The sequence below is a fragment of the Azoarcus sp. PA01 genome (assembly GCA_001274695.2).
Taxonomy (GTDB): domain Bacteria; phylum Pseudomonadota; class Gammaproteobacteria; order Burkholderiales; family Rhodocyclaceae; genus Aromatoleum.
The window spans coordinates 802443-860113 of the sequence record LARU01000002.1; the positions used below are offsets into that span (position 1 = coordinate 802443).

Annotated in this window: 52 protein-coding genes, 2 tRNA genes, 1 other RNA gene and 1 pseudogene (2 of these 56 cut by a window edge); 22 read left to right on the top strand and 34 right to left on the bottom strand. The window is 67.1% G+C overall.

The window, feature by feature from the left end:
• Together PA01_04820 and maiA are read left to right on the top strand one after the other, a co-directional pair.
• A protein-coding gene (locus PA01_04820) for a 3-hydroxybenzoate 6-monooxygenase (protein KON81032.1) crosses the window boundary here: on the top strand, positions 1–1008 show its 3' portion. Its footprint begins 189 nt before the window's first position; 1008 of the gene's 1197 nt are visible here — the last part of the coding sequence; its start codon lies beyond the left edge, outside the window; the stop codon is at positions 1006–1008.
• Between the two features lie 11 nt (positions 1009–1019).
• Entirely contained in the window at positions 1020–1682 is a 663-nt protein-coding gene (gene maiA, locus PA01_04825) for a maleylacetoacetate isomerase (GenBank protein KON81033.1), read from the top strand.
• 95 nt (positions 1683–1777) lie between these two features.
• Here the strand turns inward: maiA and PA01_04830 are convergent, their stop codons facing one another.
• Positions 1778–2623: a LysR substrate-binding domain-containing protein gene (locus PA01_04830; GenBank protein ID KON81034.1), complete on the bottom strand. Its 846-nt coding sequence runs from the start codon at positions 2621–2623 to the stop codon at positions 1778–1780.
• A 100-nt stretch (positions 2624–2723) separates the two neighbouring features.
• Here PA01_04830 and PA01_04835 point away from each other — a divergent pair, with 100 nt between their 5' ends.
• A complete protein-coding gene (locus tag PA01_04835; protein KON81035.1) occupies positions 2724–3932 on the top strand; it encodes a YbfB/YjiJ family MFS transporter in 1209 nt (402 codons plus the stop codon).
• Between the two features lie 51 nt (positions 3933–3983).
• On the opposite strand, the gene PA01_04840 is transcribed toward PA01_04835, so the two are convergent.
• The 5 genes from PA01_04840 to ftsY all read right to left on the bottom strand — a co-directional run bounded on the left by PA01_04840 (position 3984) and on the right by ftsY (position 8851).
• A complete protein-coding gene (locus tag PA01_04840; GenBank protein KON81036.1) occupies positions 3984–4592 on the bottom strand; it encodes a hypothetical protein in 609 nt (202 codons plus the stop codon).
• A 335-nt stretch (positions 4593–4927) separates the two neighbouring features.
• The gene (locus PA01_04845) at positions 4928–6058 is read right to left on the bottom strand and encodes a radical SAM protein (protein KON81037.1); all 1131 of its coding nucleotides are present in this window, start codon (positions 6056–6058) and stop codon (positions 4928–4930) included.
• Between the two features lie 74 nt (positions 6059–6132).
• A complete protein-coding gene (gene ftsX / locus PA01_04850) occupies positions 6133–7035 on the bottom strand; it encodes a permease-like cell division protein FtsX (protein ID KON81038.1) in 903 nt (300 codons plus the stop codon).
• Entirely contained in the window at positions 7032–7694 is a 663-nt protein-coding gene (locus PA01_04855; protein KON81039.1) for an ATP-binding cassette domain-containing protein, read from the bottom strand. The genes ftsX and PA01_04855 overlap by 4 nt, the downstream gene beginning before the upstream one ends.
• Positions 7691–8851 carry a signal recognition particle-docking protein FtsY gene (gene ftsY, locus PA01_04860; GenBank protein KON81040.1) on the bottom strand — a complete coding sequence of 387 codons (1161 nt, stop codon included), beginning with the start codon at positions 8849–8851 and terminating at the stop codon, positions 7691–7693. Before ftsY ends, PA01_04855 begins: the two co-directional genes overlap by 4 nt.
• Before the next feature lie 140 nt (positions 8852–8991).
• Here ftsY and PA01_04865 point away from each other — a divergent pair, with 140 nt between their 5' ends.
• From PA01_04865 to PA01_04885, 5 genes are read left to right on the top strand one after another with little or no spacing between them, the layout of a single operon-like run.
• Entirely contained in the window at positions 8992–10365 is a 1374-nt protein-coding gene (locus PA01_04865; protein ID KON82310.1) for an insulinase family protein, read from the top strand.
• Between the two features lies 1 nt (position 10366).
• Positions 10367–11749, top strand: coding sequence for an insulinase family protein (locus PA01_04870; protein KON82311.2), 1383 nt, complete (start codon positions 10367–10369; stop codon positions 11747–11749).
• Positions 11746–12285: a 16S rRNA (guanine(966)-N(2))-methyltransferase RsmD gene (gene rsmD / locus PA01_04875; protein KON81041.1), complete on the top strand. Its 540-nt coding sequence runs from the start codon at positions 11746–11748 to the stop codon at positions 12283–12285. The genes PA01_04870 and rsmD overlap by 4 nt, the downstream gene beginning before the upstream one ends.
• On the top strand, positions 12282–12773 hold the full coding sequence (gene coaD, locus PA01_04880; GenBank protein KON81042.1) for a pantetheine-phosphate adenylyltransferase: 492 nt from the start codon (positions 12282–12284) through the stop codon (positions 12771–12773). Before rsmD ends, coaD begins: the two co-directional genes overlap by 4 nt.
• A gap of 14 nt (positions 12774–12787) precedes the next feature.
• Positions 12788–13042 (top strand): YfhL family 4Fe-4S dicluster ferredoxin, encoded by a 255-nt coding sequence (locus PA01_04885; GenBank protein ID KON81043.1) that lies wholly within the window; start codon positions 12788–12790, stop codon positions 13040–13042.
• A 76-nt stretch (positions 13043–13118) separates the two neighbouring features.
• Here PA01_04885 and PA01_04890 read toward each other — a convergent pair.
• Positions 13119–15094: pseudogene (locus PA01_04890) on the bottom strand (dynamin family protein).
• A 153-nt stretch (positions 15095–15247) separates the two neighbouring features.
• Complete coding sequence (gene mutM, locus PA01_04895; protein ID KON82312.1) at positions 15248–16063, bottom strand: bifunctional DNA-formamidopyrimidine glycosylase/DNA-(apurinic or apyrimidinic site) lyase; 816 nt, start codon at positions 16061–16063, stop codon at positions 15248–15250.
• A gap of 194 nt (positions 16064–16257) precedes the next feature.
• On the opposite strand from mutM, the gene PA01_04900 reads away from it, so the two are divergent.
• The 7 genes from PA01_04900 (at position 16258) to pth (ending at position 21847) form a co-directional block, all read left to right on the top strand.
• A complete protein-coding gene (locus PA01_04900) occupies positions 16258–17979 on the top strand; it encodes a tetratricopeptide repeat protein (GenBank protein ID KON81044.1) in 1722 nt (573 codons plus the stop codon).
• A gap of 32 nt (positions 17980–18011) precedes the next feature.
• On the top strand, positions 18012–18563 hold the full coding sequence (gene lolB, locus PA01_04905) for a lipoprotein insertase outer membrane protein LolB (protein ID KON81045.2): 552 nt from the start codon (positions 18012–18014) through the stop codon (positions 18561–18563).
• The gene (ispE, locus tag PA01_04910; GenBank protein KON82313.1) at positions 18545–19399 is read left to right on the top strand and encodes a 4-(cytidine 5'-diphospho)-2-C-methyl-D-erythritol kinase; all 855 of its coding nucleotides are present in this window, start codon (positions 18545–18547) and stop codon (positions 19397–19399) included. Before lolB ends, ispE begins: the two co-directional genes overlap by 19 nt.
• A 19-nt stretch (positions 19400–19418) precedes the next feature.
• Positions 19419–19495 (top strand) — tRNA-Gln (locus PA01_04915).
• Between the two features lie 76 nt (positions 19496–19571).
• Positions 19572–20522, top strand: a complete 951-nt coding sequence (locus tag PA01_04920; protein KON81046.1) for a ribose-phosphate pyrophosphokinase — start codon at positions 19572–19574, stop codon at positions 20520–20522.
• 79 nt (positions 20523–20601) lie between these two features.
• A complete protein-coding gene (locus tag PA01_04925) occupies positions 20602–21207 on the top strand; it encodes a 50S ribosomal protein L25/general stress protein Ctc (GenBank protein KON81047.1) in 606 nt (201 codons plus the stop codon).
• Positions 21208–21256: 49 nt separating this feature from the next.
• Positions 21257–21847 carry an aminoacyl-tRNA hydrolase gene (gene pth / locus PA01_04930; protein ID KON81048.1) on the top strand — a complete coding sequence of 197 codons (591 nt, stop codon included), beginning with the start codon at positions 21257–21259 and terminating at the stop codon, positions 21845–21847.
• 131 nt (positions 21848–21978) lie between these two features.
• On the opposite strand, the gene PA01_04935 is transcribed toward pth, so the two are convergent.
• A tRNA-Leu gene (locus PA01_04935) sits at positions 21979–22065 on the bottom strand.
• Positions 22066–22112: 47 nt separating this feature from the next.
• On the opposite strand from PA01_04935, the gene queA reads away from it, so the two are divergent.
• The 5 genes from queA to secF all read left to right on the top strand — a co-directional run bounded on the left by queA (position 22113) and on the right by secF (position 27621).
• Positions 22113–23150 carry a tRNA preQ1(34) S-adenosylmethionine ribosyltransferase-isomerase QueA gene (queA, locus tag PA01_04940; protein ID KON81049.1) on the top strand — a complete coding sequence of 346 codons (1038 nt, stop codon included), beginning with the start codon at positions 22113–22115 and terminating at the stop codon, positions 23148–23150.
• Entirely contained in the window at positions 23140–24252 is a 1113-nt protein-coding gene (gene tgt, locus PA01_04945; protein ID KON81050.1) for a tRNA guanosine(34) transglycosylase Tgt, read from the top strand. Before queA ends, tgt begins: the two co-directional genes overlap by 11 nt.
• A gap of 98 nt (positions 24253–24350) precedes the next feature.
• Positions 24351–24677: a preprotein translocase subunit YajC gene (gene yajC / locus PA01_04950; protein ID KON81051.1), complete on the top strand. Its 327-nt coding sequence runs from the start codon at positions 24351–24353 to the stop codon at positions 24675–24677.
• A 74-nt stretch (positions 24678–24751) separates the two neighbouring features.
• Positions 24752–26617: a protein translocase subunit SecD gene (gene secD, locus PA01_04955; GenBank protein KON81052.1), complete on the top strand. Its 1866-nt coding sequence runs from the start codon at positions 24752–24754 to the stop codon at positions 26615–26617.
• Between the two features lie 71 nt (positions 26618–26688).
• On the top strand, positions 26689–27621 hold the full coding sequence (gene secF / locus PA01_04960) for a protein translocase subunit SecF (protein KON81053.1): 933 nt from the start codon (positions 26689–26691) through the stop codon (positions 27619–27621).
• A 97-nt stretch (positions 27622–27718) separates the two neighbouring features.
• Here the strand turns inward: secF and PA01_04965 are convergent, their stop codons facing one another.
• Positions 27719–28036, bottom strand: coding sequence for a DUF2322 family protein (locus tag PA01_04965; GenBank protein ID KON81054.1), 318 nt, complete (start codon positions 28034–28036; stop codon positions 27719–27721).
• A 78-nt stretch (positions 28037–28114) separates the two neighbouring features.
• Positions 28115–29482, bottom strand: a complete 1368-nt coding sequence (gene purB / locus PA01_04970; protein ID KON81055.1) for an adenylosuccinate lyase — start codon at positions 29480–29482, stop codon at positions 28115–28117.
• A 130-nt stretch (positions 29483–29612) separates the two neighbouring features.
• Between purB and apaG the strand changes: the two genes are divergently transcribed.
• Entirely contained in the window at positions 29613–29996 is a 384-nt protein-coding gene (gene apaG, locus PA01_04975; protein ID KON81056.1) for a Co2+/Mg2+ efflux protein ApaG, read from the top strand.
• A gap of 43 nt (positions 29997–30039) precedes the next feature.
• On the opposite strand, the gene PA01_04980 is transcribed toward apaG, so the two are convergent.
• The 3 genes from PA01_04980 to secA form a co-directional block, all read right to left on the bottom strand.
• On the bottom strand, positions 30040–33105 hold the full coding sequence (locus tag PA01_04980) for an EAL domain-containing protein (protein ID KAI5913031.1): 3066 nt from the start codon (positions 33103–33105) through the stop codon (positions 30040–30042).
• 241 nt (positions 33106–33346) lie between these two features.
• Entirely contained in the window at positions 33347–34585 is a 1239-nt protein-coding gene (gene argJ, locus PA01_04985; GenBank protein KON81057.1) for a bifunctional glutamate N-acetyltransferase/amino-acid acetyltransferase ArgJ, read from the bottom strand.
• A gap of 152 nt (positions 34586–34737) precedes the next feature.
• The gene (secA, locus tag PA01_04990) at positions 34738–37461 is read right to left on the bottom strand and encodes a preprotein translocase subunit SecA (protein ID KON81058.1); all 2724 of its coding nucleotides are present in this window, start codon (positions 37459–37461) and stop codon (positions 34738–34740) included.
• A 171-nt stretch (positions 37462–37632) separates the two neighbouring features.
• Between secA and PA01_04995 the strand changes: the two genes are divergently transcribed.
• A complete protein-coding gene (locus PA01_04995; protein ID KON82314.1) occupies positions 37633–38067 on the top strand; it encodes a DUF721 domain-containing protein in 435 nt (144 codons plus the stop codon).
• Positions 38068–38149: 82 nt separating this feature from the next.
• Here the strand turns inward: PA01_04995 and PA01_05000 are convergent, their stop codons facing one another.
• The 20 genes from PA01_05000 to pyrC all read right to left on the bottom strand — a co-directional run.
• The gene (locus PA01_05000; protein ID KON81059.1) at positions 38150–38338 is read right to left on the bottom strand and encodes a hypothetical protein; all 189 of its coding nucleotides are present in this window, start codon (positions 38336–38338) and stop codon (positions 38150–38152) included.
• An 8-nt stretch (positions 38339–38346) separates the two neighbouring features.
• Positions 38347–39267, bottom strand: coding sequence for a UDP-3-O-acyl-N-acetylglucosamine deacetylase (gene lpxC, locus PA01_05005; GenBank protein KON81060.1), 921 nt, complete (start codon positions 39265–39267; stop codon positions 38347–38349).
• Between the two features lie 261 nt (positions 39268–39528).
• Entirely contained in the window at positions 39529–40668 is a 1140-nt protein-coding gene (gene ftsZ / locus PA01_05010) for a cell division protein FtsZ (protein KON81061.1), read from the bottom strand.
• Between the two features lie 140 nt (positions 40669–40808).
• On the bottom strand, positions 40809–42038 hold the full coding sequence (gene ftsA / locus PA01_05015; GenBank protein ID KON81062.1) for a cell division protein FtsA: 1230 nt from the start codon (positions 42036–42038) through the stop codon (positions 40809–40811).
• Positions 42035–42844, bottom strand: a complete 810-nt coding sequence (locus PA01_05020) for a cell division protein FtsQ/DivIB (GenBank protein KON82315.1) — start codon at positions 42842–42844, stop codon at positions 42035–42037. The genes ftsA and PA01_05020 overlap by 4 nt, the downstream gene beginning before the upstream one ends.
• A 19-nt stretch (positions 42845–42863) precedes the next feature.
• A complete protein-coding gene (locus tag PA01_05025) occupies positions 42864–43778 on the bottom strand; it encodes a D-alanine--D-alanine ligase (protein ID KON81063.1) in 915 nt (304 codons plus the stop codon).
• Positions 43779–43789: 11 nt separating this feature from the next.
• Positions 43790–45205, bottom strand: coding sequence for a UDP-N-acetylmuramate--L-alanine ligase (murC, locus tag PA01_05030; GenBank protein ID KON81064.1), 1416 nt, complete (start codon positions 45203–45205; stop codon positions 43790–43792).
• Positions 45202–46275, bottom strand: a complete 1074-nt coding sequence (gene murG / locus PA01_05035) for an undecaprenyldiphospho-muramoylpentapeptide beta-N-acetylglucosaminyltransferase (protein ID KON81065.1) — start codon at positions 46273–46275, stop codon at positions 45202–45204. The genes murC and murG overlap by 4 nt, the downstream gene beginning before the upstream one ends.
• Positions 46276–46348: 73 nt before the next feature.
• On the bottom strand, positions 46349–47581 hold the full coding sequence (ftsW, locus tag PA01_05040) for a putative lipid II flippase FtsW (GenBank protein KON81066.1): 1233 nt from the start codon (positions 47579–47581) through the stop codon (positions 46349–46351).
• Positions 47578–48978: a UDP-N-acetylmuramoyl-L-alanine--D-glutamate ligase gene (gene murD / locus PA01_05045; protein KON81067.1), complete on the bottom strand. Its 1401-nt coding sequence runs from the start codon at positions 48976–48978 to the stop codon at positions 47578–47580. Before murD ends, ftsW begins: the two co-directional genes overlap by 4 nt.
• Positions 48975–50063 carry a phospho-N-acetylmuramoyl-pentapeptide-transferase gene (gene mraY / locus PA01_05050; GenBank protein ID KON81068.1) on the bottom strand — a complete coding sequence of 363 codons (1089 nt, stop codon included), beginning with the start codon at positions 50061–50063 and terminating at the stop codon, positions 48975–48977. The genes murD and mraY overlap by 4 nt, the downstream gene beginning before the upstream one ends.
• Positions 50064–50066: 3 nt before the next feature.
• Entirely contained in the window at positions 50067–51470 is a 1404-nt protein-coding gene (locus PA01_05055; GenBank protein ID KON81069.1) for a UDP-N-acetylmuramoyl-tripeptide--D-alanyl-D-alanine ligase, read from the bottom strand.
• Complete coding sequence (locus PA01_05060) at positions 51467–52975, bottom strand: UDP-N-acetylmuramoyl-L-alanyl-D-glutamate--2,6-diaminopimelate ligase (GenBank protein ID KON81070.1); 1509 nt, start codon at positions 52973–52975, stop codon at positions 51467–51469. Before PA01_05060 ends, PA01_05055 begins: the two co-directional genes overlap by 4 nt.
• The gene (locus PA01_05065) at positions 52972–54726 is read right to left on the bottom strand and encodes a penicillin-binding protein 2 (GenBank protein KON81071.1); all 1755 of its coding nucleotides are present in this window, start codon (positions 54724–54726) and stop codon (positions 52972–52974) included. The genes PA01_05060 and PA01_05065 overlap by 4 nt, the downstream gene beginning before the upstream one ends.
• Positions 54727–54736: 10 nt before the next feature.
• Positions 54737–55030 carry a cell division protein FtsL gene (gene ftsL / locus PA01_05070; GenBank protein ID KON81072.1) on the bottom strand — a complete coding sequence of 98 codons (294 nt, stop codon included), beginning with the start codon at positions 55028–55030 and terminating at the stop codon, positions 54737–54739.
• Entirely contained in the window at positions 55027–55965 is a 939-nt protein-coding gene (gene rsmH / locus PA01_05075; GenBank protein KON81073.1) for a 16S rRNA (cytosine(1402)-N(4))-methyltransferase RsmH, read from the bottom strand. Before rsmH ends, ftsL begins: the two co-directional genes overlap by 4 nt.
• A complete protein-coding gene (gene mraZ / locus PA01_05080) occupies positions 55962–56405 on the bottom strand; it encodes a division/cell wall cluster transcriptional repressor MraZ (protein KON81074.1) in 444 nt (147 codons plus the stop codon). The genes rsmH and mraZ overlap by 4 nt, the downstream gene beginning before the upstream one ends.
• Before the next feature lie 282 nt (positions 56406–56687).
• An RNA gene (gene rnpB, locus PA01_12045) (RNase P RNA component class A) lies at positions 56688–57115 on the bottom strand.
• A gap of 23 nt (positions 57116–57138) precedes the next feature.
• Complete coding sequence (locus tag PA01_05085) at positions 57139–57561, bottom strand: hypothetical protein (GenBank protein KON81075.1); 423 nt, start codon at positions 57559–57561, stop codon at positions 57139–57141.
• Positions 57562–57573: 12 nt separating this feature from the next.
• Positions 57574–57671, bottom strand: partial view of a dihydroorotase gene (gene pyrC, locus PA01_05090; GenBank protein ID KON82316.1) — the end only. 937 nt of this gene lie beyond the right edge of the window; the window shows 98 of its 1035 coding nt (coding positions 938–1035); its start codon lies off the right edge, out of view; the stop codon is at positions 57574–57576.

Genomic DNA, 57671 nt, shown 5'->3' on the forward strand with positions numbered 1-57671 from the left:
AAGGCGCGCGCCCGCGCGGTCTATACCGACGAGATGGTGATGCACGACGCGCTCGACGAGAGCCTCGTCGGCCGCATCCCGACCGCGGAAGCGTTCCGCAAGCGCTTCGGCAACCCTTATGCGGTCATTCATCGCGTCGATGTGCACCTGTCGCTGCTCGAAGGCGCGCAGGAAACCGGCCGCGTCGAGTTTCTGACGTCGACCCGCGCCGAGCGCGTCGAGCAGGACGAGCACGGCGTGACCGTGTTCGACCAGCACGGCAGCGCGCACCGCGGCATCGCGCTGATCGGCGCCGACGGCGTCAAGTCCGCGGTGCGCGCGCAGTACGTCAATGACCCGCCGCGCGTCACCGGCCACGTCGTCTACCGCGCCGTGATCGACAAGAAGGATTTCCCCGAAAACCTGCAGTGGAACGCCGCGAGCATCTGGGTCGGCCCGAACTGCCATCTCGTGCATTACCCGTTGCGGGGCGGCGAGCAGTACAACGTCGTCGTGACGTTCCACAGCCGCCAGCAGGAAGAATGGGGCGTCACCGAAGGCAGCCGCGAAGAGGTGCAGAGCTACTTCCACGGCATCTGCCCGAAAGCGCGCCAGCTGATCGACCTGCCGAAGAGCTGGAAGCGCTGGGCGACCGCCGACCGCGAACCGATCGGCCAGTGGTCGTTCGGCCGCGTCACGCTGTTGGGCGATGCGGCGCACCCGACGACGCAATACATGGCCCAAGGCGCCTGCATGGCGCTCGAAGACGCCGTGACGCTCGGCGAAGCGCTGCGCGTGCATGACAACGACTTCGTCAAGGCTTTCGACCTGTACCAGCGTTCGCGCGTCGCCCGCACCGCGCGCATCGTGCTGTCGTCGCGCGAGATGGGTCGCATCTACCACGCCAAGGGCGTCGAGCGCCTCGTCAGGAACGACCTTTGGAAAGGCCGCACGCCGGAGCGCTTCTACGACGCGATGGAGTGGCTGTACGGCTGGAACGTCGATAACTGCCTCGCCGCGGCAGCATGAGGGAGCGAGCGATGCAGCTCTACAACTTCTTCCGCAGCGGCACTTCGCACCGTCTGCGCATCGCGCTGAACCTCAAAGGCATCGACTACGAGTACGTCGCGGTCGACCTGCGCAGCGAGGAACACCTCGGCGCCGCGTTCAAAGCGGTGAATCCGCAGGCGCTGGTGCCGGCACTCGTGTCGGAGTCCACTGAGGGCGACCTGACGCTGATCCAGTCGCCGGCGATCATCGAGTGGCTCGAGGAACGCTACCCGACGCCGGCGCTGCTGCCCGCCAGCGCAGAGGATCGCGCCCGCGTGCGCGCACTGGCGGCGATCGTCGGCTGCGACATCCACCCGATCAACAACCGCCGCATCCTGGAATACCTCCGGAAGACCTTCGGCTGCGACGAGGCCGCAGTGCTCGCATGGTGCGGCACGTGGATCAAGGCCGGTTTCGACGCGCTCGAAGCGCTACTCGCGGCCGACAAGTCGCGCGGGGAGTTCTGCTTCGGCAATACCCCGACGATCGCCGACGTCTATCTGATCCCGCAGGTGGAGAGCGCGCGGCGATTCAACGTCGATCTGTCACCGTACCCGAACCTTCTCGCGGTCGACACGGCGTGCGGGCAGCTCGACGCATTCTGTCGCGCTGCGCCGGCAAAACAACCCGACGCGCCGCCGTCGACAGCCTGAGCGCCCGAGCCGTACAGGTCGTAGATGCGCACGCGACCGCTGCCGGCGCCTGACTCGCCGCTTCCCGGTGCCTCGCCGGAACCCGGCGACGCTTATCACGCGCCGGTCGTCACCGCGTCGGCAAGCGTCTTCAATGCCGCTATCGGCCGCGCGTCGCGCAGGCGGACCATCCCTGTCGGCACGCGGCCGACGTCCGGGGGCAACGCCTCGACGACCAGTTCGGCGGCAAGTGGTGAGCGCTCGACGACGCGCCGCGGCATCAGCGTCCAGCCCAGCCCGACCGACACGCAGCCGAGGATTCCTTCGAGCGTGCCGAACTCCATCACGTCGGCGCACGCCTGCCCGCTCGCGCGCTGCCAGGCAAGCGCTCGGGCGCGGTACGCGCAGCCTTCACGGAAAATGATCAGCGGCAGCGCTTGCGGGCCCGCGCCGTCGGCACACACTTGCACGAGTTCTTCGATGACAAGCTCGTCGAACTGAAGATCGGGGTGCTTCACCGGCCCGGCAACGAACGCGCAGTCGAGCTTGTGGTCGAGCACCTTCTCGGTCAGCGCGGCACTGGTGTCCGCCTGCACCCGCAACTCGAGCCCCGGATGCGCAGCGCGCACGGCCTTCAGCCCCGCGGGCAGGTGCAGCGCGGCGAAAGTCTCCATCGTGCCGATGCGCAGTTCCCCTGCGCTCTCGCCGACCTGCCGCATCGCTGCGGTCGTCTGGCGTTCGAGCAGCAGCATCCGGCGCGCGTATTCGAGCAGCACCCGCCCGGACGGCGCGAGCTCAACCCCGCGCCCCTTGCGGAAAAAGAGTTCCGTTCCGAGCTCTTCCTCGAGCCGACGGATCCGGCTCGTGACGTTCGACTGCACGGTGTTGAGCTTGCGCGACGCAGCGAGGATGCCGCCCTCTTCGACGACGGTCTGGAAAGTCCGCAGCGCGACAAGTTCCATCACCCATCTCCAAAACAGAATTTTTCGTTCAGAACAAATCGTTTGTTTCGATAGATTATCCTGTCTATCGTGTCTGATCGGAAGAACCGACGAGCCTCTGATGAACGAACAGAAAGAACGCATCAAGATTTTGAGCGCAGGCATCTTCAGCCTGATTCTCGTGCTCGGTGTCGCGCGCTTCGCGTATACCCCGCTGCTGCCGCTGATGCAGCAGCAGGCCGGGCTCGGGATTGCCGAGGCCGGCTGGCTGGCGGCGGTCAACTACGCCGGCTATCTCTCCGGCGCGGTGCTCGCGGCGATGATCAGCGACCTCGTGCTCAAGGACCGCCTGTACCGAATCGGGATGGTCGTCGCAGTCCTGAGCACCGCGATGATGGGCCTGACGACCGACTCCACGGTCTGGGCGGTGTCGCGCTTCATCGCCGGCCTGAGCAGCGCCGCGGGCATGCTGTTCGGCACCGGGCTGATCCTCAACTGGCTGATCCGTCACAACCACCGCAGCGAACTCGGCATCCACTTCGCCGGAATCGGCCTCGGCATCGCCGGCTGCGCGGCAGCGGTCGCGCTGATGAGCTCGTGGCTCGACTGGCGCGAACAGTGGTTCGCGTTCACAGCGTTCGGCTGCGTGCTGCTGGTGCCGGCGCTGCGCTGGCTGCCGCCGCCCGATCGCAGCGCGGTGACGAAAACCGGCGAAGTCATGGCCGACCGGCCGCCGACGCCGCTGTTCATGCGCCTTTTCCTGATCGCGTACTTCTGCGCGGGGATCGGCTACGTCGTCAGCGCGACTTTCATCGTCGCGATCGTCGACCAGTTGCCGGGACTCGCCGGGCGCGGCACGCTGGTGTTCCTCGCGATCGGCGTCGCCGCGGCACCGGCCTGCATCGTCTGGGATTTCGTCGCGCGCCGCACCGGCGACCTCAATGCGCTGATCCTCGCGGCAGTGCTGCAGATCGGCGGCATCCTGCTGCCGCTCGCCGGCGGCCTCGCCGCGGCGCTCGCCGGCGCGCTGCTGTTCGGCGGCACGTTCATCGGCATGGTCAGCCTCGTGCTGACGATGGCCGGTCGCTACTACCCGACGCGCCCGGCGAAAATGATGGGCAAGATGACGATCTCGTACGGCATCGCGCAGATCGTGGCCCCCGCGCTGACCGGCTGGCTCGCAGCGTCACTCGGCGGTTACGCGGCCGGCCTGTATCTCGCCGCCGCGGCGATGGTCGTCGGCGTCGTGCTGCTGCTGGTGCTGAAAGCGGTCGAACGGCGCGAAACGCTCGCCGTCACGCCGCCTCCCGAACGCTGCGCGCAGGGTTGAGCGGTACCGGCGCGCGGGTCGCGCCGGCCGAGCCGGCATCGATGAGCTTCATCAGTTCCGGGCCACGGACGATGCATGCGACGACGACTCCCGCCCTCCGCCGACCGCTTGCGACCGCCACGCCCTGAAGCGGGCCTCGGCCTCGTCGAAGAGCGACCTGACCCGCACGACATCCCACGGTTGCTCGGCGAGCGTCTCGTGATCCCATTGGCTGCGCGGCTCGGGCGGAGCGAAGAAATCGCCGCCGTAGACATGGATCGCGCAGGTCATCTTGCCGATCGGATTGAGCACGGAGTGGATCGCCTCGCGCTCGAGCACTGTGACGTCGCCCGCCCCCAGCGATCGCGCACCCACCGCCTCGATGCTGCCTGCGGTCCGTTGCCAGAAGACGTTGTCTTCCCGGCCCGCGTAGATGCCGACAACCGAAAACATTCGATGGTTGTGCGGCATCAGGCTCATGTATGGCGCCCACACGAAATGGAGGACGGTCAGATCCTTCGATCGATACAGCGGCTCGATACCGGCGTGGGCCGGTTCACCGAGGCGGGATCTGATCGCGCTGCCGGACGACACCGCCTCGGCCACCAGTTCGCGGATCGCCCCCTCCCCTTCGGCGACCGCGCCGATGCAGTCCTGGATGAAACGCTCCTTCTCGAACATGCTGCTGCTCCTTGCTCGAGCTCGTATCGGCAAGCGACGGGGGGTCACCTGCCTACCTACGGCTCGCGCGCATCCGGCTTGTCCCGCGCTTCGGCGCACTTCCGGCACCGCGCCGGGAGCGGAGTCGGCGCGCCTTGCGCCGCCGTCTGATCTTTTATAGGCCATCCCGCAGAGGCGCACAAAGCCGCGACGGGGGCGGAGATCCGCCGCGAAGCTCCGAGACGCGCTGACTCCAATCCGCGCGGGAGCCGGCGCGGAAAGCGGCGGACCGATCTGCGCGACGCCGGCAAAATCGGCCCACGAGGTGACCTGTCGGCGTCATGGCATCACTCGCCTCACGGCATCACTTCGACGTAGTCGTAGATCTCGCAGTCCGTGATCTCGCGCCGCACCGCAAGCGGCGCGTTCGCGAACCACGCGTGCGGGTCGTGCCGATCGACTTCGCGGCCCATGAACTTCACCAGCTCGCAGATCGGCTCGACGACCTGCTCGCGGTACGGCGCGTCGTCGAGCACGTAGCCGACGTAGAGGTTTTTCATGCAGTTGCGGCGGCAGAACGACAGCGCTTCGCACGCTTCGCACGGCATCGCCGGGGTCGGCTGCAGCGGGCTCGGCTTTAGCCAGTTCGCGACGAGGTCGCCCTGCTGCATTTCCGGGCGGTGCGTCAGGTCCGGGCACGGGAAGATGCGCCCGTCCGGCAGGATGTTGAGGATATGCGTCGAGGCGCGGCATTGCGACAGTCCGCTGCACGCTTCGCGGGCGCGCGACGGCAGCACCTTGTTGCGCACCGTGCCCATCAGCGGAATGAACGGGTACAGCGCGGGGGACGCGAAGAATTTGTCGATCAGCAGCGAGAGCGCTTCTTTCTTGGCTGGCATCGCTTCGGCGTCGTAGAAGCCTTCGGCCTGCGTGAACTGCCAATACACGTAGTCGAAAGCCGGCAGCAGGCTGTCGAGTTCGTCGAAGCTGATGTCGGGGTGTCCCCAGGTCACGCGCGCAGTCAGCTTGCCGCCGAGCTTCGGGCGGATCTTTTCGATGTTCGCCGTCACCTTGCGATACACGCCGCGGCCGCGGTAATGGTCGGTGGTGTGCTCGGCGCCGTCGACCGACACCAGCACGTTCGACAGCTTCGCCAGGACCGCATCCGGCAGCCGGTGCAGCAGCGTGCCGTTCGTCTGCAGCTGGAAGCGGAACGTCGGATGACGCTCCATCAACGCGGCCATGAACGGGATGTTCAGCGTCGGCTCGCCGCCGTAGAACGTGACGTAGATCTCCTTGTCGGCGAGATGCGTCGCGATGAAAGTGTCGAGCGTGTCGAGTGAATACGCGACCTTGCCTTGCGAGCCGAGCACGTCGCCGACGGCAATCGAGCAGTACGAGCACTTCAGGTTGCAGGCGAGCGTCGTGAAGATGTTGAGTTCGACGCGGTTGCCGACGATCGGCCGGCGCAGTTCGGGTGCGTTCATGATTTTGTCGTGCGTGAGCTGGAAGAAATGATTCCGCGGCGGGCGCGGATTATAGCGGCCCGCCGCGGCGAGTCTTACGTCAGGCGTTCGGCTAGATGACGGCGTACCGAGATCGCGCTGCCGAGCCAGCCGAGGAACGCGGCGAAGCCGAGGATCGCCGCGCTCTCGTGCAGTCCCGGCCCGCTCAGCGTGAACACCGCGCCGTAAGTCTCGGCGAGACTTGCGACCGGTCCGCGCAGCGCCTGCACGGTCGCCCACACCGTCGCCAGCGCGACGCCGCCGCCGAGCAGGCCCTGCAAAGTGCCGAACCAGTAGAACGGGCGGCGGATGAACGGATCGGTCGCGCCGAGCAGGCGACTGACGTCGATCTCGTGGCGCTGCGTGAGAATCTGCAGCCGGATCGTGTTGAACGTGACGATGACGAGCGCGAAGCCGAGCAGTCCGGCGAGCAGCAGCACCGCGGACTGCCCGAGCCCGAGCAGCGCATGCAGGCGCTTGACCCATGCCGAATCGAGCTGCACGTGGGCGACGCCCGGCCACGCGGCAAAGCGTGCATGGAGCCGCTCGTACGCCGCCGGATCGTCGCTGGCCGGCGTGACGATGAACGCGTCGGGCAGCGGGTTCGACGTCAGGCCGCCGAGCACGTCGCCGAGGCCGCTGTGCTCGAGTTGCCGCAGCGCTTCATCCTTGGGCACATGCCGGAAGCCGGCGAGCTCGCCGTCGGCGCGCAGCCGCTTGTCGGTCGCGTCGATGTCGGCGTCCGACGCGTCCTGCGCCATGAACACGCTGATTTCGGGCGTCCCGGAGACGCCGCGCGCGAGGGACGCGACGTTGTCGAGGAGCAGGTAGCCGGCCGCCGGCAGCGACAGCGCGATGCCGACGACGAGCGCCGACAGCAGCGTCCCCAGCGGTTGCGCGACGAGGCGACGCAGCGCCAGCGCGAACGCGCGCAGATGCAGCGAGAACCAGCTGATCATGCCGCGGCCTCGATCAGCAGGCCTTTGCCGAGCACGATCCGGCGCGGCTGGTGCCTGGCGAACAGGCGGTCGTCGTGGGTCGACACCAGCACCGTCACCCCCGCAGCGTTGAACGACTTGAACAGGGTCGCGATCTCGGCGGCGTAGGCGGTGTCGAGGTGCGCGGTGGGCTCGTCGGCGATCAGGATCGACGGCCGGTTGACGATCGCTCGCGCGATCGCGACCCGCTGCTGCTCGCCGCCGGACAGCCCGGCGGGCATTTCGCGCTCGCGCCCTGCGAGGCCGACGCGATCGAGCGCCGCGGCGACGCGCTTTGCGGCATCACGCGGCGGATGGCCGGTGATCACCAGCGGCAGCATCACGTTGTCGAACACGTTGCGGTCGTACAGCAGCCGGCTCTCCTGCAGCATCAGCCCGAGGTTGCGGCGCAGATACGGAATCGCGCGCCGCCGCAGGCCCGACACGTCCTGGCCGCTGATGCGCACGGTGCCGGAGCTCGGGCGCTCGATCGCGGCGATCAGTTTCAGCAGCGTGCTCTTGCCCGCGCCGGAGTGCCCTGACAGCACCGCGAGTTGGCCGGCCGGGATCTCGAAGCTCACCCCGGCGAGCGCCGTGTAGCCGCCGGGATAACGCTTCACGACCTCGTCGAAAACGATCATGCCGCGCTGCCGGCTCCGTTGGTGTCGAACAGCGCGTCGACGAACTCGCGCGCCTTGAACGGCTGCAGATCGTCGATTCCTTCGCCGACGCCGATGAAGCGCAGCGGCCGCGGGTACTGGCGTGCGATCGCGGCGACGACGCCCCCTTTCGCGGTGCCGTCGAGCTTCGTGACGACGAGACCGGTGACACCGATCGCGCTGTCGAAAGCCTTCACCTGCGCGAGCGCGTTCTGGCCGATGTTGGCGTCGAGAACGAGCAGCACTTCGTGCGGCCCGCTCGGCGAAGCTTTCGCGATGACCCGTTTGACTTTCGCGATCTCGTCCATCAGGTGCAGCTGCGTCGGCAGCCGGCCCGCCGTGTCGGCGAGCACGACATCGATGCGGCGCGCCTTGGCCGCGTTGATCGCATCGAAGATCACCGCCGCCGAGTCACCGCCATCCTGCGCGATCACCGTGACGTTGTTGCGCCGACCCCACGTCATCAGCTGCTCGCGCGCCGCGGCGCGGAACGTATCGCCGGCGGCAAGCAGCACGCTCCGCCCCTGCGCCTGGAAATATTTCGCGAGCTTGCCGATCGAGGTCGTCTTGCCCGAGCCATTCACGCCGGCGATCATGATGATGTACGGGCTGTGGGCGGACACGTCGAGCGGTTCCTCGAGCGGCAGCAGGATTGCGTGCAGCTCGTCGGCAAGCGCCTTCTGCAGCTGGTCGGCAGTCTCGAGCCGGTCGCGCTTCCAGCGCTTGCGCAGTTCGCCGAGCAGGTGCTGCGTCGCCTCGACGCCGCAGTCGGCCATCAGCAGCGTCGCTTCGAGCTCCTCGAGCAGCTCCTCGTCGATCTTGCGCCGGCCGAACAGGCTCGCGAGCCCGCCGCCAAGCTGCTGGCGGGTGCGGCTGAGTCCCGCCTTGAGCCGCTCCGACCACGAACGTTTCGCGCCCGGCTTCGCGGTCTCCGCGCCAAGCGGGACGGAAGTTTCGAAAGGAGCTTCAGCGGAAGCTTCAAAATCGGGAGCGACGTCGGCAGGCGGGGCCGACGGCGCCGCTTCGGCGATCGGTTCGGCCGGATCGTGCGCGGGCTGCGCGGCCGGGAGCTCGTCCGGCTGCGTCTTGTCTTCCACCGCATCGGGCTTCGCGGGCTTTTTTCTCAGGAAACCAAACATGGGTATTCGGGTCTGTTGTGACGTTTGAACTTCGGCGGCGCCGAAGTCCCAATAACGCTAAGATGCGGCTCCACGTTCGAGCGGTGCCGGGTTTCGTCCGGGCCGCGAGCCGCGAATTCTACCAGATGCAGGACATCTCCATGTTTCGCCAGAACTTTCCCCGCATCGCCCTGCTTGCCGCCGCGCTGCTCGCCGCGGCCGGCCCGCTTCAGGCGAATCCGTTCGAGACGACCCTCGACAACGGCATGCAAGTCATCGTCAAGGAAGACCGCCGCGCCCCGTCGGTCGTTCATATGGTGTGGTACGACGTCGGCGCGATGGACGAACCGGCAGGCGTCTCGGGCATCGCGCATCTGCTCGAACACATGATGTTCAAAGGCACGGAAAAAGTCGGCCCGGGCGAGTTCAACAAGCGCGTCGCCGCGGTCGGAGGGCGCGACAACGCGTTCACGTCGCGCGACTACACGGCCTATTTCCAGCAGATCCCGCCGGCCGAGTTGGGCGACATGATGATGCTCGAAGCCGACCGGATGGCGAACCTGAAGATCACCGAACCACTGTTCGCGCCGGAGCTCGACGTCGTGCGCGAAGAGCGGCGCCTGCGCACCGAAGACGAGCCGCGCGCGCTGGTGCATGAGCAGCTGATGGCCACGACGTTCCAGGCCCACCCGTATGGCCGTCCGGTGATCGGCTGGATGACCGACCTCGCCTCGATGACGGCCGAGGACGCGCGCAGCTGGCACCGGAACTGGTACGCGCCGAACAACGCGCGCCTCGTCGTCGTCGGCGACGTCGACCACCAGGCGGTGTTCGACCTCGCCCGCCGCTACTACGGCGCGGTGGCTGCGCGCGACCTACCGAAGCGCCGCATCACGCCCGAACCGGAGCAGCTCGGCCCGCGCCAGAGCGTCGTCAGGGCGCCTGCCGAACTGCCGTACGTCGCGCTGGCATGGCGCGCGCCGACGCTGCGCGATCCGGCGAACGACCGCGACGTGTATGCACTGCAGGTGCTCGCGGCGGTGCTCGACGGCTATGACGGTGCGCGCCTGCCGCGCCGGCTGGTGCGCGAGACGCGCGTCGCGGTGTCGGTCGGTGCCGGCTACGACGGCACGGCACGCGGCCCGTCGCTGTTCACGCTCGACGCCGCTCCTGCCGCGGGCAAGACCGTAACCGACGTCGCGGCGGCGCTGCGCGACGAGATCGCGCGCATCCAGAACGAAGGGATCGCCGAGGACGAGCTCGAGCGGGTCAAGACGCAGACGATCGCCGGCGAAGTCTACAAGCGCGATTCCCTGATGGGGCAGGCGATGGAGATCGGCTTCCTCGAGGCGAGCGGCCTGTCGTGGCGCGACGAGGCGGCGCTGCTCGAAGGCGTGCGGCGCGTCACCGCCGCGGAGGTCCAGGCAGTCGCGCGCAAATATTTCACCGACACCACGCTGACCCGGGCACAGCTCGACCCGCTGCCCGTTCCTGCCGGACAGCCTCGCCCCGCGGCGCCGGCGACGAGGCATTAGCATGAATCCGACCACCCTGATCCGGAAGATCGTCCCGGTCCGCGCGACGCTGCTCGCGCTGTTGGCCTTCGCAAGCTTCGGCACGGCGATCGCCGGCCCGGACATCCAGCACTGGACCGCTCCGACCGGCGCCCGCGTGTTTTTCGTAGAAAGCCATGCACTGCCGCTCGTCGACGTGCAGGTGACGTTCGCTGCCGGTGGCGCGCTCGACCCGGCCGGCGCGGCCGGCGTCGCGAGCCTGACGCGCAGCCTGCTCGATGCGGGCACGGAAAGCCTCGACGAACAGCAGATCGCCGAACGGATCGCCGACACCGGCGCGCACATCAGCGGCGGCACCGACAAGGACATGGCGGCCCTGTCGGTGCGCACGCTGTCGAGCGAGCCCGAGCGCGAAGCGGCGATCGGGCTCGCCGCCCGGCTGCTCGCGAAGCCGACATTCCCGGCGCAGATCCTCGAACGCGAGCGTGCCCGCAGCATCGCCGGCCTGCGCGACGCGCTGACGCGTCCCGACACGCTCGCCGCGCGCAGCTTCACGCGCGCGATCTACGGCGACCACCCCTATGGCCAGCTCGTCACCGTCGAATCGCTGCAGCGGATCACGCGCGATCAGATCGAAGCGTTTCATCAGGCGCACTACACCGCACTCGCGGCCAGCGTCGCGATCGTCGGCGACGTCAGCCGCGACCAGGCCGAACGGATCGCGGTCCGCCTCACCGAAACGCTGCCCGCCGGGACGCCGCCCGCCCCGCTGTCCCCGCCGCAGCTTCCGCCCCGCCTGGTCGAACATATCGAACACCCGTCTGCGCAGGCCCACATCCTCATGGGAATGCCGGGGATCTCGCGCGACGACCCGGACTATTTCCCGCTGGTCGTCGGCAACTACGTACTCGGCGGAGGTGGTTTCGTGTCGCGACTGACGAAGGAAGTGCGCGAAAAACGCGGCTTCGCGTACAGCGTCTTCAGCTCGTTCCAGCCGCTGCGCGTCGCCGGACCGTTCGAAATCGGCCTGCAGACGCGCGGCAGCCAGGCCAGGGAGGCGCGGCAGGTGACGCAGGCGGTGCTCGACGAATTCGTCGCCGCCGGCCCGACCGCCGACGAACTGCAAGCGGCCAAGGACAACTTCATCAACGGCTTCGGGCTGCGGCTCGACTCGAACCGCAAGATCCTCGACTACGTGTCGATGATCGGCTTCTACGGTCTGCCGCTGGACTGGCTCGACACTTATCCGGAGCGCGTCGCCGCAGTCACCGTCGAGGCCGTACGCGACGCGTTCTCGCGCCGCATTCGCGACGAGCACCTCGTGACGGTGGTCGCCGGCGGTGACGGCGACGTGGTCGCCAACGGTGAACGTGTCCCGGCGGCCAGGGCGGAACCTTCCAATTGAGCCGGGTACGCATCGTCGGCGGCGCGTGGCGCTCGCGCCTCATCGACGTCGCGAAAGTCCCCGGATTGCGGCCGACTCCCGACCGCGTGCGCGAGACGCTGTTCAACTGGCTCGGCCAGGACCTCACCGGCCTCAGCTGCCTCGACCTCTTCGGCGGCTCCGGCATCCTCGGCCTCGAGGCGGCGTCGCGGGGCGCCTCGCGCGTGACCATCGTCGAGCACGACGCCCGCGCGTTTGCCGCATTGCGACAGGCGATCCGGGGGCTGCACGCCGAGCAGGTGGAGGTGATCCGCGGCGATGCGGTAAGATTCGCGCAAACGGCGTCGGAACGCTTCGACGTGGTCTTCCTCGATCCACCCTACAATCAAGGCTGGCTTGAGCGGTTGGAACCCTGGCTCGACCGGGTTCTGAAGCCGGACGGCTGGCTCTATGCGGAGTCGGAAACGCCGGTAGGCGGACTTGGCGCCTGGCGGACGACGAAGCAGGGTCGCGCCGGCCAGGTCCATTTCCATCTCTTGCAAGGGAGGCAAGAATGAAGGAAGGGGTCGCGATTTATCCGGGGACGTTCGATCCGTTCACGCGGGGCCACGAGGATCTGGTGCGGCGCGCGTCGCTGCTGTTCAACACCGTCGTCGTCGCGGTCGCCGAGAGCCACGGGAAGGCGCCGATCTTCACGCTCGCCGAACGCGTCGAGATCGCGCGCGAGGTGCTGGCGCCGTTTCCGAACGTCGAAGTCACCGGCTTCGACGGGCTGCTGATGGATTTCCTGCGGCAGCGCGACGCGCGGCTGATCCTGCGCGGGCTGCGCGCGGTGTCGGACTTCGAGTACGAATTCCAGATGGCCGGGATGAACCGAAAGCTGTTTCCCGACGTCGAAACGGTGTTCCTGACGCCGGCCGAAGAATACATGTTCATTTCGGCGACGATGGTGCGTGAAATCGCCCGCCTGGGCGGTGATGTCAGCAAGTTCGTGCAGCCTGCCGTGAATCAGCGGCTGCTGCAGAAAGTGTCTTTGAAGCGATAGCGAGGAAGTAGAAGATGGCTCTGATGATTACGGACGAATGCATCAACTGCGATGTGTGCGAACCGGAGTGTCCCAATGGCGCGATCTACCAGGGGGATGAGATTTACGAGATCGATCCGGACAAATGCACCGAGTGCGTCGGCCATTTCGACGAACCGCAGTGTCAGCAGGTCTGTCCGGTCGACTGCATCCCACTGAACCCGGATGTGGTCGAAACGAAGGAACAGCTGATGGAGAAATTCGTTCGCCTGACCACCCAGAAGGTCTGAGCGGACTCTCCGCGCTGCGGAGATCGGACAGCGAAGCGCATCCTGCGGGGGTGCGCTTTTTTTTCCGAACTGGCGTTTATGCGGCGCACGGCACCGGCGCCGCGGAGCGGGCAGAGGCCGCCAATACCGAGGCGCCGAGCACCGCGTGGATCGCTCGCTCGAGTCCGGCCAGTTCGTCGAGCTGCGCGAGCATCGCGAGCTCGGCCTGTTCGAGCTCGGCGATCCGCTCTTCGAGCGTGTCGGTTGCCTGGTGGATGCGCTTGACGCTTTCGAGCCGGCGCTTGAGCTGGAACTGGTATTCCCGCACCTGCGTCTCGAGCGGCGACATCACCGCGCGCAGCCAGCGCTCGACGTCCCGGTTCGCGACTTCGAACGTGCGCCGCGCCTGCACCGCAACCGTTTCGAAGAAGCGTTGCGTCAGCGTGTGCTTTTCGGTCGTCACGAGCGTCAACGCGGTGTTGATCTGGCGATTGAACGCCGCTTCGAGCCGTTCGAGTTCGCGCTCGTAGCGCAACGTCGAGAACGCTTCGGGCGCGGCGAGCTTCAGTCCGTGCTCGACGCTGAAACGCTTGTACATGCTGTCGAGCATGCGCGTGATCTCGGCGATCTCGCCCGCCGATCGCGCGAGGCTGCCCCGCAGGTTTTCGAAGAACCCTTCCATCGCCGCGCTCAGGCCTTTCGAAAACGTGGATTCGAGCATCGCTTCGCGAGTACGGCGCGTCTCGTCACGCAACATGTCCATGCCCAAGTGGGCGAGCAGGTTGTTCGTCAGGTTCGAGAACACGCTGCGCACCGCGTAGTACTTCTGCAGCCCTTCCTCGAACTCGGTCTTTTCCGCGCGGATCTTGCGCATCATGTACTCGATGACGCTCTGGTTCTTGCCGCGCAGGTCGGTGAGCTCGTGCAATTGCTCGCGCAGCCCGGAAAGCCGTGCGCCGAGGAGTTCACGCGCCTGCCGGATCAGGTCGCCGGTTTCGCCGAGCGCACCGTCGCGGACGATTTCCTGCTTCGTCGGCAGCAGCTCCTCGCTGAGCGCGCGCTCGAGCGCGCCGAGGCGACTGCGCTCGAGCAGCGCTTCGTCATGGTGGATGCGCGCGACCAGCCCTTTCTGCGCGGAGACCGGGAAGACGCTTTCCGCCGGCACGTCCAGCACTTCCGCGACCGAGCGCAGCTGCCGGTCGATTTCCGCGTCGATGCGAGCCTCGTCGCGCAGGCCGTCCCACAGGCCGTCGATCTTGTTCAGCACGACGAGCCCCCCCTCCTCCCTCCGCCCGGGCCGCCGCGCACGTATTCGCGCCACACCGCGAGGTCGCTGTGCGTGACCCCGGTGTCGGCGGCGAGGACGAACAGCACCGCATGCGCATTGGGCAGCAGCGACAGCGTCAGTTCGGGCTCTGCACCGATCGCGTTGAGCCCGGGCGTATCGAGCACGACCAGCCCCTGTTCGAGCAGCGGGTGCGGAAACTCGACCACGACGTGGCGCCAGCTCGGGATTTCGACGAGGCCGTCGGGGCCGGCCTTGAGCCCTTCCGCGCTGTCCGGATCAACCTCGAAGCCCAGCTGCCGCGCCTCGGCGGGCGACACCCGCTCGGTGTCGCCGACCCGCGAGAATCCCTGCTGCAAATTGCCCAGCGAGCCGACGTCGAGCGGCAGCACGAGCCATTCCTGCGGGAACCGCTTGAGCTCGCTGACGCTCGCATGCGTCGCCCGGGTGCGGATCGGCAGCAGACGGATCTCGGGGCACGCTTCCGCGCTCCACTGCAGCTCGGTCGGACACATCGTCGTGCGGCCGGCGCTCGAAGGCAGTACGCGGTCGCCATAGCCGGAGAAAAAGAGCGCGTTGATCAGTTCCGACTTGCCCCGCGAGAACTCGGCGACGAAAGCGACCGTCAGCTTGTCGTCGCGCAGGCGTTCGAGCACGCACTGCAGCCGCAGGTCGCCCTGCGCATCGCCGATCTCGTTGTGCGACAGCCACTGGCGCAAGCGGCCGACCGCCGACGAGGCGGCCGCCCGCCACTGGCTGTATGCCGAGAATTGGTCAACCAGGGTCATGTCGTCTCGCTCGCGCGCGGGGGGTTCACCGCGCAGAAATTACACACGGCGTCAGCATAACCTCGATTCGCTCACCATCCAATTCGGGACCCGCGCGATCTGATGAGCGTATTGCGCCGGCCTCGCCAGTGCGCAGAGTTTTCCCGGGAGAGCTCAGCGACGCTGGCAGTGCGGGCAGAAAAAAGTCGAGCGCTGGCCGAGCACGACCCGACGAACCGGCGTGGCGCACACCCGGCACGCCTGGCCTTCGCGCCCGTACACGAAGTACTGCTGCTGGAAGTACCCGGCGCGCCCGTCCCCGCCGACGAAGTCGCGCAACGTGCTGCCGCCGGCGTCGATCGCCGCGAGCAGCGTTTCGCGTACCGACGCGACAAGACGGGCGAGGCGCCGCGGCCCCATCGCGCCGGCCGGTTCGAGCGGATGGATGCGGGCGCGAAACAGGCTCTCGGAGGCGTAGATGTTGCCGACCCCAACGACACGATGCGCATCCATCAGCGTCTGCTTGATCGGCAGCCGCACTCCTCGCGTCACTTCATGCAGCCACGCGCCGGTAAAACCGCTCTCCAGCGGCTCGCGTCCGAGCGACGCGAGCAGCGGGTGGGACAAGCCGTCGCCCGGCTGCCACAGCACGAGGCCGAACCGGCGCGGATCGCGCAGCCGCAGCGCCTCGGCGCCGAACACCAGGTCGACGTGATCGTGCACGCCCGCGGGCTCGTCAGCCGACACCATCCTGAGGCTGCCCGACATGCCGAGATGCACGAGCAGGCTGCCGTGCGGAAAATCCAGCAGCAGATATTTCGCGCGGCGCCGCACGCCCTGCAATCCCTCGCCGACGAGCGTCTGCGCGAGATCCGCGGGCACCGGCTGGCGCAGCCGCGGATTGCGCACTTCGAGCGCCGTCACGGTCCGCCCGGCGACGCACGGACGAATGCCGCGGCACGTGATTTCCACCTCCGGCAATTCCGGCATCGGCAATCCTTCTTCGAATTCCTCGCACAAGCGGCGTGCTTGCTCATGCGACGTGAAACTGCATAACATGGGGCGAACGGAATCGTTTCCGACCCTTCTAATCCACGACCACCTCGTTGGCGGACCCCAGCATACAGCCGGATACGGCAGCTTGCAGCGTCCGCGGCTTCACGGAATCCCCTTCGGGCATCAACATGAATCGTACTGCTTCCCTGCTCACTGCCGGCCTCGGGCTGGCGATCGCGCTTGCGTTCCCCGCATTCGCGCAGACGATCGACATCGCCGCCGAACCCGCCTCGACGGAGGCGCCCGAGGTTGCGGAGCAGCCGCTGACCGCGCAGATGCTATACACCTTCCTGCTGGCCGAGATCGCCGGGGCCCGTGGCGAAATCGGTGTCTCGGTGCAAGCCTACCTCGATCTGGCGCAACGCACCCGCGACCCGCGCATCGCGCGGCGCGCAGTCGAAATCGCGCTGTTCGCGCGCGACCTGTCCGCCGCCACCGAAGCGGCCAGGATCTGGGTCGACGTCGAGCCCGAGTCCGCCGAAGCCCGGCGCGTGATGGCGGGGATTCTCTCGGGCGGCACCGGGCAGCTCGAGCAGGTGCAGATCCAGCTCGCCCGCCTGCTCGCAGAGTCGCCGGACCAGATCGAAAACCACCTGATGGGGCTCAACCGCGCGTTCGCGCGCATCAGCGACAAGCAGGCGGTGAAAGGCATCATCGACCGCCTGACCGAGCCGTACCTCGACCTCCCCGAAGCGCAGTTCGCTCGCGCACAGGCGGCGATCACCGCCGACGACGCGATCGCCTCGCTCGCCGCGATCGACCTCGCGCTCGGGCTTCGCCCGGACTGGGAGCTTGCGATCCTGTTCAAGGCGCAGCTGCTGGCGCAGTCCGATTCGCCCGACGCGGCGCTGCAGCTCATCAAGGAGCATATCGACCGTCACCCCGAGAGCCAGAACGCGCGTGTCGCCTATGCGCGCGGCCTGGTTTCGGCGCGCCGCTTCGAGGCCGCGCGCGACGAGTTCCGCCAGCTCCTCGACAACGCGCCGAACGACCGCGACCTGATGTACGCCGTCGGCCTGCTGTCGGCCCAACTCGACGATTTCGACGCCGCGGCGCCGCTGCTCGAACAGGCGCTGAACGCCGGCCATCCGGAAGCGGATGGAATCCGCCTCAATCTTGGCCAGATCGCCGAACGCCGGGAGGACAGCGAGGGCGCGATGCGCTGGTACCGCACTGTCGAGCCCGGACGCCACCATACCGACGCCCAGATCCGCATCGCAGTGCTGCTCGCGCAACAGGGGAACCTGCAGCAGGCGCGCGAACACCTGCAGTCGGTGCAGGCCGGACCCGACACGATCAAGCGGCTGCGGCTTGCCGAGGTGCAACTGCTGCGAGCCGAAGGGCGCGAAGCCGAAGCGCTCGGACTCCTCGACACTGAACTGCGCAAGACCCCCGAAGACCCGGACCTGCTCTACGAGTCGTCGATGCTCGCCGAACACCTCGGCCAGCTCGACGTCATGGAAGGGCGGCTGCGCAAGCTCATCGCGCTGCAACCCGACCACGCCCACGCCTACAACGCGCTCGGCTATTCGCTGGCCGACCGCGGACTGCGCCTCGACGAAGCCGAAGCGCTGATCGCGCGCGCGCTCGAACTGACCCCCGGCGATCCTTTCATCCTCGACAGCATGGGCTGGGTCAACTTCCGGCAGGGCGACACGGCTGCGGCGCTCGCCCATCTCGAAAAAGCCTACAGCCTGCGTCCCGACCCCGAAATCGCCGCCCACTTGGGCGAAGTGTTGTGGAGCCTGAACCGCCAGGCCGACGCGACGCGGATCTGGAACGAAGCTTTGCAGGCCCATCCCGACAGCACGGCACTGAAGAACGTCATGCAGCGTTTCGGCCAGCGATGAGCCGGCGCCTTGCAAAATTCGCGGCGATCGCGGTGTTGACAACCGCTGCGCTGTCCGGCTGCGCGATCCAGCCGCCCGCCCCGCCGGCGGCGACCGTCGCGCCGCGGCCGATCGCCTCGTCGTTCGAACTCGAAGGCCGCCTTTCGGCGACCGACGGCGAACGCGCCGCGAACGGCGGGTTGCAATGGTTTCACTCGCCGGCCGTGGACGAATGGACCGTCCTGAACCCGCTCGGGCAGATCGTCGGCCAACTCGTCACGACCGCCGAAGGCGCGCGGCTGCGTACCGCGGACGGTCGCGTCGAGCACAGTGACGACGCCGCCGCGATGCTGAACCGATTGCTCGGCGTCGCCGCACCGCTCGACGGGCTCGCCTACTGGGTGCAGGCGACGGCCCGCGCCGGCGCCCGCGTGCTCGACATCGACGATCGCGGTCGTCCGGCGCGCATCACCGACGCCGGCTGGACGATCGACTACGTCGAATATGCCGGCGCCGCGGTCGACGCGTTGCCGCGCCGGATCGATGCCCACTGGGGCGACGCCCGTATCCGGCTTATCATCGATCAATGGACACCGCTGAATTGATCCGTCTTCTCGATTGCCCGGCGCCGGCGAAGCTGAACCTCTTCCTGCATGTCATCGGGCGCCGTGCAGATGGCTATCATCTGCTGCAAACCGCGTTTCGCCTGCTCGACTGGGGCGATGCGCTGTCGTTCGAGCTGCGCAATGACGATGTCGTCACGCGCGTCACCGACCTGCCCGGCGTTTCCGCCGAGCATGACCTCGTCGTCCGGGCAGCGCGGCTGCTGCAGTCCTACACCGGGTGCCGGCGCGGCGCCGACATCCGTGTGGACAAGCGGCTGCCGATGGGCGGCGGTCTCGGCGGCGGCAGTTCGGACGCCGCGACGACGCTGATCGCGCTGAACCGCCTGTGGCGCACCGGCGTCCGCCGTGAAGAGCTTGCGGCGCTCGGGCTGCGGCTCGGCGCGGACGTCCCGTTTTTCATCTTCGGCCGCGACGCGTTCGCCGAAGGGGTCGGCGACGAACTGCACCCGCTCGACCTTCCGCCGGCCTGGTACGTCATCGTCGCGCCACCGGTCACGGTACCCACCGTGGAAATTTTTGCAGCGCAGGAGTTGACGCGGAATACCGAACCCATCAAAATTACGGACTTCGCAGCGAGCACCACTCGTAACGATCTGCAAGCGGTTGCGTGCAGTCGTTACCCCGAGATCGGTGCAGCAATCGACTGGCTGGCGCAGTTTGCGCCAGCGCGAATGACCGGTTCGGGCGCCTGCATTTTTGCGCAGGTGGCAAGCGAGGACGATGCCGAACGCATCGTCGCAAGCTGTCCGGGGTCGTACCGGGCATGGAAAGCGCGCAGCGTGATGCAGCATCCGCTTCGCAACTGGGTCGATTGAGCGGGCGAAAAGGTTTTACTGGGGAGTCGCCAAGTTGGTCAAGGCACCGGATTTTGATTCCGGCATTCGAAGGTTCGAATCCTTCTTCCCCAGCCAGTAAATTACGGGCAGGCCGCGCGCCTGCCCGTATCGTTTTTATCGCCACCATTCTATCGGCATCGGAGTTTCGGACATGGCCTACGGCAGCCTGATGGTCTTCACCGGCAACGCCAACCCCAAGCTTGCCTCGGACGTCGTGCGCAGACTGGGCATTTCGATCGGGGCGGCCACGGTGGGCCGGTTCTCCGACGGTGAAGTCAATATCGAACTGCTCGAGAACGTCCGCGGCAAGGACATCTTCGTCCTGCAACCGACCTGCTCGCCGACGAACGAGAACCTGATGGAGCTGCTGGTCCTCGTCGATGCGTTGAAGCGCGCGTCGGCCGGCCGCATCACCGCCGCGATCCCCTACTTCGGCTATGCCCGCCAGGACCGCCGTCCGCGCTCGGCACGCGTGCCGATCACCGCGAAAGTGGTCGCCAACATGCTGCAGGCCGTCGGTGTTCAGCGTCTCCTGACGATGGACCTGCACGCCGACCAGATCCAGGGTTTCTTCGACATCGCGGTCGACAACGTGTATGCGGCCCCGGTGCTGCTCGCCGACCTCGACAAGCAGAAATACGATGACCTGCTGGTCGTGTCGCCTGACGTCGGCGGCGTCGTGCGCGCCCGCGCGTTCGCCAAGCGCATGGAATGCGATCTGGCGATCATCGACAAACGCCGCCCGAAAGCGAACGTCTCCGAAGTCATGAACATCATCGGCGAAGTCAAGGATCGCACCTGCGTGATCATGGACGACATCGTCGATACCGCCGGCACGCTGTGCAAGGCCGCGACGGCGCTGAAGGAAAACGGCGCCCGCCGCGTGCTGTCGTACTGCACCCACGCGGTGCTATCCGGGTCGGCGGCGGCGCGCATCGCCGATTCCGATCTCGACGAACTGGTCGTCACCGACACCATCCCGCTGCGCGACGACGCGAAAGCCTGTTCGCGCATCCGCCAGATCTCGGTGGCCTCGCTGCTCGCCGACACCGTGCTGCGGATCAGCAACGAGGAATCGGTCAGCTCGCTGTTCATGGAATGAATCTTCGCCGCCGGCACGAACCGGCGGCCCACCCCATCCGCCTGGTCGCGGGCGGATCGTTTCAACCAGGAGTCACACAATGCAAATCCAGTTCAAGGCCACCCCGCGCGTGGAACAGGGCACGGGTGCGAGCCGCCGCCTGCGTCGCGCCGGCCAGATCCCCGGCATCATCTATGGCGCCAACGCCGACGCCCAGGCGATCACGGTCGACCACAATGAGCTCTACCACCTGCTGAAGAAGGAAGCTTTCCACGCTTCGGTGCTCGGGATCGAGCTCGAAGGCGCGAAGCAGACCGTCGTGCTGCGCGACGTCCAGTGGCATCCGTACAAGCAGCAAGTGCTGCACCTCGACTTCCAGCGCGTCGATGCGGGCCACAAACTCCACCTGAAAGTGCCGCTGCACTTCATCAACAACGACACCAACCCGGCGGTCAAGCTCGGCGGCTGCATGATCTCGCACACGATGACCGAACTCGACGTCGCGTGCCTGCCGGCGAACCTGCCTGAATTCATCGAAGTCGACCTGCAGACGCTCGAAGCCGGCCAGTCGATCCACGTCTCGCAGCTCAAGCTGCCTGAAGGCGTCGAAGTCGTCCACCACGGCGAAGGCGACCCGGTCGTCGCGACCGCGCTGACCGTCAAGGGCGGCGCCGCCGAAGCCGCCGAAGGCGAAGCCGCGGCCTGAGGCTGCGACTTCTCGGTCGCACCCGGTCGGGATTGAAGACCTCGATTCGATGAGTGCCGCAGCCCCGCGCCTCGTCGTCGGCCTCGGCAATCCCGGCGCCGAATATTCCGAAACCCGGCACAATGCCGGGTTTTGGTTTTGTCAGCAGCTCGCCGACAAGCTCGGCGTGCGTTTCAGCCACGAGTCGCGTTTTCACGGCTTCGTCGCCCATGCACGCGACGTCGGCGTATGGCTGCTGATCCCGCAGACTTACATGAACCGTTCGGGGCAGGCAGTCGGGGCGCTGGCGCGCTTCTACCGCATCGCGCCGGCCGAGATTCTCGTCGTCCATGACGAACTGGACATCCCTCCAGGCCAGTTGCGCCTGAAATTCGGCGGCGGACTCGGCGGCCACAATGGCCTCAAGGACACGTCAGCGCACCTCGCGACCAACGATTACTGGCGGCTGCGCATCGGGATCGGCCATCCCGGCGACCGCAACGAAGTCGTCAACTACGTGCTGAAATCGGCGCGCCGCGAAGAACAGGCGCAGATCGACGAAGCGCTCGAGCGTGCGCTGGCGGCGTGGCCGCTGATCGCGCGCGGTGAATGGAACGCCGCCACGACCCGCCTCAACGCCCGCCCCGCCGCGCCGAAGTAGGCTGAAAATGGAGTCCGGCGTTTCGTACACCTACTCCCGGCTCTTGACGGCACGTTGCGGCGAGAGTGCCGCCGACGGCGACCAGCTTCGATTGCAAGCCATTGATTCGGCAATTAGAATCATGCCTTGACTGGTGCCGGGAGAGGGACTCGAACCCTCACAGTGTTACCACCGGCGGATTTTGAATCCGCTGCGTCTACCGATTCCGCCATCCCGGCAGGGAAGCGCCGCATTATCCATGAAACTGCCCCCCACCAGCAAGCGCATGTCACTGACTCTTGACGATTTCGATTACGTACTCCCGCCCGAACTGATCGCCCAGGCACCGCTTGCCGAGCGCTGCGCCAGCCGTCTGCTGGTGCTCGACGGCGAGCGCCTGGACGATCGCGGTTTTTGCGACCTGCCCGAACTGGTGCAGCCCGGCGACCTGCTCGTATTCAATGACACCCGGGTCATCCACGCGCGCCTGTACGGGACGAAGGAAACCGGCGGCCACGTCGAAGTCCTCATCGAACGGGCGGTCGGCCCGCACGAAGCGCTCGCCCAGGTCCGCGCGAGCAAGTCGCCGCGCGCCGGCAGCCGGCTGCGGCTCGCCGACGCGTTCGATGTCACCGTGCTCGGCCGCGTCGGCGAGTTCTTTCATCTGCGCTTTCCCGACAGCGCCGACCTCCTCGATCTGCTCGAACGCCACGGCAAGCTGCCGCTGCCGCCTTACATCGACCGCAGCGCCGACGAGCACGACGAATCGCGCTACCAGACCGTGTATGCGCGCGAGCGCGGCTCGGTCGCGGCGCCGACCGCCGGGCTGCATTTCGACCAGCCGATGCTCGCCGAACTGGCGAAGAAAGGCGTGCACGGCGCGTGGCTGACGCTGCACGTCGGCGCCGGCACGTTCCAGCCGGTGCGCGTCAACGACCTCGGCGAACACCGCATGCACCGCGAACGCTACGTGATCCCGCAGGAAACCGTGGACGCGATCGCCGCGACGCGGGCCGCAGGGCGTCGCGTCATCGCGGTCGGCACGACCAGCCTGCGCGCGCTCGAAGGCGCCGCGCAGGACGGACCGCTCGAAGCGGGCAGCGGCGAGACCGAGCTCTTCATCCTGCCGGGCTACCGCTTCCAGGTCGTCGATGCGCTGATCACGAACTTCCACCTGCCGAAATCGACGCTGCTGATGCTGGTGTCGGCGTTCGCGGGCCTCGAGCCGATGCGCCGCGCATACGCGCACGCCGTCGGTCACTCCTACCGATTCTTCAGCTACGGCGATGCCATGTTCATCACCCACTGCAACGATGCAATTTGAACTCCTCGCCCAGCACGGCGCCGCGCGCCGCGGTCGCCTGACGCTCGCCCACGGCAGCGTCGACACCCCGGCGTTCATGCCGGTCGGCACCTACGGCACGGTCAAGGCGATGACCCCGGCCGCGCTCGCCGACACGGGCGCACAGATCTGTCTCGGCAACACGTTCCACCTCTGGCTGCGCCCCGGGCTCGACGTCGTGGGGGCGCACAGCGGGCTGCACCGCTTCATGAACTGGGACCGGCCGATCCTCACCGATTCCGGCGGCTTCCAGGTATTCAGCCTCGGCGCGCTGCGCAAGATCACCGAGGAAGGCGTGAAGTTTGCGTCGCCGATCGACGGCGCGAAGCTTTTCCTGACCCCGGAAGAGTCGATGCGCATCCAGACGGTGCTGAACTCGGACATCGCGATGATCTTCGACGAATGCACGCCGCACCCCGCGACGCACGACGAGGCGGCGAAGTCGATGCAGCTGAGCCTGCGCTGGGCGCGGCGCTCGCGCGACGAGTTCGACCGGCTCGCGAACCCGAACGCGCTGTTCGGCATCGTCCAGGGCGGCATGTTCGAAGACCTGCGTGACGAATCCCTTGCCGCGCTCGACGCGATCGGCTTCTCCGGCTACGCGATCGGCGGCCTGTCGGTCGGCGAACCGAAGGAAGACATGGCGCGCATCCTCGCCCACACCGCGCCGCGCTTGCCTGCCGGTCGCCCGCGCTACCTGATGGGCGTCGGCACGCCGGAGGACATCGTCGCCGGCGTCGCGGCCGGCATCGACATGTTCGACTGCGTGATGCCGACCCGCAACGCGCGAAACGGCTGGCTCTTCACCCGCTACGGCGACATCAAGATCAAGAACGCGACGCACAAGCAGGACACCCGCCCGCTCGACCCGTCGTGCGACTGCTACACCTGCCGCAACTTCAGCCGCGCCTATCTGCACCACCTGCACCGCGCCGGCGAAATCCTCGGCAGCATGCTGAATACCATCCACAACCTGCGCTATTACCAGACGCTGACGGCAGAACTGCGCACGGCGATCGCCACCGGCGACTTCGATAGCCACGTCGCGCGCTTCCACTCCGATCGTTCGACCGGCATTCATTGACTAGCCAACGGTCGCGGCGCCAGCCCGGGCGCCGCGACGAGGCGCGACTTATCCTGCTGCTATAATCGGCCGCTTTACGCAACCACCCGGAGTCCCACGTGTTCATTTCCAACGCTTACGCCCAGGCCGCGCCTGCGGGCGACCCGACCGGCGGCCTGATGGGCATGCTGCCGCTGATCCTGATGTTCATCGTGCTGTGGTTCCTGATGATCCGCCCGCAGATGAAGCGCGCCAAGGAACACAAGGCGATGGTCGCTGCGATCGCGAAAGGCGACGAAATCGTCACCCAGGGCGGCATCGCCGGTCGCGTGACCCAGGTGGGCGAAAATTTCCTGCACGTCGAAGTGGCCGACAACGTCAATATCGTCGTCCAGGCCCAGTCGGTCACCAACGTGCTGCCGAAGGGCACGCTGAAGACCCTGTGAGGCCCGCGGCGGCGTGAGCGTCCCGCTCCGCCGCCCCTGCGCATGGCGCCTCCCCACCCCACTTCATTCAAGTCATGAACCGCTACCCGCTCTGGAAGAACATCCTCATTGGTCTGGTCCTGTTCTTCGGCCTGATCTACACCCTTCCCAACTTCTATGGTGAAGTCCCCGCAGTTCAGGTCTCCAGCGGCAAAGCGACGCTCAAGCTCGATTCCGCGCTGGCCGCTCCGATCGAACAGGCGCTGCGCGACGCCCAGGTCCCCTACGACGGGCTGTTCGTCGACGCCAACAGCATCCGCGTGCGACTGGCGAGCACCGAGAACCAGCTGCGCGCGAAAGACGCGATCGAGAAACGGCTCAATCCCGATCCCAGCGATCCTTCCTATATCGTCGCGCTGAACCTGCTGCCGGCTTCGCCGACCTGGCTCACCGCGATTCACGCACTGCCGATGTACCTCGGCCTCGATCTGCGCGGCGGCGTGCATTTCCTGCTCGAAGTGGACATGCCGGGTGCGATCACGAAGCGCCTCGACGCGACCGCCGGCGACCTGCGCACGCTGCTGCGCGACAAGGACGTGCGCCACGCCGGCATCGTGCGCGAAGGCAACGCCATCCAGCTGCGCTTTCGCGACGCGGCCCAGCGCGACGCGGCACGTAACGCGATCCTCGACAGCACGCGCGATCTTCAGCTCGTCGACCGCGACGACGGCTCGACTGACCTGAAGCTGATCGCGACGCTGACACCGGTCGCCCAGCAGACGATCCGCGACTTCGCGATCAAACAGAACATCACGACGCTGCACAACCGCATCAACGAGCTCGGCGTCGCCGAACCGGTGATCCAGCAGCAAGGCGCCAACCGTATCGTCGTGCAGCTGCCGGGCGTGCAGGACGTCGCGAAGGCGAAGGACATCCTCGGGCGCACCGCGACGCTCGAAGTGCGCATGGTCGACGACAGCCCGGGCGCGCTCGAAGCCGCGCTCGCCGGCAACGTGCCGTTCGGCACCGAGCTCTACACCGAGCGCGGTGGCTCGCCGCTGCTGGTGCGCTCGCAGGTCGTGCTGACCGGCGACCGACTTACCGATGCGCAGCCCGGCTTCGACGGGCAGACCAACGAGCCGGCCGTGCACCTGACGCTCGACGCCGCCGGCAGCCGCATCTTCCGCGACGTCACGCGCGAGAACGTCGGCAAGCGCATGGCGATCCTGCTGATCGAGAAAGGCAAGGGCGAAGTCGTCACCGCGCCGGTGATCCGCAGCGAAATCGGCGGCGGCCGCGTGCAGATCTCCGGCAGCATGACTACGACTGAGGCGAACGACGTCGCGCTGCTGCTGCGCGCCGGCAGCCTCGCCGCGCCGATGGAGATCATCGAGGAACGCACTGTCGGCCCAAGCTTGGGCGCCGACAACATCGCCAAGGGGTTCAATTCGACGCTGTGGGGTTTCATCGCGATCGCGGTGTTCATGAGCGTCTATTACATGCTGTTCGGCGTCGTGTCGGTGATCGCGCTCGCGGCGAACCTGCTGCTGCTCGTCGCGCTGCTGTCGCTCCTGCAGGCGACGCTGACGCTGCCCGGCATCGCCGCGATGGCGCTGACGCTGGGCATGGCGATCGACGCGAACGTGCTGATCAACGAACGGATCCGCGAGGAACTGCGCAACGGCGTGTCGCCGCAGGCGGCGATCCACACCGGCTACGACCGCGCGTTCGACACGATCCTCGACTCGAACATCACGACGCTGATCGCCGGCATCGCGCTGCTGGTGTTCGGCTCCGGCCCGGTGCGCGGCTTCGCGGTCGTGCACTGCCTCGGCATCCTGACCTCGATGTTCAGCGCGATCCTGATCTCGCGCATGCTCGTGAACCTGATCTACGGTCGGCGCCGCAAAGTCGAGAGCCTGTCGATCGGCCAGATCTGGAAACCCGGCAAAGCCAGCTGAACGAGCACCTGACGAACACGCAAGGAATGCGGCGCCCGGCGCCGCCCCTGATGCAACCAAAGGCCTGAGAAATGGAATTCTTCCGCATCAAGAAAGATATCCCGTTCATGCGCCATGCGCTGACGTTCAACATCATCTCGTTCATCACTTTCCTGCTCGCGGTGTTCTTTCTCGCGACCAGCGGCCTGCACCTGTCGGTCGAATTCACCGGCGGCACGCTGGTCGAAGTCACGTACCCCGAGGCGCCCGAACTGGAACCGATCCGCGAGGCGCTCGACAATGCCGGTTACCCTGACGCCCAGGTGCAGAATTTCGGCAGCGCCCGTGACGTGCTGATCCGTCTGCCGAACCGCGACGATCTCGACACTGCGCGGGTTTCCGAGCTGACCATGGCGACGCTGCAGTCGGTCGCCGGTCCCGCGCCGGAGCTGCGGCGCGTCGAGTTCGTCGGCCCGCAGGTCGGCAAGGAACTCGCGTCCGACGGCGCAATGGCGCTGCTGCTGGTGATCTTCGGCATCGTCGTGTACCTGGCGATCCGTTTCGAATGGCGCTTCGCGGTGTCCGCGATCATCGCCAACCTCCACGACGTCATCATCATCCTGGGCTTCTTCGCGTTCTTCCAGTGGGAGTTCTCGCTGCCGGTGCTCGCCGCCGTGCTGGCCGTGCTGGGCTACTCGGTCAACGAGTCGGTCGTCGTGTTCGACCGCGTGCGCGAAACCTTCAAGAAGCGCCGCAACCTGTCGACACCCGAAGTGCTGGATCATGCGATCACCTCGACGATCTCGCGCACGGTGATCACCCACGGCAGCACGCAGATGATGGTGCTGTCGATGCTGCTGTTCGGCGGCGCGACGCTGCACTACTTCGCGATGGCGCTGACGATCGGCATCCTGTTCGGCATCTACTCGTCGGTGCTCGTCGCGAGCCCGCTCGTGATGTGGCTCGGCGTGTCGCGCGAGCAGTTCGTCAAGCCGAAGCGGGAAAAGGAAGAAGCGGTCGTCTGAGCGCCGCGGGGGGCGGCATCTGTCCCCCGCAACGCAATACCAGCCGGGCGCGGGACTCGACGCCGCCCTTGCCCGAAGTGCGTTCAACGCGCAGAGGTCATACCGCGAAAACCTGCTTCACGCGCAGCGTCGCACCGCGCTCGATCAGGCCGATCAGGCGGTCGATGTTCGGATGCTTGCCGGGATTCGCGCGGGCGTCCTCGCTGTGCTCGGCGTACAGCTCGAGCCCTTTGCGCGCCGCTTCGGCACCGATCGCGCCATACAGCTGTGCGAGATGGTTATAGACTGCCAGCGAGCCGGCCTGCCCGGCCTTGTTCTCGATCGTCGCGACGATCGAATCGTCCGCATCGATGAGGTTCAGCGCGGCCAGGTGCGAGATTTTCGGCAGCTGCTTGAGGTTGTCGGCAAAAGCCATTGAAACTCCGTTCGATTGCGATGGCGGCACGACGCCACCGGCAGGTGGCGTTCGTCGCAGCCCGTTATGTGACCGCGCTCAGATGCGTTTCGCCAGCGCCGCCGCCTTGCCGACGTAGCTCGCCGGCGTCATCGCGAGCAGCCGCGCGCGATCGGCCTCGGGAATCACGAGCCCGCCGATGAACTCGTGCAGCGCCTCGCGCGTGATGCCCTTGCCGCGCGTCATCGCCTTGAGCTGTTCGTACGGGTTCTCGATGCCGAAGCGCCGCATCACCGTCTGCACCGGCTCGGCGAGCACTTCCCACGCGTCGTCCAGATCCGCAGCCAGCCGCGCCGGCTCGGCTTCGAGCTTGTTCAGACCGCGCAGACACGAATCGAGCGCCAGCACCATGTGGCCGAACCCGACACCCATGTTGCGCAGCACCGTCGAGTCGGTCAGATCGCGCTGCATCCGCGACACCGGCAGTTTTTCCGAGAAATGGCGCAGCACGCCGTTCGCGATGCCGAGGTTGCCTTCGGCGTTCTCGAAATCGATCGGATTGACCTTGTGCGGCATCGTCGACGAACCGACTTCGCCTTCCTTGAGCTTCTGCTTGAAATAACCCAGCGAGATGTACATCCAGAAGTCGCGGCAGGCATCGATCAGGATCGTGTTCGTGCGCGCCATCGCATCGAAGAGTTCGGCCATCGCGTCGTGCGGCTCGATCTGGATCGTGTACGGGTTGAATTCGAGGCCGAGGGATTCGATGAAGCGGCGGTTGAAGCTTTCCCAGTCGAAATCGTCCCACGCCGACAGGTGGGCGTTGTAATTGCCGACCGCACCGTTGAACTTCGCCGTCAGCGACACGCGCGCGATCGCGGCGCGCGCGCGGAGCAGGCGCGCCGCGATGTTGGCCATTTCCTTGCCGAGCGTCGTCGGGCTCGCCGGCTGACCGTGAGTGCGGGACAGCATCGCCAGGTCGGCGTGCTGGTGCGCGAGCTCGCGCACCCGGGCGATGACGCGATCGAGCGCCGGCAGCAGCACCGCATCGCGCCCCTCGCGCAGCATCAGCGCATGCGAGGTGTTGTTGATGTCTTCCGACGTGCACGCGAAATGGATGAATTCGGAGACTTTCGTGACTTCGGCGTTATGCCCGAGGCGTTCCTTCAGCCAGTACTCCATCGCCTTGACGTCGTGGTTCGTGGTCGCCTCGATCGCCTTGACCGCTTCGCTGTCGACGGGCGAGAAATCGGCGACCAGCGCATCGAGCTCGGCGACCGTCGCAGCGGAGAACGGTGCGATTTCGGCGAGGCCCGGCTCGGCGGCAAGCGCCTTCAGCCACGCGACTTCGACTTTGACCCGGTTGCGGATCAGGCCGTGCTCGGAGAAGTGTTCGCGCAGGCCCGCGACCTTGTCGTGGTAACGGCCGTCAAGCGGAGAAAGAGCGGTCAGGGGCGAAACGGACATAAGGGATTTCCGGACAAAAGTGCTATTTTACCCTTCCGGGCCCCTGGCGAGCGTTCGCCGGTGACGATGTTCGCCCTCGTCCGACCAGCTTGTCGAACCATCAAACCCGCCCCAGCCGAGAGACCAGACTATGAGCGAATCCGAAAAATATCGCATCAAGGTGGAAGCCATCGCCGAGTTTGTACCGGGCCAGTCCGACCCGGACGAAAACCGTTACGTTTTTGCCTACCACATCACGCTGACGAACACCGGCGAGGTGCCTGCGCAGCTGATCAGCCGGCACTGGGTCATCACCGACGGCGCGGGCAAGGTCCAGGAAGTGCGCGGACTCGGGGTGATCGGCGAACAGCCGATGCTCGCGCCGGGACAGCAGTTCAGTTATTCGAGCGGGTCCGTCCTCGAAACCCCGGTCGGCACGATGCAGGGGAGCTACCAGATGGCGGCCGAGGACGGCCACCGTTTCGACGCGGAAATCCCCGCCTTCATGCTGGCGATGCCGCGCGTGCTGCATTGAGCCAGGCGTCCGCCTGCCGGCGGTGGCAGACGAACCGGGGAATTCATTTCGCGGCCAGTTCCGGGCGCCACGCCCGCAGCCATACGGCCAGTTCGTCGGGCGGCAGCGGCCGGCTGAACAGGTAGCCCTGCACCTCCTGGCAGCCGCTCGCGCGCAGGAAGGCGAGCTGTTCCGGTTTTTCCACGCCTTCCGCAATCGTGCGGAACCTCAGCGTGCGGGCGAGGCTGACGATCGCCTCGACGATCGCTTCGCCTTCGGGATCCTGGGTCAGGTCGCGCACGAACGACTGGTCGATCTTGAGCTTGTCGATGCGGAAGCGCTTGAGGTAATTGAGCGACGAATACCCGGTGCCGAAATCATCGATCGACATGCGCACGCCCTCGCGGTGCAGCGTGTCCATCATCGCCCCCGCTGCGACAGGATCGTCCATCATCGCGCTTTCAGTCAGCTCGAGCTCCAGGCAGCTGGCGGGCAGGCCCGCTGCGGCGAGAATGCGCGCCACCGTGGCAGGCAGGTTCTGCTGCCGGAACTGGTGCGCCGACAGGTTGACCGCCACCTGGCTCAGCGGCAGCCCGGCGAGCTGCCACGCCTTGAGCTGCAGGAGCGCAGTCTGCATGACCCACTCCCCGATCGGCAGGATCAGCCCGCTGCTCTCCGCAATCGGAATGAACTCCGCGGGCGACACCAGCCCGAGCTCCGGATGTTGCCAGCGGATCAGCGCCTCGACACCGGCCACCCGTCCGAAGTCGACGAGATCGATCTGCGGCTGATAGTGCAGCAGCAGCTCGTTGCGCTCCAGCGCGCGCCGCAGCGCAGCCTCGAGCCGCAGCGTGCGCGCCGAACGCTGCTGCATCTCGGCGGTAAAGAACCGGTAAGTGTTGCGCCCGTCGCTCTTCGCCCGGTTCGTCGCGGTATCCGCCCGCTGCAGCAGCGTGTCGAAGTCCTCGCCATCGGCCGGATACATCGCGATGCCGATCGACGGCGTCACGAGCATCTCGTGACCTTCGATCAGCATCGGGTCGGCGGCGGCGATGATCAACTTCTCGGCCACATGGGCGGCGCTGTCGACCTGCGCGTGCGGCAGCAGGATCAGGAACTCGTCTCCGCCCAGACGTGCCAATGTGTTTTCCGCGCACAGGGCATTCCGGAAACGTTCGGCGATCTCGACCAGCAGCCTGTCGCCGATGCGATGACCGAGCGTGTCGTTGATGTGCTGGAAGTGATCGATGTCGACGTACATCACGCTCAGCGACTCGCCGCTGCGCTGCGCGTGGCCGATCGCCTGGCGCAGCAGGTCCGCGAACAGCGTGCTGTTGGGCAGCCCGGTGAGCGTGTCGAAATGGGACAGGCGCCGGATATGCTCCTGCGCCTCGTCACGGCGCGACAGGTCGCGCACGAACAGCGAAAAACATGCTGCGCGCCCGGCATCGTACGTGACGCTGACTTCGACCGGCTTGAGTTCGCCCGACTTCGTGCGGTGCCGGGTCTCGAACGTGGCGCTGCCGTCCTCGACGGTCGATTCGATATGCCGTGCCACTTCCGAAACGTCGGAGGCATCGAGCTGCGTGACATGCATGCCGACCAGCTCGCCGCGGCGATAGCCCGAGAACTCGATGTACGCGTCATTGACTTCGGTCAGCAGCCCGTCGCGGTCGAGCAGCCAGAACCCGTCCTGCGACGTTTCGAGCACTTTGCGGTATTTCACTTCGCTCTCGCGCAGCGCGTCGCTCGTTCGCGCCTGCTCGGCGACCAGGTCGATGCGGTCGAGCGCGTAGCCGATGTCGGTCACCATCTCGGTGAGCAGATCCCGCATCTTCACGTCGAACCCCTTGATAGTCGTGTCGTAGAGGTTGAGCACGAGATGCACCTGTCCGCCGCGCAGGATCGGAAACGCTGCGGCCGAGCGCCATCCGAACTTGCGGGCCCGCGCATGCCACGGCCGTGTCGCACTCTCGGCGAGATAATCCTCGACGATGACCGGCCGGTTGCCGCGCCACGCAGTGGCAGTCGGCCCTGCCGATTCGGGACCGCACGGCGCGAGCGGAATCACCAGCCCGTCGACATACTCGACACCGGTGCCGAAACATGCCACCGGGACGACGTTGCCGCTGTCCGCATCGCGGCGCCCGATCCATGCCATCGCCACCCCGCCAAGCTCCACCGCGATTTCGCAAATGCGCCGCAGCAGTTCGGGTTCGCTGTCGACCCGCACGATCATCTGGTTCGTCGCCGAGAGCGCCGCGTAGATCCGGTTCAGCCGGGCGTATTGCGCGTCGTGGCATGCGAGCGCCGCCGCCATGTCGTTGAAACTGGTCGCCAATTCGGCGACCTCGTCGCGCCCCGGCACAACCGCCCGGACCGACAGCTCGCCTCGCGCGAATTGCTGCGTCACCGCGCGCAACTCGCGCAACGGCCGCACGACGAGCCGCTGCAGCAGCCCGCCGAGCAGGACCAGGAGCAGCGCATAGCCTCCGCTGCGCAGGCCGAATTGTTGCCCCCAGACTTCGGCGGCGCGCGCCCGCACCTCGTCCATCGGCAGCTTGATGCTCATGAGGCCACGCAGGTCGCCGACCTTGTAACCGTACGCCTCGCGGTAGGTGTCACGGATCGTCGCGGGAGCGGCGTCGCGCTCGCCGTGGCAGCGCAGGCAATAGGGTTCGAGCCAGATCGGCGCGGTGAAATGATAGACATCGCGCCCGCCCTCGTCGCGGATTTCGGCAATGCGTTCGCTCGCTGCCGGATGCTCACGAAACCAGTCCATCGCCGCCATTTCGTGCGCATCGGCCCGGTTGTCCGGATTACGCGGACGGTCGGAAACGTTGTTGAACCACAAGCCGGTCTTGATCCAGCGAGGAAAATCACTCGAGATGCGCGACAGCGCATGCGCGGGCAGAAAGCCGATGGTCTTTTCGTCAACGGGCAGGCCGCTGTCGAGGAACTGCTGCTGGTAGACCCGCCGCGTCGCCATCAGCAGCGCCCGCACGACACGCGCGTGCTCGTCGAGTTCGGCGCGCACCTGCTTTTCGATGCCGCGGTAGCCGACATACAGGTCGGCGCTCATGATCGTGACGATCACGGCAGCGACGCCCAGCCATATTTTGGATTGCAAGTTCATGCTTTCGTCTAAGCCATTCGACCCCCCGGACCGCGCCGTGGTCCGAGGGGCGTTTGTCCATCATGCCGACGGCATCAGTGGCATGAGAAACGTCATTATGGCTTTGCCGCTCGCCGAATCACGTGCACTAATCAACAGGCGAGGAATGATTTTCCGGGCACAGCGACGCGCCGCGAGCGCGACCAGCGTCGCCCGCAACCCGCCCCGAGCGCCGGCGGCGGGGAACTACCCGCAATCAGCTGCGGTAGTCGGCGTTGATCTTCACGTAGTCGTACGAAAAATCGCATGTCCACACGGTTGCCCGTGCACGGCCCCGCCCGAGGTCGACGCGCACGGTGATCTCGGCTTCCTTCATGACCCGGGCGCCGTCTTCCTCGCGATAGGTCGGGGCGCGCCCGCCGAGTTCGGCGACGAGCACCTCTTCGGCAGCGCTACCGAGCCACACGCGCAGGCGTGCGACGTCCAGGTCCTGGATGCCGGCATAGCCGATCGCGGCGAGGATGCGTCCGAGGTTCGGGTCCGACGCGAAGAACGCGGTCTTGACGAGCGGCGACTGGCCGATCGCGTACGCGACTTTGCGGCATTCGACGATGTCGAGACCGCCTTCGACCGCGATCGTCATGAATTTGGTCGCGCCTTCGCCGTCGCGGACGATCGCCTGCGCGAGCCGGATCGACACGTCGATGACCGCCTCACGCAGGGCGTGGAAGTCCGGGCCGAGCGGGTCGGCGATCTCGGCGTTGCCGGCCTGGCCGGTCGCGACGACGATGAACGAGTCGTTCGTCGAGGTGTCGCCATCGACCGTGATGCTGTTGAACGACAGGTCTGCGGCCTCCTTCGTCAGCGCATCGAGCAGCGCCTGCGAGACGGCCGCGTCGCAGGCGAGAAAGCCGAGCATCGTCGCCATGTTCGGCTTGATCATGCCGGCGCCCTTGCTGATGCCGGTCAAGGTGACGGTGCGGCCGCCGATCTCGACCTGCCGCGACACCGCTTTCGCCAGCGTGTCGGTCGTCATGATCGCGTGCGCGGCGTCGAACCAGCCGTCCTCGCGCAAATCGGTGTGCGCCGCGGGCAGCCCGGCGATCAGGCGGTCGACGGGCAGCGCTTCGAGAATCACGCCGGTCGAGAACGGCAGCACCTGCTCGGGCGCGATGCCCAGTGCGCGGCCGACCGCGACGCAGGTCGCGTGGGCGTCCGCGAGCCCCTGTTCGCCGGTGCCGGCGTTCGCGACGCCGGTATTGATGACCAGCGCGCGCACGTCACCGCCGGCGATATGCTGCTTGCACAGCTGCACCGGCGCCGCACAGAAGCGGTTGAGGGTGAATACCCCCGCAACGCGGCTGCCCGCCGCAAGTTCGATCAGCGTCAGGTCACGCCGGTTGGCCTTGCGGATCCCGGCTTCCGCAACGCCGACGCGAACGCCAGGCACCGGAAGGAGATCGGACGGCTGCGCAGCGGTCAGATTCACAGGCATTGTTTTCTCCGTGGAACGGGATACGAAGTGGAAAGCCGCCGACCGCGCCGGTCAACGGTCGCAGCGATGCGCGGAACAAACGACATCCGGGTTGCGGCGGGTGATCGCGCGAACGCTCCGGGGGCGATTCCCGGCAGCTCCGCGCTCGCGCCTCAGCTCAGCTTGCCGTGGCAATGCTTGTATTTCTTGCCCGATCCGCACGGGCACGGATCGTTGCGCCCGACTTTCGCTCCGGCCGGCGCTGCTGCGTGGGCGGCATCGGCAGCCGTGCCGACGCCGAGCGCTTCGTCGAAAGCGGCGTGCTGGTACTGCACGTTCTCGAGCTCGGGTGGCACCTCCGCCTCCTCGAGCTGCGCTTCGGTGCGCACCTGGACGGTCATCAGGAGCTTCGAGACATCGTTGCGCACGGTATCGAGCAGCGTCTCGAACAGCTCGAAAGCCTCGCGCTTGTATTCCTGCTTCGGATTCTTCTGCGCATAGCCGCGCAGGTGGATACCCTGGCGCAGGTGATCGAGCGCCGCCAGGTGCTCGCGCCAATGCGTATCGAGGCTCTGCAGCATCACGTTGCGCTCGAACTGGTGCCATGCGACCGGATCGACCTGCGCGGTCTTCGCCGCGTACTGCTCCTCGGCCGCGGCGAGGAGGCGCTGGAGGATCGCCTCGTCGTCGAGGTTCGGTTCGGCCTTGAGCCATTCGCCGATCGGCAGCCGGAGCTGGAACTCCGACGCGAGCGCCTGTTCGAGCGCCGCGATGTCCCATTGCTCCTCGACGCTGTCGAGCGGCACGTGGAGGCGAAAACTGTCGTGCAGCACGCCCTGGCGCATTGCGCGGACCGTCTCCGAGATGTCGTCGCTCTCGAGCAGCTCGTTGCGCTGCTGATAGATGACCTTGCGCTGGTCGTTGGCGACGTCGTCGTATTCGAGCAGCTGCTTGCGGATGTCGAAGTTGCGCTGCTCGACCTTGCGTTGCGCCGACTCGAGCGAGCGCGTCACCATCGCGTGCTCGATCGCTTCGCCTTCGGGCATTTTCAGGCGCACCATGATCGCGTTCAGGCGCTCGCCGGCGAAGATCTTCATCAGCGGGTCTTCGAGCGACAGGTAGAAGCGCGAACTGCCCGGATCGCCCTGGCGTCCCGCGCGGCCGCGCAGCTGGTTGTCGATGCGGCGCGACTCGTGCCGCTCGGTGCCGATGATGTGCAGGCCGCCGTTGGCGAGCACCTGCTCGTGCACCGGCTTCCACTCCTCGCGCAGCGCGGCCGTGCGGGCTTCCTTCTGCTCGGGCGTCAGCGTCTCGTCGTCGCGTACTGCGGCGAGCTGCCGCTCGATGCTGCCGCCGAGCACGATGTCGGTGCCGCGGCCGGCCATGTTCGTCGCGATCGTGATGACGCCGGGGCGCCCCGCCTGAGCGACGATCTCCGCTTCGTGCTCGTGCTGCTTCGCATTCAGCACCTGGTGCGGCAGCTTGACGCGGTTCAGCTCGCCCGACAGGAATTCGTTGATCTCGATCGACGTCGTGCCGACGAGCACCGGCTGGCCGCGCTCGACGCAGCCGCGGATGTCCGCGATCACGGCATCCCATTTTTCCTTTGCGGTGCGATAGACCTTGTCGTTCTCGTCCTTGCGGATCATCGGCCGGTTCGTCGGCACGACGACGGTCTCGAGGCCGTAGATCGAGTGGAACTCGAACGCTTCGGTGTCGGCCGTGCCGGTCATGCCGGCGAGCTTGCCGTACATGCGGAAGTAGTTCTGGAAGGTGATCGACGCGAGCGTCTGGTTCTCGGCCTGGATGCGCACGCCTTCCTTCGCCTCGACCGCCTGGTGCAGGCCATCGGACCAGCGCCGGCCGGCCATCAGGCGGCCGGTGAACTCATCGACGATGACGACTTCGTTGTTCTGCACCACGTAATGCTGGTCCTTGTGGTACAGAGAATGCGCGCGCAACGCCGCGTACAGGTGATGCACGAGCAGGATGTTGCCCGGATCGTAGAGGCTCGTGCCTTCGGCAAGCAGGCCCATCCGGGTCAGGATCTGCTCGGCGTTCTCGTGACCCTGCTCGGTCAGCAGCACCTGGCGCGCCTTCAGGTCGAGCGTGTAGTCGCCCGGTTTCGTGACGTTGTCGCCTTCGCCTTCCTGCTCGGTCAGCATCGGCGCGACCTGGTTGAGCTTGAGGTAGAGGTCGGTGTGGTCTTCGGCCTGCCCGGAGATGATCAGCGGCGTGCGCGCCTCGTCGATGAGGATCGAATCGACCTCGTCGACGATCGCGAAGTTCAGCCCGCGCTGCACCCGCTCGCCGATCGAATAGACCATGTTGTCGCGCAGGTAGTCGAAGCCGAACTCGTTGTTCGTGCCGTAGGTGATGTCGGACGCATAGGCGGCCTGCTTCGCCTCGTGGCCCATGCGCGACAGGTTGCAGCCGGTGGTAAGGCCGAGAAAACCGTAGATGCGGCCCATCCAGTCGGCGTCGCGGCTCGCGAGGTAGTCGTTGACGGTGATGACATGCACGCCCTTGCCGGTGAGCGCGTTCAGATACGCGGGCAGCGTCGCGACGAGCGTCTTGCCTTCGCCGGTGCGCATTTCCGAAATCTTGCCGTTGTGCAGCACCATCCCGCCGATCAACTGCACGTCGAAGTGCCGCATGCCGTGGACCCGCTTGCCAGCTTCGCGCACGACGGCGAATGCTTCCGGCAGGATGCTGTCGAGCGCCTCTCCGTTGGCGATCCGCTGCTTGAAATCGGCAGTTTTCCCCTGCAAGGCTTCGTCCGACAGCGCGGAGATTTCCGGTTCGAGCGCGTTGATCGCACGGACGGTCTGGGAATACTGGCGGATCAGGCGGTCATTGCGACTGCCGAAGATTTTCTTGAGTAGGCCGGAGATCATGGATGGTGGGGTCGGACGATTCGGCAAAAGCGCAAGTTTAGCATGTGGGTGGAATCGACCCGCATTGCAAGTCAGCCTGTGCCGCAACGACGCGACAACGCTCCGCCCTTGCGCCGCTTGCAGACGCAGGGCGCGAAACCTACCATGGGGAATGATCGCGAACGCACTTCCATGACCCAGCTTATCCAGCGATTTCTCGGCAGCGGCGACGCGCTGGCCCGTTTGCGCGACCACGCCGCGCGCCTGCGCAAACTGCAGGCGGTACTGGAACAGCATCTTCCGCCGGCCCTGGCGTCCGCCTGCGCCGTGGCCAACGTCAAGAACGACACCCTCGTGCTATTGGCACAGGGCGGAGCGGTCGCCGCGCGGCTCAAGCAGATGGCACCGACCCTCGCGGAGCAGTTCGGCGCGGCCGGTGTGCCAATCCGCACGATCCAGGTGAAAGTCCAGGTGCTCGAGGAGCGCGAAGCGCCGCGCCCGGCCCCGGACCGCAGACTGTCCGACGCGGGGCGACGCAGCCTCGCCGATTTTTCATCGAGCCTGCCGGCCGATTCGCCGCTGCGCGAATCGCTGGAGCGACTGATCGACCGCAGCCGGGCCGGCTGAAGCGCTCACTGGAGCACCCTCGCGCTACGCGCGGTCCCGCCAGGCGGGACTGCGCGCGTCTTGGGGCGGCCCGGCGAAGCGCTCACGCGAGCGGCAGGAACACACGCTCGAGCGCGAGCAGCGCGAGGAACACGAAGACGACGACGAGGCCGACGCGAAGGAAATTCCAGGCCCAGCGCCGATAACGGGGATCGCCGGTCAGCATCCACGCGATCAGCGAAGCGCCGATGCCGATCGCCGCGAGGACTGCGAGAAGACGAATGACCAGCATCGTCGGGATCAGGTCGCCAGGGCGAGCTCGAACTGATGACTCACCGCCGCAGGAGTCATTCCCGGCTGTTCGAACGTGACGATTTCCCAAGCCGAGCGGTCCTCGAGCAGGACCCTCAGGATCTGGTTGTTCAGCGCATGCCCCGCCTTGTGCGCGCTGTAGGCCGCGAGCAGCGGGTGGCCGCACAGATACAGGTCGCCGATCGCGTCGAGCACCTTGTGCTTGACGAACTCATCGACGTAGCGCAAGCCGTCGGAATTGAGCACGCGGTATTCGTCCATGACGATCGCGTTGTCGAGGCTGCCGCCCAGGGCCAGTCCGTGCGCGCGCATCGAATCGACATCCTGCATGAACCCGAAAGTGCGGGCGCGGGCGACGTCGCGCACGTACGAATGCTCGGCGAAGTCGATCGTCACGCTCGTCGAGGTCTTGTCGATCGCGGGGTGGTTGAAGACGATCGAGAACGTTAGCCGGAAGCCGTCGTGCGGCTCGAGCCGCACCCACTTGTCGTCCTCGCGGTACTCGACCGCCTTCTTCACGCGCAGGAAGCGCTTCGGCGCCTTCTGCTCCTCGATGCCCGCCGACTGCAGCAGGAACACGAACGGACCGGCGCTGCCGTCGAGGATCGGGATCTCGGGAGCATCGACGTCGACGTGGAGGTTGTCGATGCCCAGGCCGGCCACTGCGGACATCAGGTGCTCGACGGTGCCCACTTTCGCCCCGTCGCGCTCCAGCCCCGAGCACATCCGCGTGTCGCAGACGGAATACGGATCGGCAGGCAGGTCGCGCGGCGGATCGAGATCGACGCGGTGAAAGACGACCCCCGTGCCGGGCGCGGCCGGCCGCAGCACGAGCTGGACCTTGCGGCCCCCGTGCAGCCCCACGCCAGTGGCCTTGACAATCGATTTGAGGGTGCGCTGCCTGATCATTTTTGAATTATTCCTGTTTCCGGCCAGCAGTTTAACACGGCAGGCGCCCCCGCCCGGGACGCGCGCACCGGGCGGGTCCACGGACGGCACTGCCGGCAACAGTCCATTGGACCGCAGCAGGAGCGTTTCGCTCCGGTTAATGACGAAGCCGGAACGCAGGAGACGAGGCAGGAACGCGGGACGGCCGCAAGCGCCCGACGCGAACCGGAGGCAGCGGTTCGCGTCAGGGCGCCCGTCGAGCGGGACGAGAGGCCGGCGGCGTCAGTCGGCCTGCTTGCGCAGGAAAGCCGGGATGTCGTACGTGCCCATGCCGTTTGCGCTCATCGCCTCGACGGTGGTGCGCCGGGTGTGGCGGATCACGGCGGGAACGTCGAGATTGCCCATATTGACGTTGCCGCCGAGCGGGCCATAAGTGCCCGTGCCCTGCACGACCTGCATCACCGGCTGGCGGCCGGTGCGCGGCGTGCCCAGGCCGGTCGCGACGACGGTCACGCGCACGCGGTCTTCCATCGCCTCGTCGAACACGGTGCCGTATTTCACGAACGCTTCGGGCGCGGCGAACGCCTGCACCGTCTTCACCGCATCGCGCACTTCCGACATCTTCAGCGAGCGGCTGGCGGTGATGTTGATCAGCACGCAGCGCGCGCCCGACAGTTCGGTGCCTTCGAGCAGCGGGCTGACTGCGGCCTGCTCGGCAGCGATGCGCGCGCGATCGAGGCCGCCGGCTTCGGCCGACCCCATCATCGCGCGGCCCATCTCGCCCATCGCCGTGCGCACGTCCTGGAAGTCGACGTTGACGAGGCCGGGGACATTGATGATCTCGGCGATGCCGCCGACCGCGCTCCTCAGCACGTTGTCGGCCGAGCGGAAGCAGTCCTCGAAGCCGGCGTCGTCGCCATACACTTCGAGCAGCTTGTCGTTGAGCACGATGATCAACGAATCGACATAGCGGGTCAGTTCCTCGACGCCGCTCTCGGCGACCCGCAGGCGGTTCTCGAAATCGAACGGCTTGGTGACGACCGCGACGGTCAGGATACCCATCTCCTTCGCGATCTCGGCGACGACCGGCCCCGCCCCGGTGCCGGTGCCGCCGCCCATGCCGCCGGTGATGAAGCACATGTGCGCGCCGTCGAGCGCCGCAGCGATCGCGTCGCGCGAATCCTGCGCGGCCGCGCGGCCGGCTTCGGGCTTCGAACCGGCGCCGAGCCCGGAGCTGCCGAGCTGGATCTTGTTCGGCGCGAGGCAGCGGCTCAGCGCCTGGGCGTCGGTGTTGGCGACGATGAACTCCACGCCCTGCACGTTTTCGCGAATCATGTGGTCGACAGCGTTACCGCCCGCCCCGCCGACGCCGATCACCTTGATCACCGTGCCGGTCTGTTCCTTCTCAACGATTTCGATCATTTGCCTCGTCTCCTGAATATCAACCGTTTTGCGCACCGTGCTCCCGGCGACCTGCATTTAGTGTCAAACGAAAATTCTATAACTAAATAGCCGGTCAACGCGGGCGCACCTTCAAATTCGACGGACAGCTCCCCATCCGCTCAGAAATTCTTCTCGAACCATGATTTCATCCGCCCGAACACCTGGCGGACACTGCGTGTTTCCCGCGCCAGCATGCCGCGTCGGCGCTGCGCGGACCCTTCCATCACCAGCCCCATGGCGTTCGCATAGCGCGGCTGGCATACGATGTCGGCAAGCCCTCCTGCATATTGCGGCGAGCCGATGCGCACCGGCATGTGGAACACTTCCTCGCCGAGCTCGACCATGCCCAGCATCACCGAGGAACCGCCGGTCAGCACGACGCCCGACGACAGCAGCTCCTCGTAGCCGCTGCGGCGCAATTCGGCCTGCACCAGTTCGAACAGTTCGGAGACCCGCGGCTCGATGACGTCGGCGAGACGCTGGCGCGACAGCGGCCGCGGCGGCCGGTCGCCGACGCCAGGCACTTCGATCATCTCCTCGGGGTCGGCGAGCGTGTGCATCGCGACGCCGTGACGGATCTTGATCTCCTCGGCTTCCGAGGTCGGCGTGCGCAATGCCATCGCGATGTCGTTGGTGACCTGGTCGCCGGCGATCGGCAGCACCGCGGTGTGGCGGATCGCGCCATGCGTGAAGACGGCGATGTCGGTCGTGCCGCCGCCGATATCGACGAGGCACACGCCGAGATCCTTTTCGTCGTCGGTCAGCACCGCGTAGCTCGACGCGAGCGGCTGCAGGATCAGGTCCATGACTTCGAGGCCGCAGCGGCGCACGCACTTGATGACGTTCTGCGCCGCCGACACCGCGCCGGTGACGATATGCACCTTGACTTCGAGCTTGACGCCGCTCATGCCGATCGGCTCGCGCACTCCGCCCTGGCCGTCGATGATGAACTCTTGGGTCAGGATGTGCAGAATCTGCTGTTCGGCCGGGATCGGCATCGCGCGCGCGACCTCGATCACGCGCTCGACGTCCAGCGGCGTGACTTCCTTGTCCTTGATCGCGACCATGCCGTTGGAATTGAAGCTCTTGATGTGGCTGCCGGCGATCCCGGTATAGACGTCGCGGATCTTGCAGTCGGCCATCTGCTCGACTTCCTGGATCACGCGCGCGATCGCATCGACGGTGGCCTCGATGTTCACGACCACGCCGCGTTTGAGGCCGCTCGTCGGCTGCGTCGCGAGCCCGATGACAGAGAGGCGCCCATCCGGGCGCGACTCGGCCACCATGCAGGTGACCTTGGCGGTACCGATATCGAGGCCGACGACCAGGTCCTTGTATTCCTTGCTCATTGCTTGCCTTTCGTTGCTTTCAAGTCGCCCACCGGAGTGAGGGCGAATCCGCTCGGATAGCGGAGATCCGCTACCGCAACCTGTACTCCGACGCTGTCGCGCGCGTTCGGCCACGCGTGAACGAAGCGCGCCAGCCGCTGATCGGTCGGCGCCTTTTCATGGTCCCGGCCAAGCACGATCACCAGGCCGTCGTCGAGGCGCAACTGCCACGCCTGTCTGGCTGACAGCGCGAGACTGACGAGACGGCGACCGAGCGGCTCGAGCACGCGCTCGAACTCGCGATGCCGCGCCTGGATGTAGGCCGCCGAGCCCTGCGGGCCCGAAAAAGCCGGGATGTCGGCGTTGCTCGCGGCGATGAACACTTCGCCGTAGCGATTCACGAGCTGTGATTCGCCGCTCTCCGACACCGTCCAGTACGCCGCCGCCTGGTGCTCCTCGAGCCGCAGTTCGAGGACGTCCGGCCAGCGCCGCCGCACTTCGGCGCGGCGCACCCAGGGCAGCTTCTCGAACACCCCGCGCACCTGCTCGAGGTCGACCGAGAAAAAATTGCCGCGGATCGCGGTGCGCGCGACGTATTCGAGCTGTGCCGTCGTGACCTGCGCGGGCGGGGTCAGCACGACGACTTCGCGCAGCGGGAAAAGCGGCCGCGACAGGAACCACACCACGAGGGCGTAGCCGAGCGCGACCGCGGCGAACAGCATCAGCACTTCCGAAATCAGGTTCAGCGTCGCCGGCTTGTCCCACAGTCCTTCCTTTTCGCGCGCGCGTCCCGGCCCCCGGCTGCCGCCGAGGCCGCCGTGGCGCAACGCGGAGCCGGGACGGAAGTCAGCCAAGGCGCGCGTCCTCGAGGATCGCCAGGCACAGCGCGGTGAAGTCCAGCCCGACGGCTTTCGCGGCCATCGGCACCAGCGAATGACCGGTCATGCCCGGCGACGTGTTCATCTCGAGCAGGTACGGCCGGTTGTCTTCGGTCAGCATCAGGTCGGCGCGACCCCAGCCGCGGCAGCCGAGCGCGCGCGCGCTCTTCATCACCAGCGCCTGCAGCGCCTGCTCCTGTTCGGCGGGCAGGCCGCTCGGGCACAGGTAGCGGGTTTCGTCGGTGAAATACTTGTTCTGGTAGTCGTATTTGCCGCCCGGCGCCTCGATGCGGATCACCGGCAGCGCACGCTCGCCGAGGAAAGGCACCGTCAGCTCGGCGCCGACGATGAATTCCTCGGCCAGCACCAGGTCGTCGAAGCGCGCCGCGAGCTCCCACGCTGCCTTGAGCTCGCCGGCCGCGGTGACTTTCGTCGCGCCCATGCTCGAGCCTTCATGCACGGGCTTGACGAAGATCGGCAGCCCCAGCTCGGCGGCGACCGCGTCCCAGTCGGTGTCCGCGGCGAGGATCGCGTAGCGCGGTGTCGGCAGGCCGCACGCGGCCCACACCATCTTCGTGCGCCATTTGTCCATCGCCAGCGCGGAGGCCATCACGCCGCTGCCGGTATAGGGGATCTTCAGCAGTTCCAGCAGCCCCTGCACCGTGCCGTCCTCGCCGCCACGGCCGTGCAGCGCGATGAACGCGCGCTCGAAGCCCTGCTCCTTGAGGATGTGCAGATCCTGCTGTGCGGGGTCGAAGCCGTGCGCATCGACACCGGCGGCCTGCAGCGCCGCGAGCACCGCCCCGCCCGACATCAGCGACACTTCCCGCTCCGCGGACGTGCCGCCGAGCAGCACTGCGACTTTCCCGAATTTTGCCTCCATGCCGTTGCCCCTCACACCAGTTCCTCGCTGCTTGCCAGTTTGCTGGGTACCGCACCGATCGAGCCGGCGCCCATCGTGATCACCACATCGCCATCCCGTGCCGCGGCGAGGATCGTCGCCGGCATCTCGTCGATGTCTTCGACGAACACCGGCTCGACCTTGCCCGCGACGCGGATCGCCCGCGCCAGCGAGCGACCGTCGGCAGCGACGACCGGCGCCTCGCCGGCGGCATAGACTTCAGCGAGCAGCAGCGCATCGACGGTCGACAGCACTTTGACGAAATCCTCGAAACAGTCGCGCGTGCGCGTGAAGCGGTGCGGCTGGAACGCCAGCACCAGCCGCCGGCCGGGGAACGCGCCGCGCGCCGCGGCGAGCGTCGCCGCCATCTCGACCGGGTGATGCCCGTAGTCGTCGATCAGCGTGCAGTGGCCTTGCGGCGTGCCTTCGGCGTCGCGCAGCGCGACTTCGCCATAGCGCTGGAAGCGCCGCCCGACGCCGCGGAATTCGGCCAGCGCCTTGACGATCGCCGCGTCCGGCACCTGCACTTCGGTCGCCACGGCGATCGCCGCCAGCGCGTTCAGCACGTTATGCACGCCGGGCAGGTTCAGTTCGATCGGCAGCCGGCTCACCGAGCCGTTCGTGCGCACGACGTCGAACAGCATCCGCCCGCCTTCGGCGCGGACGTTCTCGGCGCGGATGTCGGCAGTCTCGGACAGCCCGTAGCGCACCACCTGCTTCGACACCAGCGGCATGATCGAGCGCACGTGCGGGTCGTCCTCGCACAGCACCGCGACACCGTAGAACGGCAGGTGCTGCAGGAAGTCGACGAACGCCTGCTTGAGCCGCGCGAAGTCGTGCCCGTAGGTGTCCATGTGGTCCGCGTCGATGTTGGTGATGACCGAAATCACCGGCGTCAGCAGCAGGAACGACGCGTCGGACTCGTCGGCTTCGGCGACGAGGAAATCCCCTTTGCCGAGCCGCGCGTTCGCGCCGGCCGCGTTGAGCTTGCCGCCAATGACGAAAGTTGGGTCCATGCCGCCTTCGGCGAGGATGCTCGCGACCAGCGAAGTGGTCGTCGTCTTGCCGTGCGTGCCGGCGATCGCGATGCCGTGCTTCAGGCGCATCAGTTCGGCGAGCATCTGCGCGCGCGGCACGATCGGCACATGGCGTGACCGCGCCGCGACGACTTCCGGATTGTCGTTGCGCACTGCGGTCGAGATCACGACCGCGTCGGCGTCGGCGACGTTCTCCGCCGCGTGGCCGAACCTGACCCGCACCCCGAGCGCGGCGAGCCGCCGCGTCGCGGCGTTTTCGCCCAGATCCGAGCCGCTGACCAGGTAGCCGAGGTTTGCGAGCACTTCGGCGATCCCGCTCATGCCGGCGCCGCCAATGCCGACGAAGTGGATGCGCTTGACCTTGTGCTTCATTTCTTTTTTCTCCCTGCCGCGAGTTCCTCGCAGGCCTGTGCAACCGCTTCGGTCGCGCGCGGCTTCGCCAGCGCCCGTGCTTTCGTCGCCATGTCGAGCAGGCGGTCGCGGGTGAGGCTCCCGATGATGCCTGCCAGCCGTTCGGCATCGAGCTCCGGCTGCGGCAGCAGGTACGCGGCGCCGCGATCGGCGAGAAAATGCGCGTTTCCGGTCTGGTGATCGTCGACGGCGTGCGGGAACGGCACCAGCAGGCTCGCCGCGCCGACCGCGGCGAGTTCTGCGACCGTCAGCGCGCCGGCACGGCAGACGACGAGATCGGCATCGGCATATCTGGACGCCATGTCGTCGATGAACGGCAGCAGTTCGCCCTCGACGCCAGCGGCCGCGTACGCCGCGCGCAACGCTTCGAGCTGCTTCGCGCCGGCCTGGTGCGTGACGATCGGCCGCTGCGCCGAGTCGATTCGCGCCAGTGCTTTCGGCACGGTGTCGTTGAGCACCGCCGCGCCGAGGCTGCCGCCGACGACGAGCAATTTCAGCGGCCCGCTGCGCCCGGCAAAACGCTCAGCCGGCGGCGCCACGGCGGCGATGTCGGCGCGCACCGGATTGCCGACCCAGCCGGCTTTCTTCAACGCCTGCGGAAAGCCCGACAGCACCCGGTCGGCGACCCCGGCAAGCACGCGGTTGGCGAGGCCGGCGACCGAATTCTGTTCGTGCAGCACGAGCGGACGGCCGAGCAGCGCCGCCATCATGCCGCCGGGGAACGTGACGTAGCCGCCCATGCCGAGCACGACGTCGGGCCGGATGCGCCGCAGCTCGCCCTGCGCCTGCCAGAAACCGCGCAGCAGGTTCAGCGGCAGCAGCAGCTTGCGCAACAGGCCCTTGCCGCGCAAGGCGCCAAAGCGCACCCACGCGGTCTCGTAGCCGTGCTGCGGCACGATCCGCGCTTCCATGCCATCCGGGTTGCCCATCCACACGATGCGCCAGCCGCGCCCGCGCAACTGCTCGGCGACGGCAACGCCGGGGAAGATGTGGCCGCCGGTGCCGCCAGCCATCACGAGCAGCGTCTTCATTGGGGCACCCTCGCGCTGCGCGCGGTCCCGCCAAGCGGGACTGAGCACTTCTTGGGGCGGCCCGGCGAAGTGCTCATGCTCCCGTCCCCCGCTTCAACTGACGCACTTCCCAGTCGACGCGCAGCAGGATCGCCAGCGCGAGGCAGTTCGCGACGATGCCCGAGCCACCGAAACTCATCAGCGGCAGCGTCAGTCCCTTGGTCGGCAGCAAACCCATGTTGACGCCCATGTTGATGAACGACTGGACACCGAGCCACAGTCCGATGCCCATCGCGACGAGGCCGGAAAAATAGCGCTCCAGCTTGACTGCCTCGCGCCCGAGGACGAGCGCGCGATGAATCAGGATCGCGAACAGCGCGATGACCGTCAGCACTCCAGCGAACCCGAGCTCCTCGGCGATCACCGCGAGCAGGAAATCCGTGTGCGCCTCGGGCAGGTAGAACAGCTTCTCGACGCTCGCGCCGAGCCCCACGCCGAACCATTCCCCGCGGCCGAACGCGATCAGCGCGTGCGACAGCTGGTAGCCTTTGCCGAACGCGTCCTGCCACGGATCCATGAAGCCGAAAATGCGGTCGCGGCGGTACGGCGACAGCCAGATCAGCAGCATGAAGCCGATCACCGCGACGAGCGCGAGCAGCGCGAACACCCGCACGTTGATGCCGCCGAGGAACAGCACGCCGAACGCGATCGCGGTGATGACGACGAAAGCGCCGAAATCGGGCTCGCCGAGCAGCAGGAAGCCGACCAGCAGAATCATCGCCGCCATCGGCAGGAAACCGCGCCGAAAACTGCCCATGTCGGGCAACTTGCGCACCGTGTAGTCAGCGGCATACAGCGCGACGAACAATTTCATCAGCTCGGACGGCTGCAGGTTCAGCGGACCGAGCGGCAGCCAGCGCTGTGCGCCGTTGACCTCGCGGCCGACGCCCGGAATCAACACGACGATCAGGAGCAGGAGCCCAACGAGGAACAGCCACGGCGCGAGGCGCTGCCACTGGCGCATCGACAGCTGGAACGCGGCGAGGCCGGCGCCGACCCCGACCGCCAGGAACATCGCGTGCCGCAACAGGAAGTAATGCGACTGGTGGCCGGTGAAGCGGCTGCCTTCGGCGGTCGCGATCGACGACGAATAAACCATCACCAGCCCGATCAGCAGGAGCCCCGCCGCCGGCCAGATCAGCAGCGGATCGAGTTCGCGCTGCGAATCGGCCGGGCGCATCAGGCGGTCGACGGCGCGGCTCGTCTGCGTGCCGCCGTTTGCGTGGCGGCTCGCAAGCAAACCGGCGAACGCGCTGGCGAAGTTCATGACGCGCGCACCTCCGGCAGTCGCCGTGCCGCGGCGACGAACACTTCGGCGCGATGCGCGTAGTTGCGGAACATGTCGAGGCTCGCGCACGCGGGCGACAGCAGCACCGCGTCGCCGGGCTGCGCCTGCTCGTTGGCGCGAACCACTGCGGCGTCGAGGTCCGGAGCATGTTCGATCGCGACCGCCGACCCTTGCAGCGCCGATTCGATGCGGGCGGCATCGCGCCCGATCAGCACCACTGCCCGCGCGCGGCGCGCCACGGCTTCGCGCAGCGGCGAAAAATCCTGCCCCTTGCCGTCGCCGCCGGCGATCAGCACGACCGGACCGTCCATCCCGTCGAGCGCAGCGACGGTAGCGCCGACGTTGGTACCTTTGGAGTCGTCATAGAAGCGCACGCCATCGCCGCGCTCGGCGACCAGCTCGACCCGATGCGGCAGGCCGCGAAACGCGACGACAGCGCCGGTCAGGCGCTGCGGCGCGAGGCCGAGGCCGCCTTCGCACAAGGCCAGCGCGGCGAGCGTATTGGCGGCGTTGTGCCGGCCGGCAAGCGGCAGGTCGGCCAGCGCGAGCAGGCGCTGCGATCCGCGCACGAGCCACGCGTCGCCGGCAATCTCCGCAATGCCGTAGTCGTCCGGCGCCCGCGGGGCCGAAACACCGAAGCGGATCAGCGGGCGTCCGGGCAACGCCATCGCCGCGACCCGCGCGTCGTCGCAGTTGAGCACCTGCACGCCGGCGCCTTCGAAGATCGCGGCCTTGGTGGCAGCGTATTCGTCGACGTCGGCATAGCGATCGAGATGGTCGTCGGTGACGTTGAGCACGGTCGCGGCCTCGGGGTCGAGCGCCCGCATCGTCTCGATCTGGAAGCTGGACAGCTCGAGCACCCAGCACTCGGGCAGCGGTGCGCCCTGTGCCAGCCGGTCCATCAGCACGTCGAGAGCGGCCGGGCTGATGTTGCCCGCCGCCACCGAATCCACCCCTGCCGATTGCGCGAGAGCCGCAGTGAGCGCGGTGGTGGTGGTCTTGCCATTGGTGCCGGTGATCGCGAGGATGCGGGTCTGCGCCCGTACACCGAGCTCGTCGAGCGCTTCCGCGAGCAGGCTCATCTCGCCGGTCAGCGGCAATCCGCGGCGGCGCGCTTCGGCGGCGACACCGACGCGCGGATCGAGCCCCGGACTGAGCGCGACCAGCTCGATGCCGCTCAGCACCTCGGCACCGAAGCTGCCGACGACAATCTCGGCGAGCGGCGCATCGGCACGCAGCGCGTCGAGCCCGGGCGGCGTTTGCCGGCTGTCGGCAACCCGCAGGCGCGCGCCGCGCAGCGCGCACCAGCGCGCCATCGCCAGCCCGGACTCGCCCAGCCCGAGCACCAGAACGTGTTTTCCGGTCAGTGCGCTCATCTCAGCTTCAGCGTCGACAGGCCGAACAGGACCAGCATGATCGTGATGATCCAGAAGCGGACCACCACCTGGGTTTCCTTCCAGCCGCCCAGCTCGTAGTGGTGATGAAGCGGCGCCATGCGGAAGATGCGCTTGCCGCCGCTGGCCTTGAAATACAGCACCTGGACCATCACCGACAGCGTCTCGGCGACGAACAGCCCGCCCATGATGAACAGCACGATCTCCTGGCGCACGACGACCGCCACCGTGCCGAGCGCCGCGCCGAGCGCGAGCGCGCCGACGTCGCCCATGAACACTTCGGCCGGATACGCGTTGAACCACAGGAAGCCGAGCCCGGCGCCGGCGAGCGCACCGCAGAACACCGCGAGTTCCCCGGCACCGGCGATGTACGGCACGCCGAGGTACTTCGAGAACCCGGCATGGCCGGCGACATAGGCGAAGATCGCCAGGGCGCCGGCGACCATCACGGTCGGCATGATCGCGAGGCCGTCGAGGCCGTCGGTGAGGTTCACCGAGTGGCTCGTGCCGTTAATGACGAAATACGACAGCGCGACGAATCCCAGCATTCCGAGCGGGTAGGACACGGCCTTGAAGAACGGCACGATCAGCTCGGTCTGCGCCGGTTCGTTCGCCGTCAGGCCGAGGAACAGCGCCGCGGCGAGCGCGATCAGCGACGTCCACAGGTATTTCCATCGGCTCGCCAGCCCTTTCGGATCGCGATGCACGACCTTGCGCCAGTCGTCGACCCAGCCGACCGCGCCGAAACCGAGCGTCACGAGCAGCGTCACCCAGACGTACTGGTTGCGCAGGTCGCCCCACAGCAGCGTCGTGACGGCAATCGCGATGAGGATCAGCGCCCCGCCCATCGTCGGCGTGCCGGCTTTCGTCAGGTGCGACTTCGGCCCGTCGTCGCGCACTGCCTGGCCGATCTTCTTCGCCGCTAGCCAGCGGATCACCGCCGGCCCACACGCGAACGAGATCAGCAGCGCGGTCATCGCGGCCATGACCGTGCGCAACGTGATGTAGCCGAACACATTGAAGGCGCGGATGTCCTGGCCCAGCCAGAGGGCGAATTCGAGCAGCATCGATTACTTTGTTTCCGTTGAGGGGGCGCCATTGTGCACCGCCACAAGGGCGTCCGCCACCCGTTCCATGCGCATGAAGCGCGAGCCTTTGACGAGCACCACGGTGTCGCCATCGAGCTTTCGCGTCAGCGCCGCGACCAGCGCTTCGGCGCTCGCGAAATGGCGCCCGCCTTCGCCGAAGTTGCTCGCCGCGACCGCGCTCATTTCGCCGAGCGCGAACAGCGCGTCCACGCCCTTGCTTTTGGCATAGCCGCCGATCTCGTCGTGCACCTGCGCGCTGGTCCAGCCGACTTCGCCCATGTCGCCGAGAACGAGGATCTTGTGCCCCGGCGTGGCCGCGAGCACGTCGATGCCGGCGCGCAGCGAATCGGGATTCGCGTTGTAGCTGTCGTCGAGGATCACCGCACCGTTGGGCCCGCTACGGCGCTGCAGCCGTCCCCGAGTGCCGGCGTAGGCGGCGAGCCCGGCAGCGATCGCCTCGGGACTCGCTCCGGCCGCAAGGCACGCTGCAGCGGCTCCGGCCGCATTCCTGGCGTTGTGCTCACCCGGCACTTGCAGGTCGACGACGATGCGCCCTGCCGGAGTCGTCAGCTCGAGGTGGGAGCCGAGGCCGCGCAGCGTGCATTCGCCGGCGACATCGGCGTGCGGTGTCAGCGAAAAGGTGAGCGTCCGGCGCCCCGCATTGAGCTCCCGCCAGTACCGCGCCTGCAAATCGTCGACATTGATGACTGCAACGCCGTCCGGCCCGAGCGCGTCGTAGATTGCACCTTTTTCGCGGGCGATCTCGATCACCGTCCCCATCCCCTGCAGATGCGCACGCTGCGCATTCGTCACGATCGCGACGGTCGGCCGCGCGAGGCCGGCGAGGTAGGCGATTTCGCCGGGCCGGTTCATGCCCATCTCGACGACGGCGGCGCGGTGACTGCTGCGCAGTTCGAGCAGCGTCAGCGGCAGGCCGATGTCGTTGTTCAGGTTGCCGGCCGTCGCCAGCACCGCGTCCGCGCGGCAACCGTCGCGCCGCGCCCGCTCGTGCAGGATCGCCGTGCACATTTCCTTGACCGTCGTCTTGCCGTTGCTGCCGGTGACCCCGATCACGGGCAGCTCGAAGCGCGCGCGCCAGTAAGCGGCGAGCCGCCCGAGGGCCAGCCGCGTGTCGTCGACGACGAGCAGCGGCAACGGCGACGGCTCGGGTTGCGTGCCGGCCCACCGCGCATCGACGAGCGCCGCTGCCGCCCCTTCGGCCGCCGCCTGAGCGACGAATTCATGGCCGTCGAAACGTTCGCCGCGCAGCGCGACGAAAAGCTGCCCGGCCGTGATGTTGCGGCTGTCGGTTCCCACCGAGCTGAACTGTCCCGGTGTCGTCGCGACGACACCCAGAGCTTGCGCCGCTTCGTGCAGCGTCATCATTGGTCTGCTCCCTGGCTTCGATTCCATGCGTGCACCGCGAGTCGCGCCTGCTCGACGTCCGAGAACGGCAAGCGCACGCCCAGCACCTCCTGGTAAGGCTCATGCCCCTTGCCGGCGAGCACGATCACGTCGTTGGCCCCCGCTTCGCCGACCGCAATGCGAATCGCCTGGGCGCGATCGACGACCCGTTCGGCGTTCGGACCGGCGCCCTGCACGATCGCGTCGATGATCTTCAGCGGATCCTCGCTGCGCGGGTTGTCGCTGGTGACGATGACGCGGTCAGCCAGGGCGCGCGCGACATCTCCCATCATCGGCCGCTTGCCCGCGTCGCGGTCGCCCCCGCAGCCGAACACGCACACGACGCGCCCGCCCCGCCCCTGCGCGGTGCTGCGCACCGCCTCGAGCACCTGGGCGAGCGCGTCGGGCGAGTGCGCGTAGTCGATGACCACCAGCGGCTCGCCAACGCCGCCCACCAGCTGCATGCGCCCGGCCGGCGGCGTCAGCCGCGACACGCTCCGCAGGATGTCGTCCATCGGCACCTCGCGGACCAGCAGCGATCCGATCACCGCCATCAGGTTCGAGACATTGAATGGCGCGACCATGCGCACCTGCACGTTATGGTGCCCGCCGTCCCAACCGAGCACGAAGCGCAGGCCCGACGGAACGTTCTGTTCCCCCGCCGCAACCAGCACCCGCGCCCCCGGCACCGCGCCACTGCGCTCCGCGAAGCGCGTATACCCGATCACCGGCATGCCGCCGGCCGCGAGCCGCCGCGCCTGGGCGAGGCCGAAATCGTCGTCGAAATTGACGACCGCGGCACCGATGCCCGGCAGGTCGAACAGGCGCGCCTTGGCGGCCGCATAGGTTTCCATGCTGCCGTGGTAATCGAGATGATCGCGGGTCAGGTTCGTAAACACCGCGACGTCGAACTCGACGCCATTGACGCGCTCCTGGTCGAGCCCGATCGACGACACTTCCATCGCCGCCGCATCGGCACCGTCGGCGACGAACGCGGCGAGCATGCGCTGCACCTCGAGCGCGTCGGGCGTCGTGTTGCCGCTATCGACGAGCTCGTCGGGGAAACCGCAGCCCAGCGTACCGATGACGCCGCAGCGCAGGCCCAGCCCTGCCAGCGTCGCGGCGAGCCACTGGCTCACCGTCGTCTTGCCGTTGGTCCCGGTCACGCCGGCGACCCACAGCTTGCCCGACGGACGGGCGTGGATCTCGTGCGCGAGAAAGCCGCCGACGCTGCGCAAACCCCGTACCGCCACGGCCGGCACCGGCAGCGCGTCGAGCCGCATGCCGTCGCTGTCGTCCCACAGCACCGCAGCGGCGCCGCGCTCGACCGCCGCGGAAACGTAGCGGCGACCGTCAGTCGCGAATCCGGGCCACGCGGCGAACAGCTCGCCGGGTTGCAGGCGACGCGAGTCGGCGGTGATGCCGTGCGCGGCGACACCGGCCAGGCGCAGCCGTTCGAGGATTTCACGGGCGCGAGCGGCGCTCACCTGCCCCCCCGGGCGGTTCGTGCCTGTTCCGCCTTGCCGCTGACCTGCAGCGGAACGAGCGGCGCGTCCGGCGCTACGCCCAGGACCCGCAACGCCCCTTCGGTGATCTGCGCGAAAATCGGCGCCGCGACCGTCCCGCCAAAATATTGACCGGCAGAAGGTTCATCGATCATCACCGCTACGATAAGTCGCGGGTCGGACGCCGGGGCGAAACCGACAAAGGACGATACATATTTGTTCGCGTATCGCCCGCCCTCGAGCTTGTGCGCCGTGCCGGTCTTGCCGGCAACGCGGTAGCCGCGGATCTGCGCGCGCGGCGCGGTGCCGCCCGGGCCGGCCGCGAGCTCGAGCATGTACCGCACCTCGCGCGCCGTATCGACCGAATACACGCGCTTGCCGGCAGCCAGCGGGACATCAACGCGCGTCAGCGAAAGCGGCAGCAGCTCGCCGTCGCGGGCGAACGCGAGATAGGCGTGCGCCATCTGGATGAGGCTCACGGAAATGCCGTGGCCGAACGACATCGTCGCCTGTTCGATCGGTTTCCACGTCTTCACCGGACGCAGCCGCCCGCCCGCTTCGCCGGGAAACCCGAGATCGAGCGGAGTGCCGAAACCGAGCTCGTTGAACATCCGCCACATTTCCTCCGGCGCGAGGTTCATCGCCATCTTCACCGTGCCGACGTTCGACGATTTCTGGATCACTTCGGCCACGGTCAGCGGGCCGTGCCGGTGCGAGTCGGAAATCGTCGCCCGCCCGATCGACACCCGCCCCGGCGCAGTATCGATGACGGTCATCGGCTCGACCTTGCCGCGCTCGAGTGCGAGGCCGACGATGAAAGGCTTCATCGTCGAGCCCGGCTCGTACGTGTCGGTGAACACGCGGTTGCGCAACTGCGCGCCGCTGAGGTTGGTACGGTTGTTCGGGTTGTAGGTCGGCGCGTTGACCAGCGCCAGCACTTCGCCGGTGCGCACGTCGAGCACCACCGCCGCGCCCGCCTTGGCTTTGTGCGTCTGCATCGCCTGGTTCAGCGCTGAATAGGCGAGATACTGGATCTTCGCGTCCATCGCCAGCACGAGGTCCTGCCCGTCGTGCGGCGGACGGATCGCCTCGACATCCTCGACGACCTGGCCGCGCCGGTCGCGGATGACCCGGCGCGCGCCGGGCGTGCCGGTCAGCAGCTTGTCGAACGCGAGCTCGACACCTTCCTGGCCCTTGTCGTCGACGCCGGTGAAACCGAGCACGTGCGCCATCACTTCGCCGCCCGGGTAATAGCGCCGGTATTCCTGCTGCTGATGAATGCCGGGAAGCTTCAGCGCGGCGATTTCCTGCGCGAGTTCGGGCGACAGCTGGCGCTTCAGATAGACGAAATCGTGACTCGTCGCGAGCCGTCCGTTCAGCTCCTCGACACTCGTTTCAAGCAGCTCGGCGAGCTTGCGCGCGTCCGCCGGCGACAGCCGCGCATCCGACGGAATCGCCCAGATCGACCGCACCGGCGTGCTGATCGCCAGCACGTCGCCGTGCCGGTCGATGACGCGGCCACGCGTCGCCGGCACCTCGATCGCGCGGGCGTAGCGCGATTCGCCCTTCGCCTGCAGGAACTCGTTGTTGAACCCCTGCAGATACAGCGCGCGTCCGACCAGCGCCAGCAGACAGGCGAGAAGGGCGGACATCACCAGCCGCGACCGCCATGCCGGAAGACCGTTCTTCAGCAACGGGTTGTGGTTGAAAGGCAACGGGCGCTGTTTTCTCATGCGCACGTCCTCACTCCGGCAGCCCTGGTCCGGCGGACGCGTGCCCGCCCTCCACCGTGAGCACCTGTCCCGGTGCAGGAGGGCGCATGCCGATCCGTTCGCGCGCGATCTTCTCGACGCGCGCATGCGCGGCCCAAGTGCTTTGTTCGAGCTGCAGCTGCCCCCACTCGACTTCCAGGCCCTGGGCGCGGGCCTGTTCCCGCTCGAGCTCCGAGAACAGCTTGCGCGCCTGATGCTGGGCCGCGACGACCCCGAGCGCGCTGCTCACGACGAGCGCGACCAGAAACGCGTCGGCGCGGATCATGCTGCGCCCCCGGTACGTTCGGCGACGCGCATCACGGCACTGCGCGAGCGCGGATTGGCGGCGACTTCGGCCGGCCCCGGCCGCTGGCTCTTGCCGACGAGCCGCAGGCGCGGCTGCGGCAGTTCGGCCGCCCGCAGCGGCAGCCGCGCCGGCAGCTGCGGCGGACGCGATTCGCCACGCATGAAGCGCTTGACGATGCGGTCTTCAAGCGAATGGAAACTGATCACCACCAGCCGGCCGCCGGGCTTGAGCCGCTCGACCGCCGCCGGCAGCACTAGCGACAGCTCTTCGAGTTCCTGATTGATGAAAATCCGTAGAGCTTGAAAGCTGCGCGTCGCCGGATGCTGCCCCGGCTCGCGTGTACGGACCGCTTTTTCCACGATCTCGGCAAGCTGTCGAGTGGTTGCGACAGGCCCCCCTGCCCGAGCAGCTGCAATCGCCTTTGCAATCGCATAAGCAAACCGTTCTTCCCCATAATCCCTGAGCACCTCGGTGATTTGCGCGACCGATGCATCGGCCAGCCATTGCGCCACGGTCTGCCCGCGGCTCGTATCCATCCGCATGTCAAGCGGCGCGTCGAAACGAAAACTCATGCCGCGCGCCGCCTCGTCGAGCTGCGGCGACGACACGCCCAGATCGAGCAATACGCCGTCGACATGTTCCAGCCCGAGCCGGTCGAGCTCCTCGGCGAACGCGCTGAACGGTGCGTGGACGACGGTCAGCCGCGGATCGGGCAACGCGCGCGCGACCTCGATCGCGCGCGGATCGCGGTCGAACGCGACCAGCCGTCCCCCGGCATCGAGCTTCGCGAGGATGGCCCTGCTGTGGCCGCCACGCCCGAACGTGCCATCGACATAGACTCCGCCGGGCCTGACCGCCAATGCCTCGACGGCCTCGGCGAGCAGCACGGTGACGTGTTGCGGCGCGGCACTCACAGCGCCAGGCTCTCGAATCCGGGGGGGAGCGCGTCGCCCGACAGCGACAGCATCGTCTCCTGCTGCGCCTGCCAGCCCGCATCGGACCAAAGCTCGAAATGGGCGCCCTGCCCGACCAGCCAGACCTGTTTTTCGAGTTGCGCCCATTGCCGCAGCGAAGCGGCGAGCAGCACCCGCCCGGCCGCATCGAGGACGTCTTCCTGGGCGAAACCGACCAGCAAGCGCTTGAAGGCTGAGGTGCGCGGATCGAAACCGGGCATCGCCGCAATCCGGTCGCGAATCGGCTCCCAGGCCAACAGCGGATAAACGAGCAGGCACTTATGGGGGTGGGCAGTGATCACCAGAGGCGCGCCATCGGGGACGAGTGCGTCACGGTGCCGGGCCGGAATCGCGAGACGACCCTTCGCATCGAGACTGAGCGCAATGGCTCCCTGGAACATTCATCCCCCGCAATTCTTCTTCGAGTGAAACGTCGTATGACACTTTGACCCACCGATCCCCACCGGTTCCCACTCTAGAGGAAAGGTAAACCCCGGTCAAGCCGCACCAGCGGAGTTTTCCGTTGCGACACAATGACTTATGGAAAGTATGAAGACTCCGTATAAACCCTGAAAAATCAAGGCCTATAATGGATTCCGATGAAGGATGGATAAGATACAGGTAGGAATTACCCGGCGTGGGGCTACCCCATAACCGCGATGACAGAGTACTTGTCCGAAGGGATGGGAAGTCCGCCGATAAGCCGGGTTCTGTCGAGCGCCTGCGACTCGCATCACAGGCGCCGGGCAGTCATTCCTCTGGGCGCCGCGTTGCCGCGGCGCTCAAGCAGCCTACCCGGGAGCAGCGCGAGCAACGCCATTGCTCCCCTATTTGGCCTTGCCCCGGATGGGGTTTGCCGTGCCAGTCCTGTCGCCAGTCCTGCGGTGGGCTCTTACCCGACGAAGCTTGCACCCCGTCCGCAACGACGCTCGACGCGCGCTGCGCACCATTTCACCCTTGCCTGATCTCCTCGCGGAGCCATCGGCGGTTTGCTCTCTGTTGCACTTTCCGTCGCCTCACGACGCCCGGCCGTTAGCCGGCATCCTGCTCTGCGGGGCCCGGACTTTCCTCCACGCGCACGAATGCACGCAGCGACTGCCTGGCGAACTTCCCGCGGCGATTATACGCGCCCGCTCACTGCGCCGCGGGGATAAAAGCGGCAGCGCCTTCCTGCAACTCGAACGTGCCGACGAGCGGTCCTGGCGGCGTTCCGGCAGCGTTTTCCCAATCCTGCACCTCGCATCCGGCCGTACTGACGAGGTACCAGCGATCCCCCTGATGCAGCGCCCATAGCCGGTCGCCGGCTTCGAACACTTCGAGGCGTGTCAGCTCGGTGCTGTCAGGATGGATCGCGACGCGCCGCTGGCACTGTGGCAGGCGCGACGCGATGACGGCCTGATTCACCGTGCTGCGCCAGAAATACGGCTTTTCGCGCACCAGGATCAACGCGTGCTGGCTGCCGTCGATGACGTAGGCGGTGGCGCTGTTCTCGCAGGCGGCCAGCGCCGGCAGCATCGCGAGCGCAACGAGGGCACGCAGCACGACGGACGGGCTCATCGCGACGTCCTGTCAGAGCATGCGCCAGGCGACCGTTTCGCCGGCGCGCAGCGGCACGAGCGGATCGTCGTGCAGGTATTCGTATGCGTTCGGCACCTGCCACGCGTCTT

Coding starts and splice junctions, on each gene's coding strand:
- maiA (KON81033.1), top strand. CDS start 1,020: ATGCAGCTCTACAACTTCTTCCGCAGCGGCACTTCGCACCGTCTGCGC.
- PA01_04830 (KON81034.1), bottom strand. CDS start 2,623: ATGGAACTTGTCGCGCTGCGGACTTTCCAGACCGTCGTCGAAGAGGGC.
- PA01_04835 (KON81035.1), top strand. CDS start 2,724: ATGAACGAACAGAAAGAACGCATCAAGATTTTGAGCGCAGGCATCTTC.
- PA01_04840 (KON81036.1), bottom strand. CDS start 4,592: ATGTTCGAGAAGGAGCGTTTCATCCAGGACTGCATCGGCGCGGTCGCC.
- PA01_04845 (KON81037.1), bottom strand. CDS start 6,058: ATGAACGCACCCGAACTGCGCCGGCCGATCGTCGGCAACCGCGTCGAA.
- ftsX (KON81038.1), bottom strand. CDS start 7,035: ATGATCAGCTGGTTCTCGCTGCATCTGCGCGCGTTCGCGCTGGCGCTG.
- PA01_04855 (KON81039.1), bottom strand. CDS start 7,694: ATGATCGTTTTCGACGAGGTCGTGAAGCGTTATCCCGGCGGCTACACG.
- ftsY (KON81040.1), bottom strand. CDS start 8,851: ATGTTTGGTTTCCTGAGAAAAAAGCCCGCGAAGCCCGATGCGGTGGAA.
- PA01_04865 (KON82310.1), top strand. CDS start 8,992: ATGTTTCGCCAGAACTTTCCCCGCATCGCCCTGCTTGCCGCCGCGCTG.
- PA01_04870 (KON82311.2), top strand. CDS start 10,367: ATGAATCCGACCACCCTGATCCGGAAGATCGTCCCGGTCCGCGCGACG.
- coaD (KON81042.1), top strand. CDS start 12,282: ATGAAGGAAGGGGTCGCGATTTATCCGGGGACGTTCGATCCGTTCACG.
- PA01_04885 (KON81043.1), top strand. CDS start 12,788: ATGGCTCTGATGATTACGGACGAATGCATCAACTGCGATGTGTGCGAA.
- mutM (KON82312.1), bottom strand. CDS start 16,063: ATGCCGGAATTGCCGGAGGTGGAAATCACGTGCCGCGGCATTCGTCCG.
- PA01_04900 (KON81044.1), top strand. CDS start 16,258: ATGAATCGTACTGCTTCCCTGCTCACTGCCGGCCTCGGGCTGGCGATC.
- ispE (KON82313.1), top strand. CDS start 18,545: ATGGACACCGCTGAATTGATCCGTCTTCTCGATTGCCCGGCGCCGGCG.
- PA01_04920 (KON81046.1), top strand. CDS start 19,572: ATGGCCTACGGCAGCCTGATGGTCTTCACCGGCAACGCCAACCCCAAG.
- PA01_04925 (KON81047.1), top strand. CDS start 20,602: ATGCAAATCCAGTTCAAGGCCACCCCGCGCGTGGAACAGGGCACGGGT.
- pth (KON81048.1), top strand. CDS start 21,257: ATGAGTGCCGCAGCCCCGCGCCTCGTCGTCGGCCTCGGCAATCCCGGC.
- queA (KON81049.1), top strand. CDS start 22,113: ATGTCACTGACTCTTGACGATTTCGATTACGTACTCCCGCCCGAACTG.
- tgt (KON81050.1), top strand. CDS start 23,140: ATGCAATTTGAACTCCTCGCCCAGCACGGCGCCGCGCGCCGCGGTCGC.
- secD (KON81052.1), top strand. CDS start 24,752: ATGAACCGCTACCCGCTCTGGAAGAACATCCTCATTGGTCTGGTCCTG.
- secF (KON81053.1), top strand. CDS start 26,689: ATGGAATTCTTCCGCATCAAGAAAGATATCCCGTTCATGCGCCATGCG.
- PA01_04965 (KON81054.1), bottom strand. CDS start 28,036: ATGGCTTTTGCCGACAACCTCAAGCAGCTGCCGAAAATCTCGCACCTG.
- purB (KON81055.1), bottom strand. CDS start 29,482: ATGTCCGTTTCGCCCCTGACCGCTCTTTCTCCGCTTGACGGCCGTTAC.
- apaG (KON81056.1), top strand. CDS start 29,613: ATGAGCGAATCCGAAAAATATCGCATCAAGGTGGAAGCCATCGCCGAG.
- argJ (KON81057.1), bottom strand. CDS start 34,585: ATGCCTGTGAATCTGACCGCTGCGCAGCCGTCCGATCTCCTTCCGGTG.
- secA (KON81058.1), bottom strand. CDS start 37,461: ATGATCTCCGGCCTACTCAAGAAAATCTTCGGCAGTCGCAATGACCGC.
- PA01_04995 (KON82314.1), top strand. CDS start 37,633: ATGACCCAGCTTATCCAGCGATTTCTCGGCAGCGGCGACGCGCTGGCC.
- PA01_05000 (KON81059.1), bottom strand. CDS start 38,338: ATGCTGGTCATTCGTCTTCTCGCAGTCCTCGCGGCGATCGGCATCGGC.
- lpxC (KON81060.1), bottom strand. CDS start 39,267: ATGATCAGGCAGCGCACCCTCAAATCGATTGTCAAGGCCACTGGCGTG.
- ftsZ (KON81061.1), bottom strand. CDS start 40,668: ATGATCGAAATCGTTGAGAAGGAACAGACCGGCACGGTGATCAAGGTG.
- ftsA (KON81062.1), bottom strand. CDS start 42,038: ATGAGCAAGGAATACAAGGACCTGGTCGTCGGCCTCGATATCGGTACC.
- PA01_05025 (KON81063.1), bottom strand. CDS start 43,778: ATGGAGGCAAAATTCGGGAAAGTCGCAGTGCTGCTCGGCGGCACGTCC.
- murC (KON81064.1), bottom strand. CDS start 45,205: ATGAAGCACAAGGTCAAGCGCATCCACTTCGTCGGCATTGGCGGCGCC.
- murG (KON81065.1), bottom strand. CDS start 46,275: ATGAAGACGCTGCTCGTGATGGCTGGCGGCACCGGCGGCCACATCTTC.
- ftsW (KON81066.1), bottom strand. CDS start 47,581: ATGAACTTCGCCAGCGCGTTCGCCGGTTTGCTTGCGAGCCGCCACGCA.
- murD (KON81067.1), bottom strand. CDS start 48,978: ATGAGCGCACTGACCGGAAAACACGTTCTGGTGCTCGGGCTGGGCGAG.
- mraY (KON81068.1), bottom strand. CDS start 50,063: ATGCTGCTCGAATTCGCCCTCTGGCTGGGCCAGGACATCCGCGCCTTC.
- PA01_05055 (KON81069.1), bottom strand. CDS start 51,470: ATGATGACGCTGCACGAAGCGGCGCAAGCTCTGGGTGTCGTCGCGACG.
- PA01_05065 (KON81071.1), bottom strand. CDS start 54,726: ATGAGAAAACAGCGCCCGTTGCCTTTCAACCACAACCCGTTGCTGAAG.
- ftsL (KON81072.1), bottom strand. CDS start 55,030: ATGATCCGCGCCGACGCGTTTCTGGTCGCGCTCGTCGTGAGCAGCGCG.
- mraZ (KON81074.1), bottom strand. CDS start 56,405: ATGTTCCAGGGAGCCATTGCGCTCAGTCTCGATGCGAAGGGTCGTCTC.
- PA01_05085 (KON81075.1), bottom strand. CDS start 57,561: ATGAGCCCGTCCGTCGTGCTGCGTGCCCTCGTTGCGCTCGCGATGCTG.